Source organism: Geopseudomonas sagittaria (assembly GCF_900115715.1).
In the GTDB taxonomy this organism is placed as follows: domain Bacteria; phylum Pseudomonadota; class Gammaproteobacteria; order Pseudomonadales; family Pseudomonadaceae; genus Geopseudomonas; species Geopseudomonas sagittaria.
Genome location: NZ_FOXM01000004.1, coordinates 169,707 through 226,035, shown reverse-complemented (window position 1 = coordinate 226,035; position 56,329 = coordinate 169,707). Strand labels below are relative to the sequence as shown.

The following is a 56,329-nucleotide window of genomic DNA, read 5'->3' as shown; positions in this document are numbered from 1 at the left end:
AGCCGCGAGGCGGCCAAGGAAAAGGCCAAGTCGCCGGAAAGCCTGTAACCGTCCGGCCAGGTCGCCCGGTCGGGCGCCTGGCTGCCACGCTGCCCGGGCAGCGCGAAGCATCAAGGGAAAACCATGGAATTCGAGAAACTGCTGCGCCTGATGATCGAGAAGGGTGGCTCCGACCTGTTCATCACCGCCGGGGTGCCGCCGTCGATGAAGGTCAACGGGCGCATCCTGCCGGTGACCAAGAACCCGATGTCGCCCGAGCAGACCCGCGAGACCGTGCTGTCGGTGATGAACGAGCAGCAGCGCCGCGAGCTGGCCGAGACCCACGAGTGCAACTTCGCCATCAGCGCGCGCGGCGTCGGCCGTTTCCGGGTCAGCGCCTTCTACCAGCGCAACCTGGTGGGTATGGTGCTGCGCCGCATCGAGACCAACATCCCGACCATCGAGGAGCTCAAGCTGCCCGACGTGCTCAAGCAGCTGTCGATGAGCAAGCGCGGCCTGGTGCTGTTCGTCGGCGGTACCGGCGCGGGCAAGTCGACCTCGCTGGCGGCGATGATCGGCGAGCGCAACCGCAACTCCCAGGGCCACATCATCACCATCGAGGACCCCATCGAGTTCATCCACCAGCACCAGGGCTGCATCGTCACCCAGCGCGAGGTGGGCATCGATACCGAGTCGTTCGAGGTGGCGCTGAAGAACACCCTGCGCCAGGCGCCGGACGTGATCATGATCGGCGAGGTGCGCACCCGCGAGACCATGGACTACGCGGTGGCCTTCGCCGAAACCGGCCACCTGTGCCTGGCCACCCTGCACGCCAACAACGCCAACCAGGCGCTCGATCGCATCATCCACTTCTTCCCGGCGGACCGTCACGAGCAGGCGTGGATGGATCTGTCGCTCAACCTCAAGGCGATCGTCGCCCAGCAGCTGGTGCCGACCCCGGACGGCAAGGGCCGCCGGGTGGTGATCGAGGTGTTGATCAACACGCCATTGGCCGCCGACCTGATCCGCAAGGGCGAGGTGCACGAGCTGAAGAACCTGATGAAGCGCTCCAGCGAGCAGGGCATGCAGACCTTCGACCAGGCGCTGTACCAGCTGTACAGCAACGGCGAGATCACCTACGAGGATGCCCTGGCCCATGCCGACTCGGCCAACGACCTGCGCCTGATGATCAAGCTCGGTTCGGAAACCGATGCCGAGCACCTCGGCAGCCTGACCCAGAGCCTGAGCCTCGAGCGCAGCGACGAGGATCAGCCGGGGCTGCGCCGCCGCTGAAGGGAACGCCTGGGCGTACCGTCGGTCGAAGCGGGTGGCAGCCTTGGCTTGCCACCCTTGATTCTTTCCAGGAGGCAGCATGACGACATTGACCCGGGACACCCACAGCAAGCTGATCGGCTACCTGTTGTGGATCTTCGGCTTTCTCGGCGCGCACCGCTTCTACTACGGGCGTCCGGTGACCGGCACCCTGTGGTTCTTCACCCTCGGCCTGCTCGGCATCGGCTGGCTGATCGACCTGTTCCTGATCCCGGGCATGGATCGCGAGGCCGACCTGCGCTTCAACAGCGGGCGCACCAGCTACAACGTGGCGTGGATCCTGCTGACCTTCCTCGGCGTATTCGGCGTGCACCGCATGTACATGGGCAAGTGGTTCACCGGCATCCTCTACCTGTGCACCGGTGGCTTCTTCCTGATCGGCGTGCTCTACGACTTCTGGACGCTCAACGACCAGATCTCGATCCGCAACGCCTGGCGCTTCTGAATCCCGCCCACAACGACAAGGCCCGCCAAATGGCGGGCCTTGTCGTTTGCGCAGCCGATCAGGCCTGGTGGCTGATGCGTCCGCCGAGCAGGGTGTAGCGCACCGCGCCGGGCAGGCAGTGGCCGAGGAACGGGCTGTTGCCGCCGCGCGACAGCCAGCGCTCGCCGGCCAGGGTCTGCGCCTGGGCGTCGAACAGCACTAGGTCGGCATTCTGGCCGGCGGCCAGCTGGCCGGCCGGCAGGCGCAGGGCGGCGGCCGGGCCGCAGGTCAGGCGCGCCAGCAGGGTCGGCAGGTCGAGCAGGCCGTCCTCGACCAGGGTCAGGGCCAGCGGCAGCAGCAGCTCGACGCTGCTGATGCCCGGTTCGGTGGCGCCGAACGGCGCCAGCTTGGCGTCCGCCTCGTGGGGCTGGTGGTGACTGGCGATGGCCTGCACCACGCCGCTCTGCACGGCGGCGCGCAGGGCGTCGCGGTCGCTGCGCGAGCGCAGCGGTGGCTGCACGTGATACAGGCTGGAGAAGCCGGCCAGCGCCTCGTCGGTGAGGATCAGCTGGTACAGGGCGACGTCGGCGGTCACCGGCAGGCCGCGGGCCTGGGCGGCGGCGATCATCTCCACGCCGCGGGCGCTGGTCAGCTGGCTGAAGTGGGCGCGCACGCCGCTCTGCTCGACCAGCAGCAGGTTGCGCGCCAGCGCCACGGTCTCCGCGGTCTCCGGGATGCCCGGCAGGCCGAGGAAGCTGGCGGTCGGACCTTCGTGGGCCAGGCCACCTTCGGCGAGGTCGGGGTCCTGGGAGTGGAACACTACGGTGAGGTCGAAGGTGGCGGCGTACTCCAGGGCGCGGCGCAGCACGCGGCTGTTGGCCATCGGCGCCAGGCCGTTGGCGAAGGCGACGCAGCCGGCGTCGCGCAGGGCCACCAGTTCGGCCAGCTGCTCGCCGTCGAGACCCTTGCTCAGCGCGCCGATGGGGAACACGCGGGCATGCCCGGCGGCCGCCGCGCGGTCGAGGATCAGTTCGGCGACCGCGGTGGTGTCCAGTACCGGCTTGGTCAGCGGCGGGCAGCACAGGCTGGTGACGCCGCCAGCAGCGGCGGCGCGGGTTTCGCTGGCGATGCTGCCCTTGCGGGTGTAGCCCGGCTCGCGCAGGCTCACCGCCAGGTCGACCAGGCCGGGGGCAGCGATCAGGCCGTGGGCGGCGATCTGCTGCTCGGCGTCGAAGCCGGCCGGGGCTGCGCCGAGGGCGGCGATGCGCCCGCTGTCGATGTGGATGTCGCTGATCTGGTCGAGGCCGCTGGCGGGGTCGATCAGGCGGGCGCCGTGGATGCTGAGTTTCACTGGGCGTCTCCCTGTTCGAGCTGGCGCTGGGTCTGCTGGCCGCTCATGGCCATGGACAGCACGGCCATGCGGATGGCGATGCCGTAGGTTACCTGGTTGAGAATCACCGACTGGGCGCCGTCGGCCACCGCCGACTCGATCTCCACGCCGCGGTTGATCGGCCCCGGGTGCATGACGATGGCATCCGGCTTGGCCAGCGCCAGGCGCTGCTCGGTGAGGCCGTAGAGGCGGTAGAACTCGCCTTCGCTGGGCAGCAGGCCGCCCTGCATGCGCTCGCGCTGCAGGCGCAGCATGATCACCACGTCGACGTCCTTGAGGCCTTCGGCCAGGTCGGTGTAGGCGCGCACGCCGTACTGCTCGACGCCGACCGGCAGCAGGGACTTCGGCGCGATGACGCGGATGTCCGGGCAGCCGAGGGTCTTCAGCGCCAGCATGTTGGAGCGCGCCACCCGCGAGTGCAGGATGTCGCCGACGATGGCCACCGAGAGGTTCTCGAAGTTGCCCTTGTGGCGGCGGATGGTCAGCATGTCGAGCATGCCCTGGGTGGGGTGGGCGTGGCGGCCGTCGCCGCCGTTGATCACCGCCACGTGCGGGCAGACGTGCTCGGCGATGAAGTGCGCCGCACCGGAGTCGGCATGGCGCACCACGAACATGTCGGCGGCCATCGCCTCGAGGTTGCGCAGGGTGTCGGTCAGCGTCTCGCCCTTGCTGGTCGAGGAGGTCGACACGTTGAGGGTGATCACGTCGGCGGACAGGCGCTTGGCGGCCAGCTCGAAGGTGGTGCGGGTGCGCGTGGAGTTCTCGAAGAACACGTTGCACACGGTCTTGCCGCGCAGCAGCGGCACCTTCTTCACCGCGCGGGCGCCGACCTCGAGGAAGGAGTCGGCGGTGTCGAGGATCTCGGTGAGCAGCTCGCGGGGCAGGCCGTCGAGCGACAGGAAGTGGCGCAGCTGGCCCTGGTCGTTGAGCTGCAACGGGCGCTTGGCGTCGGTTGGCGTCATCGCGGAAATTCTCAGTGGGAGGCGGCGAGGGTCTGCAGCTCGAGGGCGAGCGGTGCGGGACCGTGCAATTTTACCCGCTGGTCGGGGGCCAGCGACAGGGTGGCGCCGAGCACGTCGGCACGGATCGGCAGTTCGCGGGCGTCCAGGTCGAGCAGGCAGACCAGGGTCACGCTGGCCGGGCGGCCATAGTCGAACAGCGCGTTGAGCGCCGCGCGCACGGTGCGTCCGCTCATCAGCACGTCGTCGATCAGCACCAGGTGCTGGCCCTCGACCTCGAACGGCAGCTCGGAGGGGCGCACCTGCGGGTGCAGGCCGTGCTGGCTGAAGTCGTCGCGATAGAAGGACACGTTGAGCACGCCGAGCGGCGCATCGCCGTGGCCGAGCTGCTCGAGCAGGGCGCTGGCCACCCACACGCCGCCGGTATGGATGCCGATGAAGCGGGGTTCGCGGATGCCGCGGCGGGCGAGGTGGGCGCGCAGCTCGGCGGCCATCTGCGCCAGCAGGGCGGCGGGGTCGGGCAGGGTCATGGGCATTCCTCGGGCAGTCAAAGCGGGTGGGCGGGTTGCAGCTCCAGCCAGCCCTCGAGCAGCAGGGCGGCGGCCAGCGCATCCACCGGGCGTTCACGATAGCCGCCGCGCTGACCCTGGGCCAGGCGCTGGCCCTTGGCCTCGTAGGTGGTCAGGCGCTCGTCGTGGGTGAATACCGGCAGGTTGAAGCGGCCATTGAGGCGGCGGGCGAATTTCTCGGCACGGGCGCTCATCTCGCTGGGCGTGCCGTCCATGTTCAGTGGCAGGCCGACGACGATGGCGTCCGGTTGCCACTCCTGGATCAGCTTCTCGATCTGCGTCCAGTCGGGCACGCCGTTCTGCGCCTTGAGTACGCACAGCTCGCGGGCCTGGCCGGTGATCGCTTGGCCGACGGCGACACCGATCTGCTTGCTGCCGTAGTCAAAGCCGAGCAGCAGGCGCGGCGCGCTCATGCGTGGCCGGCCTGGCTGGTGAGCAGGCTGAGGTCGATGCCCAGCGGCGCGGCGGCGCGCTGCAGGCGCTGCTCGACGTCGACGTCGAACAGCACCGCCGGATCGGCCGGGCAGGTCAGCCAGGCATTGTCGATCAGCTCGGCCTCCAGCTGGCCGGCCTCCCAGCCGGCGTAGCCGAGGGCGATCAGGTGACGCGGCGGCCCGCTGCCGTCGGCGATCGCCAGCAGCACGTCCTGGGAGGTGGACAGCGCCAGCTCGCCGAGTTCCAGGGTGGCCTGGTAGCTCCAGTCGCGCGGGTGGAGGACGAAGCCGCGGTCGGTGTGCACCGGGCCGCCGGCGTAGATCGGCAGGTGCCGGCAGCGCTCGTCCGGCTCGTTTTCCGGCTGCAACTGCTCGAGCACGTCGGCCAGACTGAGGCCGCTGCTGCGGTTGATCACCAGGCCCATGGCGCCATGCTGGTTGTGCTCGACCAGATAGATCACCGTGTGGGCGAAGTTGGGGTCGGCCATGTGCGGCATGGCGATCAGGAAGTGATGCTTGAGGTAGCTGGGGGTTGTGCTTTTCATGAGCCCTAGTTTCGGCTGTGGCGGCGGTCGCCGCAAGGGCGGCGCAGCGCCCGCGGCCCTCCGGGCTCAGAAGCTGCCCAGGCGGTCACCGCGCTCGAAGCGCCAGGTACGGATGATTTCCAGCACGTCGACATCGCTGAGGTCGCCGCTGAACGGCGCGAACGGCGCCGACAGGCGCACGATGCGCAGGGCGGCCTGGTCGAGGATGGTATGGCCGGAGGACTCCAGGACCTGGACCTCGCGCAGGGTGCCGTCGCGATTGATCGACACCAGCAGGCGCAGGCTGCCGTAGATGCGCTCGCGGCGTGCGGCATCGGGGTAGTTGAGGTTGCCGACCCGCTCGACCTTGCGCCGCCACTCTTCCTTGTACCAGGCGCCCTTGTCGCGCATGGTCGAGGCGGCGTTGAGGCGGTGGATGCGCGGGCGCTTGGCGTACAGCTGGCGCTCGTGGGTCAGCTGCGCCTCGAGGCTGGCGATCTCGCTGGACAGCTGGCTGCTGTCGAACGCCGGTGCCGGCTGGGTCGGCTGGGGCGGTTGCGGGGTCGGCGCCTTGGTGCTGGTCTTGTCGGGTTGCGCTGCGCGACTGGCGACGGCGGCGCGGGTCGGTTGCGGTGGCGGGCTGGTCTTGGGCTGGCTCGGCGGCTCGACGCGGCGGATCTCGCTGTCCTGGAAGGGCGCCAGCTCGGTGGTCTTCGGCGTTGCCTTGTGCTCCAGGCTGCCGCTGCCCTGCTGGTCATGCTGGGCGAGGAAGTCGGCCTGTTTCGGCGCTTCGGCGCTCTTGAAACTGGCGAGGGTGACGTCGAGCGTCTTGCTCACCATGTTCGGTTCGGGCAGGGCGAAACTGACCCCGAGCAGCAGGGCCAGATGCACGGCTGCGGTGAGGAACAGGGTGAAGCCCAGGCGATCCGCCGGGCGCACGCCGGCGGATGGGGAGGTGGCGGTTTGGACGGCTGCGTTCATCGGTCGGCGCATGGCAGGGAATCGACGCAGTCTGCCGCCGGCTCAGGCAAAAGTCCATGAAGCACTCCGCGCCTTGACGCTTTGCCTGGCTCAGTTCTGGCGTGCGGCGAGCTTGCCGGCAATCGTCTCCATCAGCTGGCCGGCTATGTCGGTGTGGAAGGCGGCATCGATCTCGCGGATGCAGGTCGGGCTGGTGACGTTGATCTCGGTGAGGTGCTCGCCGATCACGTCGAGGCCGACGAACAGCAGACCCTTGTCACGCAGGGTCGGGCCGACCTCGGCGGCGATCCAGCGGTCGCGCTCGGTCAGCGGGCGGGCTTCGCCGCGGCCGCCGGCAGCCAGGTTGCCGCGGGTTTCGCCGTGCGCCGGGATGCGCGCCAGGCAGTAGGGTACCGGCTCGCCGTCGATCATCAGGATGCGCTTGTCGCCGTCCTTGATCGCCGGCAGGTAGCGCTGCGCCATGATCTGCCGGGTGCCGTGATTGGTCAGGGTCTCGAGGATCACCGACAGGTTGGGGTCGCCGTGGCGGTGATGGAAGATCGAGGAGCCGCCCATGCCGTCCAGGGGTTTGAGAATGATGTCACGCTGTTCGCTGGCGAACTCGCGCAGAATGTCGACCCGCCGGCTCACCAGGGTCGGTGGCGTGCACTGCGGAAACTGCGTGGCGAATAGCTTCTCGTTGCAGTCGCGCAGGCTCTGCGGGCGGTTGACCACCAGCAGGCCCTCGCGCTCGGCCTGCTCGAGCAGGTGGGTGCAATAGAGAAATTCGTTGTCGAAGGGCGGATCCTTGCGCATCAGCACCACGTCCAGCTCGTGCAGCGCCAGGTCCTGTTGGTCATCAAGATGGAACCAGTGCTTGGGATCATGGAAGACCTGCAGCGAGCGCCCCCGGGCGCGGACCTGGCCGTCGCGCAGGTAGAGGTCATGCTGCTCCATGTAGTACAGCGACCAGCCGCGGGCCTGGGCGGCCAGCAGCATGGCCAGCGAGCTGTCCTTCTTGAAGGAAATGCGACCGATGGGGTCCATGACGATGCCCAGGCGAACGCTCATAGGGGAAGTCCTCCACAACGAAACAACGGCTTGACGGCCGTACAAGGCGATTAGCGGTCGTCCAAGGTGGCCGCGAGTTTGCTTTGAGTCAAGGAAAAACCTTGCGCATCCGGGGTTTATGGCTTGCCGCAGGAGAGTGTGCTAAAAAGCCCCGACGATCAGGTTGCAGCCCGTGGGTGGCAGCGCCGCAAGCGTTGGGCGATGGACAATAACGACTCACCGAGGCAATGGTAGGGCAGACATGGAACAACATTCCGATGGCTTGAAAGTCATGGTGATCGACGACTCGAAAACGATTCGTCGTACCGCCGAAACACTGCTGAAGAAAGTGGGTTGTGACGTCATCACAGCTGTCGACGGCTTCGATGCCTTGGCCAAGATTGCCGATTCGCATCCGAGCATCATCTTCGTCGACATCATGATGCCGCGCCTGGACGGCTACCAAACCTGCGCCCTGATCAAGAATAATAGTGCGTTCAAATCTACGCCGGTGATCATGCTGTCCTCCAAGGACGGCCTGTTCGACAAGGCCAAGGGGCGTATCGTCGGCTCCGACCAGTATCTGACCAAGCCCTTCAGCAAGGAAGAACTGCTCGGCGCCATCAAGACGCACGTTCCCGGCTTCGTACCGGTGGAGCAAGCAACCACCTGACGTCCGGCCGTCCGGCTGCCGACGCGTGCCTTTATTGGGGGATTTCATGGCTCGAATTCTGATTGTTGATGACTCGCCAACCGAGATGTACAAGCTGACCGCCATGCTCGAAAAGCATGGCCATCAGATTCTCAAGGCGGAAAACGGTGCTGACGGCGTTGCCCTGGCGCGCCAGGAGAAGCCCGACGTGGTGTTGATGGACGTGGTGATGCCGGGGCTCAACGGCTTCCAGGCCACCCGCCAGCTGACCAAGGATCCGGAAACAGGTCACATTCCGGTGATCATTGTCACCACCAAGGATCAGGAAACCGATAAGGTCTGGGGCAAGCGCCAAGGCGCTCGCGACTACCTGACCAAGCCGATCGATGAAGAAACCCTGTTGAAGACCATCAGCGCCGTCCAGGCCGGCTGAACGGTGGAGCGGGCGAGATAATTCCAACCAGAAGGCCAGGGCCGGCATGTCCGATGTCATGACACCTTTCCAGCGACTGCTCGAAATCGATCAGCTTTGCCGGCGCTTTTCTGCGGGTTTGCCAGCTCGGCAGGAGGTGGCGCAGAGCTGGAGCGGCATCGGCTTCCGCATGGGCTCGCGACTGTTCGTCGCGCCCATGGGCGAGGTTAGCGAAGTCCTCCACGAGCCCCGCTATACCCTGCTGCCTGGTGTCAAGAGCTGGGTCAAGGGGGTGGCCAACGTGCGTGGGCGCCTGCTGCCGATCATGGACCTGTGCGGTTTTCTGGGTGGCGAACTGTCCCCGTTGCGCAAGCAGCGGCGGGTGCTGGTAGTCGAGCACGACAAGGTCTTTGCCGGTCTGGTGGTCGACGAAGTGTTCGGCATGCAGCACTTTTCCGTGGAGGCCTTCGCCGAGCAGCTGCCACCGCTCGAGGCCTCCATTCAGCCTCTCATCCATGGCGTGTTCCTGCGCGAGCGACCCTGGCTGGTGTTCAGCCCGCACGCGTTGGCCAGGGAGCAGGCATTCCTCGATGTTGCCGTATAACTAGATCTACTGGACGGGACGCTGTTGCCGTCCTGTGGTGTTACTTGGGAACAGTTTAGTGTGGTAGGTCCAGGCGGGGGCCAGACGATGAAAAAACTTAACGCGGGCAATTTGTTCACCGGCATGAGCAGCAGTCGATTGATCGGCGGGCTGTTCGTCGTCCTGATCGTTTCGGTGGTGTTGCTGTTTGCCAACTTCGCATACCTCAACCAGCAGGCCGAGCATGACAAGCAGTACATCGGCCACGCCGGCGAGCTGCGCCTGCTCTCTCAGGGTATCGCGAAAAACGCCATCGAGGCGGCGGCGGGCAAGTCCGAGGCTTTCGCCCTGCTGAAAAGCGAGCGCGACGACTTCGAGCAGCGCTGGGGCTGGCTGACCGAAGGCAACCCGGACACCGGCCTGCCGGCCAGTCCGGAGGCGGTATCCGCGAATATGGCTGTTCTGGGCGACGAGTGGACGCGTCTGCGTAGCAGTGCCGACGCCATTCTGGCCAGCCAGCAGACCGTACTGTCGCTGCACCAGGTGGCCGAGACCCTGGCTGAAACCATTCCCCAGCTGCAGGCCGAATACGAGGAAGTGGTGGACATCCTCCTCGAGAACGGCGCGTCGGCCGACCAGGTCGCCGTGGCCCAGCGTCAGACCCTGCTCGCCGAGCGGATTCTCGCTGCAGTGAACAAGGTGCTGGCCGGTGCCGAGGATTCGGTGCAGGCTGCCGACAGCTTTGGTCGCGATGCCAGCCTGTTCGGGCGCGTCCTGAAGGGCATGCTCGAAGGCAACCCGGCGATGTCGATCTCCAAGGTGACCGACGCCGAGGCCATCAGTCGTCTGAGTGAAATCTCCGAGCTGTTCTCCTTCGTTTCCGGCTCGGTGGACGAGATTCTGGAAACCTCGCCGCAGCTGTTCCAGGTGCGCGAGTCCGCCAACAACATCTTCGGCGTATCGCAGAAGGTGCTCGAGCACACCACCCAGCTGAGTGCCGACTTCGAAAACCTCGCCGACGGTCGCGCCTTCAACACCCTGGCCGGTTACCTGCTGGGTCTGCTGGCCCTGGCCTCGATCATGCTGATGGCGCTGGTTCTGGTGCGTGATACCCGCGGCCGTCTGGCCGAGACCGCCGAGAAGAACGATCGCAACCAGACCGCGATTCTGCGTCTGCTCGACGAGATCGGCGACCTGGCCGACGGTGACCTGACCGTACAGGCCACGGTAACCGAAGACTTCACCGGCGCCATCGCCGACTCGATCAACTACTCCATCGACCAGCTGCGCGACCTGGTAGAGACCATCAACCAGACCGCTGTCCAGGTGGCTGGTGCCGCCCAGGAAACCCAGGCCACCGCCATGCACCTGGCCGAGGCTTCCGAGCACCAGGCCCAAGAAATCGCCGGTGCCTCCGCGGCGATCAACGAAATGGCCGTGTCGATCGACCAGGTATCGGCCAACGCCGCCGAATCAACCGCGGTAGCGGAACGTTCGGTAGCCATCGCCAACAAGGGCAACGAGGTGGTGCAGAACACCATCGCCGGCATGGATAACATCCGTGAGCAGATCCAGGACACCTCCAAGCGGATCAAGCGTCTTGGTGAGTCGTCCCAGGAGATCGGTGACATCGTAAGCCTGATTAACGACATTGCCGACCAGACCAACATCCTGGCACTTAACGCGGCGATCCAGGCGTCCATGGCCGGCGACGCCGGTCGCGGCTTCGCCGTGGTAGCGGACGAGGTACAGCGCCTCGCAGAACGTTCCTCGGCGGCCACCAAGCAGATCGAGGCGCTGGTGAAGACCATTCAGACCGACACCAACGAGGCGGTCATCTCGATGGAACAGACCACCACCGAGGTGGTGCGCGGTGCCCGCCTGGCCCAGGACGCCGGTGTGGCCCTGGAAGAGATCGAGAAGGTATCGCGCAGCCTCGCCGCGCTGATCCAGAACATCTCCAACGCCGCCCGCCAGCAGTCCTCCTCGGCCGGTCACATCTCCAACACCATGTACGTGATTCAGGAGATCACCACCCAGACCTCGTCCGGTACCACCGCGACGGCGCGCAGCATCGGCACCCTGGCCAAGATGGCCAGCGACATGCGCAAGTCGGTATCCGGTTTCACCCTGCCCGAAGAGCGCGAGCAGGCCTGAGGCCATGGAGTGCGGCGGCCTGAGAGGGCTGCCGCCGGACGAGCACCAACGAGGGGCGCGGCATGCAGCCAAGCGCGGTCTGGGCGATGAAGCCGCTGCCCGATATCACGGCAGCGGAATTTCGCGCCTGGCAGGAATTGCTGGAAACGCGTAGCGGCATCGTGCTCAACGAGCAGCGCCGCGCGTTTCTGCAGACCATTCTGGCGACTCGTCTGCGCGAGCTGGAGCTGGACAGCTATGCCGGCTACTACCAGCAGGTGACCGCCGGACCGCGTGGCGCCGTCGAGTGGTCGCACCTGATGGACCATCTGACCGTGCAGGAAACCCGCTTCTTCCGCCATCCGGCATCGTTCGAGCATCTCGCCGGCTATCTGCGCGGACGGCTGCTGGCGAGCCCGGACAAGTGCGGCTGGCAGTTGTGGAGCGTCGGTTGTTCCAGCGGTGAGGAAGTCTATTCGCTGGCCCTGCTGGCTGCCGAGGTGCAGCGCGAGGCCGGGCTGGACGGGCGTTTCGGCGTCACCGGTACCGATCTCAGTCTCAGCGCCCTGGAGCGTGCCCGGGGCGCCTGCTACAACCCACGGCGGGTTGGTGAGCTGGCACCGGAGCTGCTCGAGCGCTATTTCCAGGCGCAGGACGATGGCAGCCTCACGGTGTGCGATGCCCTGCGTGAGCGAGTCTGTTTTTCCCGTCTGAATGTGCTCGATCTGGCGCGTGCGCCGCAGCGCGGTATGGACGTCATTTTCTGTCAGAACCTGCTGATCTACTTCCGGCGCTGGCGCCGGCGCGAGATTCTCTCGCGCCTGGTCGAGCGTCTGGCGCCTGGCGGGCTGCTGGTGATCGGAGTCGGCGAAGTGGCCGATTGGAGTCACCCGCAGCTGCAGCCGGTCGCCGATGAGCAGGTGCTGGCCTTTACCCGAAAGGGGTAACCATGATCAATGTTTGGAGTCGCTATGGGTGATCGGCACGACTATGTCGCCCTGGAGTGGGTCAAGGGCGAAATCGCGGAGACCCTGAAGCAGGCCCGCCAGGCCCTTGAGGCATTCGTCGAAAGCCCGCAGGACCTGACGCGTCTGCGTTTTTGCCTGAACTACATCCATCAGGTGCAGGGTACCCTGCAGATGGTCGAGTTCTATGGCGCCGCTCTGCTGGCCGAGGAAATGGAGCAGCTGCTCCAGGCGTTGATCGAAGGGCGCGCCAGCACCCAGGGTGACGGCTTGCCGGTGCTGATGCAGGCGATCCTGCAGTTGCCGGTCTATCTCGAGCGGATCCAGAGCGCGCGTCGCGACCTGCCGCTGGTGGTGCTGCCGCTGCTCAACGACCTGCGCGCCGCGCGCAGCGAGAGCCTGCTGTCGGAGACCAGCCTGTTTGCCCCGGACCTGTCGGCACGGCCGGCGGCGCTGCCGCAGGCCGCGCTCGAGCGTCTGGAGCGCGCCGGTCTGCCGACCCTGCTGCGCAAGCTGCGACAGATGCTGCAGGTGGCACTGGTCGGCTACATGCGCAATCAAGAACCGGCGACCCAGCTGGCCTACTTGGCCAAGGTGTTCGCCAAGCTGGAAAGCCTGTGTGCCGGTGCGCCGATCGCCCCCCTGTGGTCGGTGGCCGCTGGCGTGGTCGAGGGGCTGAGCGGTGACAGCATCCCTGCTAGCAACACGGTACGCACCCTGCTGCGCGAGGTCGATCGCGAACTCAAGCGTCTGATCGACGAGGGCATTGCCGCCCTCAACCAGCCGGCGCCCGACCAGTTGTTGAAGAACCTGCTGTTCTACGTGGCCAAGAGCCCGAGCGAAGCCGGCCGCATTGGTGAACTGAAAGCGCGCTTCCAGCTGGCCGAGGCGATGCCTGACAGCCAGGTGGTGGACGAGGAGCGGGCCCGCATGGCGGGGCCCGACCGTGACGCGATGCGCTCGGTGGTCGGCGCCCTGTGCGAGGAGCTGGTGCGGGTCAAGGACAGCCTGGACCTGTTCGTGCGCAGCGATCGCCACCAGATGGCGGACCTCGTCGGCCTGCAGGCACCGCTCAAGCAGATCGCCGATACCTTGGGCGTGCTCGGCTTCGGTCCGCAGCGCAAGGTGATTGCCGATCAGCTCGATGTGATTGGCCTACTGATCGGTGGGCAGCACCAGCCCAATGATGCGGTACTGATGGACGTCGCCGGCGCCCTGCTGTTCGTCGAAGCGACGCTGTCCGGCATGGTCGGTCCGGCGGAGGGCGAGCGGGCGGAAGACAACCTGTTGCCGACCACCGACGTGGGGCAGATCCACCAGCTGGTGATCAAGGAGGCGCGCAACGGACTCGAGCAGTCCAAGGACGCGATTATCGAGTTCATCGGCTCGCAGTGGAACCACGAGCATCTGGCTCGGGTGCCCGAGCTGCTGACCCAGGTGCGCGGTGGTCTCGGCATCATCCCGTTGCCCCGCGCGGCGGCGCTGCTGGATGCCTGCTGCCGTTACATCCGCGAGCAGCTGCTGGTGCGCCAGACGGTGCCCAGCTGGCAAAGTCTGGACACCCTGGCCGATGCGATCACCAGCGTCGAGTACTACCTCGAGCGGATCGCCGAAGATCATGCCAGTCAGGGCGATCTGATTCTCGATGTCGCCGAGGAAAGCCTCACCGCGCTGGGCTACGGCCTGAAGCCGACGCGCTCGATTCTCGATGTGCCGAGCGAGGTGCTGGTCACTGCCGTGCCGGCGAGTCCGGCGGCGGTCGACCTGACGCCGCTAGCCGAGCCGATCGCGCAGGTGCTGCCGCAGGCGACTGCGCTCACCGTCGACCAGCTTCCTGAAGCGCAGTCAGCGGCAGTCGCCGAATCGCGCGACCCGCACTCCCTCTCTGTTGCGGGCAACACGGTTGGTCTGCCGCTGTCGGCCGCCGAGGCCGAGCCCGAGGCCGTGGCGCTGTCCGCCGAGCGCCCTGACGTCGTCCCGGAGCCGGCCGTTGCCGAAACCGTGCTGCCGGCCGAGTCGCAACTCGCTCCGATCGGCGTCATTGATGCGCCGCTTGCCAGCGCCGCCGAGGTCGAGCCTGCAGTCGTGCTGACCCTGGCCGACGTGATGGCCACACCGGTGGCGGCGATCAACCCGCCGGCCCAGGATGCACCGCCGCAACTGTTGCCGCCGCCGGCCGACGAGGAGCCGATAGACGAAGACCTGCAGGAAGTGTTCGTCGAGGAAGCCGGCGAGGTGCTCGAGACCCTCAACGAATACCTGCCGCAGTGGTCCGCCGATACCGGCAACCGCGAGGCGCTCACCGAAGTGCGTCGGGCCTTCCATACCCTCAAGGGCAGCGGCCGCATGGTCCGTGCCCTGGTCGTTGGCGAGCTGGCCTGGTCGATCGAGAACATGCTCAACCGGGTCATCGACCGCAGCATCCAGGCCGATGCGCCGCTGCTGCAGTTGATCCGCGAGGTGGTCGACCTTCTGCCTGCGCTGGTCGAGGAGTATGCCGGCAAGGCCCAGCGCCAGCGCGACGATGTCGACCAGTTGGCGGCGGCGGCCCATTCGCTGTCCAAGGGACAGCCGTTGCCCCGGGCGAGCATGACGCCGCCCGTGGCGGCCGCAGCGCCCACCGTGACCGACAATGCCGGCAGCAGCGACGATGAGTTGCTCGATCCGCAGCTGCTGGAAGTCTTCTGCACCGAAGCCGAAGCGCATCTCGAGGCGCTGGCGCACTTCCTCGCCGCCTGCGATCGCGAGTTGCCACAACCGGTCACCGACGAACTGCAGCGTGCCCTGCATACCCTCAAGGGCAGTGCCTACATGGCCGGCATCCTGCCGATCGCCGAAGTGGCCGCGCCGCTGGAGAAGCTGGCCAAGGAATTCAAGACCAACCTGATTCCCTTCGGCCTGGCGGCTGCCGAACTGCTGCGCGATGCCGAAAGGATGCTGCAGCATGGTCTGCAGCAGCTCGGTCGCGCGCCCCTGGCGAGTCTGCCCGGTAGCGTGGCCCTGCTGGAGCGGGTGCAGCAGCTGCATCAGGAGCAGCTGGATGCCGCCGAAGCCAGTTGGCGCGACCACGACAATCGCGATCCCAAGCTGATCAGCCAGTTCCTCGCCGACGGCATGGACATTCTGCTGGACGCCGACGACCTGCTGGCTCGCTGGCGCCAGCATCCGGCCGAGCACGTCGAGCTGGATGCCCTGCGCGACGAACTGGCTACCCTGGCCCACGGCGCGCTGCAGGCCGATCTGCCGCAGGTCGATCTGCTCTGTGCTGCGCTGCTGACTACCTACAACGCGGTGGGCGAGTCTCGTCTGGCCGTGGACGAGGCCTTCTTCCGCGAAGCCGAGGCTGCCCATGAAGCGCTGATCGGCATGATGGATCAGGTGGCCGCCGGTCTCGAAGTCAGCCCGCAGCCGGAGCGCGTGCAGGCCCTCGAGCTGCTGCTGAGCAATGCCGCGGCCGCGGCTGCGGCGCAAGCCGAAGCCGCACGGCCGTTGCTCGCGGACTCTCGAGCCGAGCCTCGAGCCGAACCCGAACCCGAACTTGAGTTCGAGCGCGAGTCGCAGCTTCCTCGCCCTAGTGAACTTACCCGGGGCGGCGAGCCTGCACCGGTCGTGCAGGTCGTGGCGCATGAGCTGCCGGCGGTCGACGAGGAAGACCTCGATGAAGAGATGGTCGAGATCTTCCTCGAAGAGGCCGGCGACATTCTCGACAGCGCCGGCGAAGCCCTCGAACGCTGGCTGGCCGAGCCGCAGGCACGCTCGGCGCTGGCCGCGCTGCAGCGCGACCTGCACACCCTCAAGGGCGGTGCCCGGATGGCTGGCGTGCGGGCCATCGGTGATCTGGCCCATGAGCTGGAGTCGATCTACGAAGGCCTGACCGATGGTCGCTTCGACTTGGCGAGCGGCGCAGTACACCTGCTGCACGCAGGGCACGATCTGCTGGCTCGTCAGGTGGAGGAGTTGCAGCAGAGGCTGCCGCTGACCGCTGCCGGCGCACTGCTCGGCCAGATGCGCGAGTTGCGTCAAGGTAATGCGCTGGCGCCGTCGGCGCTGGCCGCCGAAGCCCAGGCGCGTGCCGCCGCGGAAGCCGAAGCCGCTGCCCAGGCACGCGCTGCTGCGGAAGCCGAGGCCGCTGCCCAGGCACGCGCTGCTGCCGAAGCCGAAGCCGCTGCCCAGGCACGCGCTGCCGCGGAAGCCGAGGCCGCTGCCCAGGCGCGTGCTGCCGCGGAAGCCGAGGCCGCTGCCCAGGCGCGTGCTGCCGCGGAAGCCGAGGCCGCTGCCCAGGCGCGTGCCGCCGCCGAAGCCGAGGCTGCTGCCCAGGCGCAAGCTGCCGCGGAAGCCGAAGCCGAAGCCGAAGCCGAAGCCAAAGCCGAAGCCGCTGCCCAGGCACGCGCTGCTGCCGAAGCCGAAGCTGCCACCCAGGCCGAGTGGCCGGAGTTGCTGCTCGATGCGCCTGCGGAGCCGGCGCAGGCACCCGCTACCGCGGCGTTCTCCACCCAGGTCAGTCCGCAGTCGCTGGGATCTGCGTCGCAGTCGGTCATGACGGACAGCGTGGTGGTCGAGCGTGACCCCGAGCTGGTGGAAATCTTCCTCGAGGAAGGTTTCGATATCCTCGACTCGGCGAGCGAGGCTCTGCAGCGCTGGCTGGATGCCGGTGCCAAGGGACCGGACCTGGATGCCCTTCAGCGTGATCTGCATACCCTCAAGGGCGGCGCGCGGATGGCCGAGATCGGCGAAATCGGCGATCTGGCCCATGAACTGGAATATCTCTACGAAGGTCTCGGCGACGGCCGCCTGCAGGCGGAAGGCGCGCTGTTTGGCCTGCTGCACGACTGCCACGACCGCCTGGCCCTGATGCTGGAGGCCCTGCGCAGCGGCGACCCGCTGCCTGACGGTGGCCAGCAGGTCGCGGCGATCCGCCGTTTCCGCCAGCAGGCGCAGCTCGGCAATGATGCCCGCCAGGCCGAGGCCTTCGCGGCCAGCAACGAGCCCACCGCAGCGGTCGAGCCGGCGGCAGAAGGCGAGTCGACTTTCATCGCCGAGGCGCCGGTGCCGACGGCCGAGGCGGACCATCGGGTCGGCTACGTCACCCCGGAGCCCAGCGACAGCGAAGTGCTGTCGCTGTTCCTCGACGAGGCTGGCGATCAGCTGGAGGCCCTGGACGGGGCGCTGGGGCGTTGGCAAAGCACTGCTGCAGTCCCGCTGGATGAGTTGCGCGGCCTGCTGAACACTCTCAAGGGCGGAGCCCAGCTGGCTCGCCAGCAACCGCTGGTGGAGTTGAGCCAGCGCCTGGAAGAGTGTCTGGCCGAGGCTGGCGACGACGATAGCGGGCTGAATGGCCTGCTGCCTGCTCTGCAGGCCGGTTACCAAGGGCTGATGGCGGGCGTCGAGCAACTGCGCGGGTTCTTGCCGGCGGCAGTGGTGCCAGCCGCTGCAGTCGCGGTCAGCCAGGCGTCGACTCCGCAGGTGCAGGTCGAACGGCTGGTGCAGCGCATCCTGCCGCTCTCGGCCGTGGCGCCCCACAAAGTATTGCCGTTTGTCCTGCGTGCCCAGCAGATGGCCGCCGAGGCAGCTGCGCAGCGTGCCCCGCAGGAGCTGGTCAAGGTGCCCGCCGAGCTGCTCGAGGCGCTGGTCAACCTCGCCGGTGAGACCTCGATCTTCCGCGGCCGCATCGAACAGCAGGTCAACGACACCGCCTTCACCCTCGGCGAGATGGAGGCCACCATCGAGCGGGTGCGCGATCAGCTGCGCCGTCTGGATATCGAGACCCAGGCGCAGATCCTCTCGCGCTACCAGTCGGTGAGCGAGCGGGCCGGCTACGAAGACTTCGACCTGCTGGAAATGGACCGTTATTCGCAGTTGCAGCAGCTGTCGCGCGCACTGTTCGAGTCGGCCTCCGACCTGCTCGACCTCAAGGAAACCCTGACCGCGCGCAACCGCGATGCGGAAACCCTGCTGCTGCAGCAGGCGCGGGTCAACACCGAGCTGCAGGAAGGCCTGATGCGCACCCGCATGGTGCCGTTCGACCGTCTGGTGCCGCGCCTGCGCCGCATCGTGCGCCAGGTCGCCGGCGAGCTGGGCAAGCAGGTCGAGCTGGTGGTGCAGAACGCCGAAGGCGAGATGGACCGCAGCGTGCTGGAAGGCATGGTGGCGCCGCTGGAGCACATGCTGCGCAATGCCGTCGACCACGGCATCGAGGCAATCGAGGCACGGCGTGCCGCCGGCAAGCCGGATCTCGGCACCATCCGCCTGAGCCTGAGCCGCGAGGGTGGCGACATCCTGCTGACCCTGGCCGACGACGGCGGCGGGGTGAACATCGCTGCGGTGCGCAGAAAGGCCGTCGAGCGCGGCCTGATGGCCGCCGATGCCGAGCTTTCCGACTACGAGGTGCTGCAGTTCATCCTCGAGGCCGGCTTCTCCACGGCCGCCCAGGTCACGCAGATCTCCGGGCGTGGCGTCGGCATGGACGTGGTGGCCTCCGGAGTCAAGCAGCTGGGCGGCACGGTCAGCATCGATTCGGTCAGTGGCCAGGGAACGCGCTTCCTGGTGCGTCTGCCGTTCACCGTATCGGTCAACCGTGCGCTGATGGTGCACTCCGGCGATGACCTCTACGCCATCCCGCTGAACACCGTCGAAGGTATCGTGCGCATCTCGCCGTTCGAGCTGGAGAGCTACTACCGGCCCAACGCGCCGCGCTTTGAATACGCCGGCCAGCAGTACGAGCTGAAGTACCTCGGCGAGCTGCTGAACAATGGCCAGCAGCCCAAGCTGGCCGGACAGAGCCTGCCGCTGCCGGTGGTGCTGGTGCGCTCCGCCGAATACGCCACGGCTGTGCAGGTGGACAGCCTGGCCGGCTCGCGCGAGATCGTGGTGAAGAGCCTCGGCGCGCAGTTCGCCGCGGTGCATGGCATTTCCGGCGCGACCATCCTCGGCGATGGCCGGGTGGTGGTGATTCTCGACCTGCTGGCGACCCTGCGTGCGCGCCAGGCCCAGCAGCTGCCGCGACATGCCGGCACGGCCCACGCGGGGGCCGAGAACGTCGACAAGCAGCGCCCGCCGCTGGTCATGGTGGTCGACGATTCGGTCACCGTGCGCAAGGTGACCACGCGTCTGCTGGAGCGCAACGGCATGGACGTGGTGACCGCCAAGGACGGACTGGACGCCATCACCCAGCTGCAGGAGGTGCTGCCGGACGTGATGCTGCTGGACATCGAGATGCCGCGCATGGACGGTTTCGAGGTGGCCACCCTGGTGCGCCACGACGAGCGGCTCAAGGATCTGCCGATCATCATGATCACTTCGCGAACCGGCGAGAAGCACCGCGAGCGTGCGCTGGCCATCGGCGTCAACCAGTACCTCGGCAAGCCCTATCAGGAAGCGTTGCTGCTGGAGCACATCCACCAGCAACTGGTACAGCGCCATGACTGAGCGCAGCAGCGGCCGCGTTGCGGTCATCGCCGATACCTCGCTGCAGCGCCATGTGCTGCAGCAGACCCTGCTCGCCAACGGCTATCAGGTGCTGCTCAACAGTGACCCGCAGCGCCTGGATGGCGAACAGCTGCGCGCCTGCACGCCGGACCTGTGGCTGGTCGACCTGGCCCAGCTGGAGGACTCGCCGCTGATCGACCTGCTGCTCGATCAGGCCACGGCCCCGGTGCTGTTCGGCGAGGGACAGGCCCCGGAGCGCAACTCCGAGCACTACCCGCGCTGGGAGCGGCGCCTGGTCGGCAAGCTCAAGCGTCTGGTCGGTGATCCGGCCCGGGCGGTCGGTCCGAGCCTGGAGGGACTGCTCAACCAGGCTCAGCGTCTGGCACGCCTCAATCTGCCGGATTCGCTGAGCAGCACGGCGCTGGTTGCCGGGCAGCCGGCCCGCGAGGTCTGGCTGCTGGCCGCCTCGCTGGGAGGGCCGGAGGCGGTCAAGGAGTTTCTCGATGCGCTGCCCGGTGGTCTGCCGCTCGGCCTGGTCTATGCCCAGCACATCGATGCCTCGTTCGAACAGCGTTTGCCGCAGGCCGTCGGGCGCCACAGCCAGTGGCCGGTGAGCCTGGCCCGCGATGGCGACTGGGTGCGCTGCGGCGAGGTGGTGGTGGCACCGATCAGCCAGGAGCTGGCGTTTGCCGACGACGGGCGCATGCAGATCCATGCGCGCCCCTGGCCGGAGCCCTACAGTCCCTCGATCGATCAGATGATGCTCAACCTGGCGCAACAGTTTCCGTCCTGCTGCGGGGTCATCGCCTTCAGCGGCATGGGCAGCGACGGCAGTGCCGCCGCCGCCTACGTGCGTCGCCAGGGCGGGCTGATCTGGACCCAGCAGGCCGACAGTTGCGCCTGCCCGAGCATGCCCGACAGCCTGCGCGAGGGCGGCTACAGCAGTTTCAGCGCGTCGCCGCGCGAGTTGGCCGAAGCGCTGGTGGCGCGATTGGCCGAGCAGTACGACCAGTGATCCGCGCCGCCGTTATCAGGAGTCAGCCATGAGCCAAGCCCCCGTTGCCGGCCATTCGCCGCAAACCCTCAACAGCCTGTTGCTGCCCTTGAGCGACCGCAGCCTGCTGCTGCCCAGCGTTGCACTGGCCGAGCTGATCAACCAGCGTCCGGTGGAGCCGCGGCTCGGCACGCCCGACTGGTATCTGGGCGACATCATCTGGCGCGACCTGCGTCTGCCGCTGCTGTCCTTCGAGACCGCCTCGAGCGGCAGCGTGCCGGCGGCTCCGGCGCCGGGAGCGCGGGTGGCGGTGATCAACGCCGTCGGCGGCCGGCCGCACCTGAAGTTCTACGCCCTGCTGGTGCAGGGCATCCCGCGCCCGCACAAGCTCGACAGCGGCCTGGCCCCGGCTGGCGCGCCGCTGGCGGCGCTGGAACTGGATTCGGCGCTGGTCGAGGGCGACGTGGCGCGGATTCCCGACCTGGTGGCGCTGGAGCAGAAGCTGGCGGATATCGGCCTGATCTGAGCCGATCAGGCGAAAACACCAAGGCCCGCGCATGCGGGCCTTGGTGTTTCAGTGCCGGCTCTAGAAGTCGCCCCACAACTGTTGGGCCACGCTGAGGGCGACCACCGGTGCGGTTTCGGTACGCAGCACCCGCGGGCCGAGGCGCGCGGCGTGGTAGCCGGCACGTTGCGCCTGCTCCACCTCCGCGTCGCTCAGGCCGCCTTCCGGACCGATCAGGAAGGCCAGCGAGCCAGGGCGGGCATGGCTGGCCAGCGGCGCGGCGACCGGGTGCAGGACCAGCTTCAGCTCGGCTGCGGTCTGCGCCAGCCAGTCATGCAGGCCGAGCGGCGCGTTGATGGTCGGCAGCACCGAGCGGCCGCACTGCTCGCAGGCGCTGATGGCGATCTGCCGCCAGTGGGCCAGGCGCTTGTCGGCGCGCTCGTCCTTCAGGCGTACCTCGCAGCGCTCGCTGACCAGTGGGGTGATTTCCGCCACGCCCAGTTCGGTGGCCTTCTGGATCGCCCAGTCCATGCGCTCGCCACGCGACAGGCCCTGGCCCAGGTGGATGCGCAGCGGCGACTCGGTCAGGCCGGCGAACTGTTCGCGCAGCTCGACCTGCACGCTCTTCTTGCCCACCTCGACCAGCTCGCCCACGAACTCCTGGCCGCTGCCGTCGAACAGCTGCACGGCATCGCCGGCGGCGAGGCGCAGGACGCGGCCGATATAGTGGGCCTGGGCTTCCGGCAGCGGGTGCTGGCCGAGGGCGAGGGGGAGGTCGACGAAGAAACGGGATAGGCGCATGGGGCGTGTGTGGCAGGCTGCGAGTGGAAGGCGGCAAGCTTAACCGCTGGCCACGTACAGCAGTAGGGGGCCGCAGCGCATTGCTGCGGTGCAGACGGGCGCGAGGGCGCCGCGCTCCATCCTGGTGACGCCACTGCGTCATCCGTGCCGGCGCGACTTCCGCCACCCGCCCGGTCGGCTGCGCCGCTATCCGGGATCGCGGAACTCGGCCGGCGCGCCGGTCGGCACCGCCACGCTGACCCGCGCGCGGGTGGCCAGGTCGATACCCTCGGTGGCCACCTCGGCGAGGAAGTCGATCTGCTCGGGGGTGATCACGTAGGGCGGCAGGAAATACACCACGCTGCCCAGCGGGCGCAGCAGGGCGCCGCGGCGCAGCGCGTGCTGGTAGACCGCCATGCCGCGACGTTGCTGCCACGGGTAGGGCGTCTTGGCGGCCTTGTCCTCGACCATCTCGATGGCCAGGGCCATGCCGGTCTGACGCACCTCGGCGACATGCGGATGTTCCCTGAGGTGCGCGGTGGCGCTGGCCATGCGCGCGCTGAGCGCCCGGTTGGCCTCGATCACGTTGTCCTCGGCGAAGATGTCCAGGGTCGCCAGGGCTGCGGCGCAGGCCAGCGGGTTGCCGGTGTAGGTGTGCGAGTGGAGGAAGGCGCGCAGGGTGGCATAGTCGGCGTAGAAGGCCTGGTACACGCTGTCGGTGGTCAGCACCGCGGCCATCGGCAGATAGCCGCCGGTCAGCGCCTTGGACAGGCAGAGGAAGTCCGGGGTGATGCCGGCCTGCTCGCAGGCGAACAGCGTGCCGGTGCGGCCGAAGCCGACGGCGATCTCGTCGGCGATCAGATGCACCTGGTAACGGTCGCAGGCCTCGCGCAGCAGGGTGAGGTAGATGGGGTGGTACATGCGCATGCCGCCGGCGCCCTGGATCAGCGGCTCGACGATCACCGCGGCGATCTCGCCGTGATGATCGGCCAGGGTCTGCTCCATGTGGGCGAACATGGTCCGCGAATGCGCCTCCCAGCTCACTCCCTCGGGGCGGTGGTAGCAGTCAGGGCTTTGCACCTTGAAGGTGTCCAGCAGCAGCGGCTTGTAGGTGTCGGTGAACAGTGCCACGTCGCCCACCGACATCGCCGCCACGGTCTCGCCGTGGTAGCTGTTGGTCAGGGTGACGAAGCGCTTCTTGGTTTCATGGCCGCAGTTGCGCCAGTAGTGGAAGCTCATCTTCAGCGCCACCTCGATGCCCGAGGAGCCGTTGTCGGCGTAGAACACCCGCTCGAGGCCCGGCGGGGTGATCGCCACCAGGCGCTCGGACAGCTCGATCACCGGCTGATGGCTGAAGCCGGCGAGCATCACGTGCTCGAGCTGGTCGACCTGCGCCTTGATCCGCGCGCCGATGCGCGGATTGGCATGGCCGAACACGTTGACCCACCAGGAGCTGACCGCGTCGAGGTAGCGCTTGCCGTCGAAGTCCTCCAGCCACACGCCTTCGCCTCGGCGGATCGGGATCAGCGGCAGCTGCTCGTGATCCTTCATCTGCGTGCAGGGGTGCCAGAGCACGGCAAGGTCGCGCTCCATCCATTGCTGGTTGCGGCTCATCGGCGGCGCTCCTCGGGCGGGTCGGGCAGGGCGCACAGTGTAGCCGCTGGCGCGGCGCGATGGACAACCCGGGGCGTGTGCGGTCAGCGGCTGCAGGTGTTCACCGATCAATATTTTGAATCCTTATCACCGAGAATTTCCGCTTTGTATCGATGTATTTGTTGTTAGTCTTGCCGCCATGGTTTTAACGGGAACCCTTCTCATGCAGTGGCGCAATTCTGCCCGGCGTTACGGGCTGTTCAGCATTGTTTTGCACTGGGGCGTGGCCCTGGCGGTGTTCGGCCTGTTCGGCCTCGGCTTGTGGATGGTCGGTCTCGACTACTACAGCAGCTGGTATCGCCGCGCCCCCGACCTGCACAAGGGCGTGGGCATCCTGCTGCTGCTCGCCATGCTGCTGCGCCTGCTCTGGCGCTTCGTCAGCCCGCCACCGCCGGCGCTGAGCAACTACAGCGCAATGACCCGGCGCGGTGCGGCGCTGGTGCACGGCCTGCTCTACCTCGGCCTGTTTGCCCTGATGTTCTCCGGCTACCTGATCTCCACCGCCGACGGCCGCGCCATCGAAGTGTTCGGCTGGTTCAGCGTGCCGGCGACCCTGAGCGGCCTGGAGGGCCAGGAAGACATCGCCGGTGTCGTCCACCTGTGGCTGGCCTGGGGTCTGGTCGGCCTGGCCGTGCTGCACGCGCTGGCCGCCCTCAAGCACCACTTCATCGACCGCGACGCGACGCTGAGCCGCATGCTCGGCCGCGAACGCGACTGACCCTGCAACTGAAACGGAGTCTATCCATGCTGAAAAAATCCCTGCTGGCGCTGAGCCTCGGTTCCCTGCTGTTCGGTGCCCAGGCCATGGCCGCCGAGTACAAGATCGACAAGGAAGGCCAGCACGCCTTCGTCAACTTCAAGATCAGCCACCTCGGCTACAGCTGGCTGTACGGCACCTTCAACGACTTCGACGGCGCCTTCAGCTTCGACGCCGCCAAGCCCGAGGAGAGCAAGGTGCAGGTCGAGCTGAAGACCGCCAGCGTCGACTCCAACCATGCCGAGCGCGACAAGCACCTGCGCAGCGCCGACTTCCTCAACGTCGCCAAGCACCCGACCGCGAGCTTCGCCTCCACCGGCGTGAAGTCCACCGGCGAAGGCACCGCCGACATCAGCGGCAACCTGACCCTCAACGGCGTGACCAAGCCGGTGGTGATCGCCGCCAAGTTCATCGGTGAAGGCCAGGACCCGTGGGGCGGCTACCGCGCCGGCTTCGAGGGCAGCACCAAGCTCAAGCTGAAGGACTTCGACATCGAGAAGGATCTCGGCCCGGCCTCCTCGGAAGTCGAGCTGATCATCTCGGTGGAAGGCGTGCGTCAGTAAGCCACCCCGCGTCAGCCGAACGCCGCCCCTTGGGGCGGCGTTCGCGTTTCTGCCGACTGGACGGCGCTGGACGCCTTCTGCAGACTCGCTGCCTGTCATTGCCTGGATCGCCCGTGTGAACGACATCCTGCTGCGCTACCGCTTCCGCCTGCTGCTGGTCGCCAGTGGCCTGCTGACCTTGGTGATGGGCTGGCCCGCGCCGCCGCTGTGGCTGGAGTGGGGCTGCCTGCTCGGCCTGGTGCTGGCCGGGATCAACACCCTGCGCCACAAGCGCCTGTTCCAGCAGCTGGCGCTGTGGATCGGCGGGATCAACCTGCTGCTGCTCGGCCTCGACCAACTGATCGTGCTGCCGCAGGCGCTGAGCGACGGTCTGGGCCTGATCGTCTTCTACCTGCTGCTCTGCGCCACCCTGTTCCACCGTGTTACCGGCGAGCGACCGGTGACCAAGGAACTGCTCTACGGCCTGTGCGCGCTGTACCTGCAGCTGGGGCTGGCCTTTGCCTTCGCCTATCAGGTGGTCAGCGGCCTGGTGCCGGGGGCGTTCAACAGCGTGGACAAGCTGCTGCTGGACGACTTCGTCTACTACAGCCTGGCGACCCTGACCACGGTCGGCTACGGCGACATCCACGCCATCGCGCCGGCAGCGCGCCTGCTGGCTGGTACCGAGGCGGTGATGGGGGTGATGTTCATCGCCCTGCTGGTGGCGCGCAGCCTGGCGCTGATGCACGAAGAAGAGGACGAGGAGGAGCTGTAGCGCGCCATGCGGACAGCAAAACGCCGACCCTGGGGTCGGCGTTTTGCGTTGCGGCGGCTTACTTGTTGCGGGTCAGCAGGGCCGGCTTCTCGCTGCGCGCGCGGTTTTCCTGCTCGAGCTGCTCGAGCTGCTCGGCGGTCGGCAGGCGGTCGCTGCGCGACGGCTTGTGCACGATCACTGGCTGGCTGTCGCGGGGGCTGCGCACGGCGGCAGGTTCGCGCAGGGCCGGCTCGCGCAGCAGGCTGTCGCGCGAGCGCTGGCCGATGTCGCGGGGCGCACGGCCCTTGCCGCCGGCGCTGTTCTGCCGTCCGCCGGCTGGCTTGCCCGCATTGCTGCGCGGGGCTGCCGCGGCCGGACGGGCGCCTGCCGTGGCCGGCTTGGCGGCGCTGGCGCCAGTACCTGCACCCGCCGGACGGCGGCCGCGGCTCTGGTTCTTGCCCTGGTAGGGGCTGACGTACTCGACGCTGTTGCCGAAGTTGTCGTACTCGTCGTCGAGGAAGGCTTCCGGGTCGCGGTCGGGACGGGTCGGCAGCGGCAGCTCACCGGGGGCCAGCTGGATGGCCGCCGGCTTGGGCCCGCGGCGCTCGCTGCGGCCCGGCTCCTGGCTCTGGCCGCCACGGCGATTGCGCGACTTGTCGCCACCCTGCTCGGCGGCAGCGGCGCTGCGTGCCGGGCGCTCGCCGCGCGGCTTGCTGGCGCTCTGCTCGCCGCGCGCCGGCTGGGCGGGCTTGTCGGCCTTGGCCTTGTCGGCGCGCGGGCGCTCCTTGCGCTCGTTGGGCAGGTCCTTGCGGCCACGGCCGTGGGTCGGACGCGGCGGACGCTCGTCGCTGTCGGCCGGGCCGCTGTCGACCACCTGGCTGGGGTCGAAGCCCATCAGGTCGCCTTCGGGGATGCGCTGCTTGGTCAGGCGCTCGATGGCCTTGAGCAGCTTGTCCTCGTCCGGCGACACCAGCGAAACCGCCTCGCCGCTGCGCCCGGCCCGGCCGGTACGGCCGATGCGGTGGACGTAGTCTTCCTCGACGTTGGGCAGCTCGTAGTTGACCACGTGCGGCAGCTGGTCGATGTCCAGGCCGCGGGCGGCGATGTCGGTGGCCACCAGGATGCGCACTTCATTGGCCTTGAAGTCGGCCAGCGCCTTGGTGCGCGCGTTCTGGCTCTTGTTACCGTGGATCGCGGCGGCCGGCAGGCCCTGCTTGCACAGGTACTCGGCCAGGCGGTTGGCCCCGTGCTTGGTCCGGGTGAACACCAGCACCTGCTCCCAGGCGCCGACGGTCACCAGGTGGGCGAGCAGGGCACGCTTCTGGGTGGCGCCGATGCGGAACATGCGCTGCTCGATGCGCTCCACCGTGGTGTTCGGCGGGGTGACCTCGATGCGCTCGGGGTTGTGCAGCAGCTTGCCGGCGAGGTCGGTGATGTCCTTGGAGAAGGTCGCCGAGAACAGCAGGTTCTGCCGCTTGCTCGGCAGCTTGGCGAGCACCTTCTTGACGTCGTGGATGAAGCCCATGTCGAGCATGCGGTCGGCTTCGTCGAGGACGAGGATTTCCACGTGGCCGAGGTCGATGGCCTTCTGGTTGGCCAGGTCGAGCAGGCGGCCGGGGCAGGCGACCAGCACGTCGATGCCCTTGGCCAGGGCCTGGACCTGCGGGTTCATGCCGACCCCGCCGAAGATGCAGGCGCTTTTCAGCGGCAGGTCGCGGGCGTACAGCTTGAAGCTGTCGTGCACCTGGGCGGCCAGTTCGCGGGTCGGGGTCAGCACCAGCACGCGCGGCTGTTTCGGCGCATGGCGGTGTTCGCGGTCGGGATGGCCGTTGGGGAACAGCAGTTCGAGGACCGGCAGGGCGAAGCCGCCGGTCTTGCCGGTGCCGGTCTGCGCGGCGACCATCAGGTCGCGGCCCTGCAGGGCGGCGGGAATGGCGCGTTGCTGCACCGGAGTGGGCTGGGTGTAGCCGGCGGCCTCGAGGGCGCGAGCCAGGGCCTCGGAGAGACCGAGGGAAGTAAAGGACATGCGGGGTTCCTGTTTCATGTCGGCAACCCGCCGACTCGGGGGGGATCGGCCCGGCAGTTGGCCGGTGGATCCCGCGCGCATCATCATCGACTGCGAACAGGGCGCAGGTCAGACCTGCGCCCCCGCCCGACGGCCACCGCCCTGCGCTGGGTGGTGGTCTGGACGGAGGTCCGTAGCATTGTGAGCCGCAAGGCTCGACCTCAGCGTGGCAGCTTGAGGTTGTTCCAGATCGCCAGGCTTGGTTCGGCCTGGTTCAGGGTGTAGAAGTGCAGCCCGGGGGCACCGCCGGCGAGGAGCTTCTCGCACATCTCGGTCACCACCTGCTCGCCGAAGGCCTGGATGCTCTCCAGATCGTCGCCGTAGGCTTCCAGCTGCTTGCGAATCCAGCGCGGCAGCTCGGCGCCGCAGGCGTCGGAGAAGCGGGCCAGCTTGCTGTAGTTGGTGATCGGCATGATACCCGGGACGATCGGGATTTTGACACCCAGTTTGCGCACGCGTTCCACAAAATAGAAGTAGCAGTCGGCGTTGAAGAAGTACTGGGTGATCGCGCTGTCTGCGCCGGCCTGGACCTTGCGCACGAAGTTGAGCAGATCATCCTCGAAACTGCGCGCCTGCGGGTGCACTTCCGGATAGGCGGCAACCTCGATGTGGAAATGCTCGCCGGTTTCGCTGCGGATGAACTCCACCAGCTCGTTGGCGTAGCGCAGCTCGCCGCTGGCCATGCCCATGCCCGAGGGCAGGTCACCGCGCAGGGCGACGATGCGCTTGATCCCCGCGTTCTGGTACAGGTTGAGCAGCTCGCCCAGCTCGGCCTTGCTGTCGCCGACGCAGGACAGGTGCGGCGCGGTCGGCACCTTCACCTCGCCGTCCAGCTGCAGCACGGTGTGCAGGGTGCGGTCGCGGGTCGAGCCGCCGGCCCCGTAGGTGCAGGAGAAGAAGTCGGGGTTGTAGCCGGCCAGTTGGCGGGCCACGGTCATCAGTTTTTCGTGCCCGGCTTCGGTCTTGGTGGGGAAGAACTCGAAGCTGTAGCGGCGTTCCTGGGACATGGAATGGATCCTTGAGCGTAGGGTGGGTCAGCCGCCACGCGGCGTAACCCGCCAGGGATGCCGGTCGGCATCCGCATTGCCGGCCTGGCGGCCGGTCGGTGGGTTGCGGCCTGCGGCCGAACCCACCCTACGGGGCGTATCAGTAACGATAGCTGTCCGGCTTGAACGGGCCGTCGACGGTCACGCCGATGTACTCGGCCTGCTTGCCGGTCAGGCGGGTGACCACGCCACCGAAGCCCTTGACCATCTCCAGCGCCACTTCCTCGTCGAGCTTCTTGGGCAGCAGTTCGACGCTGATGCGCGCGGCCTTCTCGCTGGCCGGCAGGTCGGCGAAACGCGCGCCGTACAGGTGGATCTGCGCCAGCACCTGGTTGGCGAAGGAGCCGTCCATGATCCGGCTCGGGTGGCCGGTGGCGTTGCCCAGGTTCACCAGGCGGCCTTCGGACAGCAGGATCAGGTAGTCGTCGTTGTGCGCGTCGAAGCCGTCCTTGCCGGTGCGGTGGATCTTGTGCACCTGCGGCTTGACCTCTTCCCAGGCCCAGTTGGCGCGCATGAAGGCGGTGTCGATCTCGTTGTCGAAGTGGCCGATGTTGCACACCACGGCGCGCTTCTTCAGCGCCTTGAGCATGCCGGCGTCGCAGACGTTGACGTTGCCGGTGGTGGTGACGATCAGGTCGATCTTGCCCAGCAGGGTGCGGTCGATGCTGGCTTCGCTGCCGTCGTTCTCGCCGTTGATGTACGGGGAAACCAGCTCGAAGCCGTCCATGCACGCCTGCATGGCGCAGATCGGGTCGATCTCGGAGACCTTGACGATCATGCCTTCCTGGCGCAGCGACTGGGCCGAGCCCTTGCCCACGTCGCCGTAGCCGATCACCAGGGCCTGCTTGCCGGACAGCAGGTGGTCGGTGCCGCGCTTGATGGCGTCGTTCAGGCTGTGACGGCAGCCGTACTTGTTGTCGTTCTTGCTCTTGGTCACCGCGTCGTTGACGTTGATCGCCGGGACTTTCAGGCTGCCGGCCTTGAGCATGTCGAGCAGGCGGTGCACGCCGGTGGTGGTTTCCTCGGTCACGCCGTGGATCTTGTCCAGCATCGCCGGGAAGCGCTCGTGGAGGATCTGGGTCAGGTCACCGCCGTCGTCCAGCACCATGTTGGCGTCCCACGGCTGGCCGTCCTTGAGGATGGTCTGCTCGATGCACCACTCGTACTCCTCCTCGGTCTCGCCCTTCCAGGCGAACACCGGGATGCCGGCGGCGGCGATGGCCGCGGCGGCCTGGTCCTGGGTGGAGAAGATGTTGCAGGACGACCAGCGCACTTCGGCGCCGAGGGCGACCAGGGTCTCGATCAGCACCGCGGTCTGGATGGTCATGTGGATGCAGCCGAGGATCTTCGCGCCGGCCAGCGGCTGTTGGGCCGCGTACTTGTGGCGCAAGCCCATCAGGGCCGGCATCTCGGACTCGGCGATGATGATCTCGCGACGGCCCCAAGCGGCCAGTTCAATGTCGGCAACCTTGTAATCGGCAAAAGCAGCGCTCATGCGTATCTCCATTCGTGATCTGCGAATGGGCGCCGTTGAAGTCAGGAACGGCTGCGCAGTGCAGGCCGTGGCGACAGCCCGTCCGAGCCTGACAGGTGGCCGGTGCGACGACCGGGATGACCTGCTGCAGCGCCCCTCGGACGGGAGGCGGGTGCGGCCGTGGGCCGCAAAGCGTGACGATTATAGCGGTGCGCGGCGCGACGCCCAAGTTTTCCGTGTGCGCCACCCCCGGCGGCGGCTGGCGGGGCCGCCGGGCGGCGTGCGGCAACCCGCCCCGTCCGGCGGGCTTGGCCCGCGCCGGCGATGCGCGGATACTGTCGCGCGTTTCCGCCTACGAACCACGAGTTGCCATGATTGCCCGAAACCTGTTGTTGCTGGCCCTGTGCGGCCTGACCCTGAGCGCCTGCGACCGCGTCGACCCCAACTCGCCGCTGGGCCAGCGCCAGGCGCTGTTCAAGCAGATGCTCAACACCAGCGAGGATCTCGGCGGCATGCTGCGCGGGCGCCTCAGCTTCGACGAGAAGCGCTTTGCCGAGGGCGCGGTCAAGCTCGACCAGCTGTCGCGTCAGCCCTGGCAGCACTTCCCGCAGGTGCGCGAGGAGAACAGCAGTGCCCGCGACGAGGTCTGGCAGCGCCAGGAGCGCTTCGACCAGCTGGCCCGCGACCTCGAGGCGAGCACCGCGGCGCTGGTCGCCGCCAGCGCCCAGACGCCGCTCAAGGCCAAGGCGCTGGCCGCGCCGGTCGACCGCGTGGAGAAGGCCTGCAAGGCCTGTCACGAGGAATTCCGCGTCTACTAGAACCCCGCCACTCCGGCGCTCTGCAGCCGGCTGCGCAACGCGCCGACCTCGGGGTGGGCGAAGAACGCCTGCAGCTGACGGGCCTGACGGCGGCTGGCGCCGGCGCCCAGCCAGTCGGCCTCGCTGCGCGTCGCCAGGCTCCGCCAGTCCTCGGCCAGTCGGGCGCTGCCGCTGGGCGGCAGGCCGAGCGCCCTGAGCCAGCGCGCGAACGGTCGCTGACGGGCCGCCTGCAGGTTGCGCCACACCGTCGCCGCGCGCTGCGCGCCGAAGCCGGGCAGGGCGCCCAGCTGCGCCTCGTCCAGCGTCAGCCAGTCGAGCAGCCCATGCAGCTGGCCGCTGTCCTGCAGGGTCTGCCAGGTGCCTGGGCCGATGCTGTCCAGCGCCAGACCCTCGCGGCCGCTCAGCCAGACCAGGCGGGCGTGGAACTGCCCGGCGCAGCCGGCTTCCCTGGCCTGCCAGCAGCTCAGCGGGTGATGGCGCGCCGGATCCGGCACCTGCAGCGGCGCGCGCTCGCCGGCCTGCCAGACCACCCCGTCCAGGCGCGGAATGCTCAGCCCGGCTAGGCGCACCGCCACCTGGTCGCCGGGGCGGATGTCCAGCTGCCGCCAGCGCTTGAGCGAGCCGGCGCTGACCCGGGCGATGCGCCGGTCGTCCAGCTGCAGCGGCTGCAGATGCAGCAGCGGGGTGATCCGCCCGCGGCGGCCGATGCGAAACTCCACGCTGCGCACCTCGGCCAGCGCCTGCTCGGCTGGATACTTCCAGGCCACCGCCCAGTGCGGCGGCGCCGCCTGCCAGCGCGCGGCCGGCGGCCGCTGGCCGTGGCGGATGACGATGCCGTCGCTGGCGAACGGCAGCGGCTGGCGATACCAGTGCTCGCGCCAGGCGGCGATGTCGTCGGCATGCTGCACGGCGCGGGTGTAGTCCGGGCTGTCGAAGCCGAGGCGGCGCAGGCCGTCCAGGCGCTCGTGCATGTCCGCCGGCCCCTGCGGCCAGTCCCAGACGAACAGGCCGATGCGGCTGGCGTCCTCGGCGCTCAGCGTCTGGCGGGCCAGCAGGCCGGCGACCCTGCCGCGCGCGCCGACGCCGCCGGCCTCGGCCTGCACATGGCCGGGCAGGCGCCAGTACAGCTCGCCCTGCAGCACCAGGCGGCCGCGACCGCTGGCCAGGGTGGCGGGGATCGCGGCGATCTGCCGCGCGTTGGCCGTCCAGTCCTGGCCGTGACGCCCGTCGCCGCGGCTGATCGCCTGCACCAGCGTGCCATCCTGATAGACCAGGCTGACCGCCACGCCGTCGACCTTGGGTTGCACCCACAGGTCGCCCTGCCCGGCGATCCAGGCCTCCACCGCGGCGGCATCGTCGAGCTTGTCCAGGCCGGTGTGCGCCAGCGGATGGGCCACGGGACCGGCGGCCGCGGCCAGGGCATCCGGCAGGCGGGCGGCAGCCGGGAAGCAGCGGTTCCATTGCGCCAGGCGGGCGCGCGCCTGGTCGTAGAGCGCGTCGGCGACCAGCGACTGGCCGTCGCGGTGATAGGCGCTATCCCACCGGGCGATTTGTGTGGCGAGGGTGTGCAGTTCACGCTCGGCACGAGCGGGAGACCAGTCCGGGCAGCGATCGGCCAGGCTGGCGGTGCAGTGCAGGAGGAGGGGCAGGGCCAGGGCGGCGCCGTGCAGCGCGCGCAGGAGGCGGCGAGGCATTAGGTGAGCGTCCTTGCTCGAGGGAGATCGGAGCTTAGGGAGATTGTCGGCGGAGCCGCGTGATGGCCGTCACAGCCACGGCAATTGCCGCGACACCTCGACAGCTTTGCGCCGGCAAAAAAAGACCCGGCAGAGCCGGGTCAAACGCCTTTCAAGCAAAACAGCCAAACAGGATCAGCTCATCCCCAGCCAGTTGGGCAGGGCCAGCGACACCGCCGGGATGTAGGTGATGATCACCAGGAAGCCGATCAGCATCATCAACCACGGCATGGCGGCGCGGATCACCGCGCTGACCGGCATGCCGGTGACCGCCGAGGTGACAAACAGGTTGAGGCCGACCGGTGGGGTGATCAGGCCGATCTCCATGTTCACCACCATGATGATGCCGAGGTGGATCGGGTCGATGCCCAGCTGCACGGCGATCGGGAACAGGATCGGCGCGAGGATCAGGATGATCGCCGAGGGCTCCATGAAGGCGCCGGCGATCAGCAGCACGATGTTCACCACCAGCAGGAACATCCACGGCGACAGGCCCATCTCGATCACCCAGGCGGTGATGGTCTGCGGGATCTGCTCGGTGGTCAGCACGTGGGCGAACAGCATGGCGTTGGCGATGATGAACATCAGCATGATGCTCAGCTTGCCCGACTCGAGGATCACCTTCGGGCACTCGCGGAAGCTCATGTCCTTGTAGACGAACAGCGCGATGCAGCCGGAGTAGACCGCCGCCACCGCCGCCGCCTCGGTGGGGGTGAACATGCCCGAGTAGATGCCGCCGAGGATGATCACCATCAGCAGCAGGCCCCAGATCGCCTTGCGCGCGGCGGACAGCCACTCGCGGAAGGAGGCGCGCGGCAGTGCCGGCAGGTTCTTCTTCACCGCGATGATGTAGATCGCCGTCATCAGCACCACGCCGAGCAGGATGCCCGGCACCACGCCGGCCATGAACAGCTTGCCGACCGAGGTCTCGGTGGCGGCGGCGTACACCACCATCACCACCGACGGCGGGATGAGGATGCCCAGGGTGCCGGCGTTGCAGACGATGCCGGCGCCGAACGCCTGCGGGTAGCCGGAGCGCACCATGCCGGCGATGGCGATCGAGCCGACCGCGGCCACGGTGGCCGGGCTGGAGCCGGAGAGGGCGGCGAACAGCATGCAGGCCAGCACCGCGCCGATGGCCAGGCCACCCCGGATGTGGCCGACGCAGGCGTTGGCGAAATCGATCAGCCGGCGGGCCACGCCGCCGGTGGTCATGAAGGCGCCGGCGAGCAGGAAGAACGGAATCGCCAGCAGGGTGTAGTGCTCGGAGGTCTCGAACAGCTTGATCGCCAGCGAGCGCACCGAGTCCGGGCTGAACAGCATGATGGTGACCGAGCCGGCCAGACCCAGCGACACGGCGATCGGCACGCCGATGAACATCAGCACGAACAGGGCGAGGAACAGGAACAGGATGGTCATTTGACGTGCTCCTCGTGCTCGGTCAGCTTGACCGCTTCGGCAGCCTCGTCGGCCAGACCCAGGCCGGTCTGCTCGTTGCGCAGGATGCGCACGAAGATTTCCAGGAAACGGATGAACACCATGGCGAAGCCCAGTGGCACGATCATGGCGATGTGCCACTGCTTGACGCCGAAGTGGCCGAGGTCCTCGGCACCGATGGCGGCGACGAACAGGGTCTGCGCCCACTCGAAGCTGGCCGCGCTGAGCAGGCCGGCGTAGCCCAGGCAGGCCAGGCAGCCGATCAGGCCGATGATGCGCTGCACCGGCTTGCTGGCCAGCTTGACCAGCGCGTCGACGCCGATGTGGCCGGCGGTGCGCACGCCATAGGCCAGGCCGAAGAAGATCAGCCAGGCAAACAGCGCCTTGGTCAGCGCGTTGCTCCAGGTCATCGCCTGGGCCAGGTCGAGAATGGCGTCGCCGATGGCGAAGAACAGCTCGCTGGCACCCTCGAAGCGGTCACCCAGGTTGTAGAACAGCGTGTACAGGTTGTTGAGGATGACGTAGACGAACGTCACCAGGGTCATGGCCGTCAGCAGGAAGACGATGAAGCCTTCCTCGAAGCGATCCCAGACCAGGCGCAAGGCGTTCATGGCAGGTATCTCCAGTGGAAAGAGCAACGGGGCGGGCGTCGTGCAGCTCTGTGGCTGTCGGCGGCGCCCGCCCCGCGGGCGAATCAATCGCTCGGGTGAAGCTTAGTTGGCGCTGTTGGCGGCTTCGGCGGCCTTGATCAGGTCGGTGCCGATCTCGCCTTCGAACTTCTTCCACACCGGCTTCATCGCGTCACGCCACTTGGCGCGCTGCTCGTCGGTCAGGGTGATGATCTCGGTGGTCTTGGCGTCGAGGATGCGCTGCTTGTCGCCCTGGTTGAGGGCCTCGGCCTGCTTGTTCACCTCGATGCTGACCTCGTCCATGATCTTGCGCAGTTCGCCGCGCACGTCTTCCGGCAGGCCGTTCCAGAACTTGGTGTTGGTGATCACCATGTAGTCGAGCAGGCCATGGTTGGACTCGGTGATGTACTTCTGCACCTCGTGCATCTTCTGCGAGTAGATGTTCGAGTAGGGGTTCTCGGCACCGTTGACCACGCCGGTCTGCAGGCCCTGGTAGACCTCGGCGAAGCTCATCTTGCGCGGGTTGGCGCGCACTGCCTTGAACTGCTCCTCGAGCACCTGCGAGGCCTGCACGCGGAACTTCAGGCCGCGGGCGTCCTTGGGCTCGTACAGCGGCTTGTTGGCCGACAGCTGCTTGAGACCGTTGTGCCAGTAGCCCAGGCCGGTGATGCCCTTGTCTTCCATCGAGCTCAGCAGGCCCTGGCCGGCGGGGCTGGCCTGGAAGCGGTCGACCGCGGCCATGTCGTCGAACAGGAACGGCAGGTCGAAGATCTGCACGCCCTTGGAGTAGTGCTCGAACTTGGCCAGCGACGGGGCAATGATGTGCACGTCGCCGAGCAGCAGCGCTTCCATTTCCTTGCCGTCACCGAACAGCGAGGAGTTCGGATAGACCTCGACCTTGACCTTGCCAGCCAGGCGCTCCTCGGCGAGCTGCTTGAACAGCAGGGCACCCTGGCCCTTGGGGGTGTGCTCGGCCACCACGTGGGAGAACTTGATCACGATCGGGGCGGTCGCAGACTCGGCGGCCTGGGCCAGGCCGGCGATGGTGAGCGAGAGGGCACAGGCGAGTGCCTTGGCAGTCAGCTTGAACATGCGGGTAGATCCTCGTTGTTGTGATGACGCTGCTTGAACGGCGTTACCCGGGCGTCGACCTGTCCGGCTCGCGTGCGACCGGCGGAGGGGGGAGGCCGGCCGCGCGCGGCGGCGGACAGGTCGAGCGCGGGATGCCTTGAGCTTAGCAACCGCTGTGCCAGCGGCCGGCAATGTGACGCGCCGCGCACCGCCAGGAGTGCGCCAAGGCCTCTGGCGCGGGCCTTGCAGGGGCTGCTTCGACTTTGGTCTAGGGCTCGGCGAGGGGGCAGTGCGAACGCCGGAACGGCGTCCGTGGCAGGCGGGCTGGCGGAATTCCGCCAGCTCAGTCGAGATCGTCGTGCGGATTTCCGCCAGCCTCGCCGAGGCTCAGGCCGTGCTTGCGCAGCTTGTCGTGCAGGGTCTTGCGCGGCATGCCGAGGGCCTCGGCCAGGCTGCGCAGCGAGGTATGCCCGCGGGCCAGCTCGGCGGCGATCAGGCTGCGCTCGAAGGCCTCGACCCTGGCGGCCAGGTTGCCCTCGACGGGCAGCTCGACCTGCGCTTCGCCCAGGTCCAGATCGAGGCCGAGGGCGAAGCGTTCTGCGGCGTTCTGCAGCTCGCGCACGTTGCCCGGCCAGGCGTGGGTGAGCAGGGCGGCGCGCTGGCCGGCGTCCGCCTCGCGCAGCGGCAGGCCGTGGCGGCCGGCCGCCGCCTCGGCGAAGTGGCGGAACAGCAGCAGCACGTCGTCGCCGCGCTCGCGCAGCGGCGGGATACGCAGCGGCGCGACGTTGAGCCGGTAGTAGAGGTCGGCGCGGAAGCGCCCCTGGTCGGCGGCCAGGCGCAGGTCCTCCTTGGTCGCGGCGATCACCCGGATGTCCAGCGGAAGCAGCTGGTTGGAGCCGAGGCGCTCGACCGCGCGCTCCTGCAGCAGGCGCAGCAGCTTGACCTGCACGTCGAGGCTCATGCTCTCGATCTCGTCGAGGAACAGGGTGCCGCCGTTGGCGAACTCGAACTTGCCGATGCGCCGCTTGCTGGCGCCGGTGAAGGCGCCGGCCTCGTGGCCGAACAGCTCGCTCTCCACCACCGACTCGGCCAGCGCGCCGGCGTTGATCGCCACGAACGGGCCGTCGCGGCGCGCCGACAGGTCGTGCAGGGCGCGCGCCACCACCTCCTTGCCGCTGCCGGTCTCGCCGAGGATCAGCACGTCGGCGTGGGTCGCGGCCAGCGCGGCGACCTGCTGGCGCAGGCGCACGATGCCCGGCGACAGGCCGATCAGCCGACCCTCCAGCGCATCGCGGCCGGACAGGGTCTGGCGCAGCTGGCGGTTCTCCAGTACCAGGCGGCGCATGGCCAGGGCGCGGCGCACGCCGTCGAGCAGGGTGTCGCTGGGGAAGGGTTTTTCCAGGAAGTCCCAAGCGCCGGAACGCATCGCCTGCACCGCCAGCGGCACGTCGCCGTGGCCGGTGATCAGGATCACCGGCAGCTCGGCGTCGCGGCCGTGCAGCTGGGCGAGCAGCTGCAGGCCGTCGAGGCCGGGCATGCGGATGTCGCTGACCACCACTCCCGGCCAGTCCGCCGGCAGAGCCTCGGCCACGCCGCGGGCGTCGCCCAGCGCCTGCACCCGCAGGCCGGCCAGATCGAGGGTCTGGCTCAGCGCCTGGCGCAGGTGCGGGTCGTCGTCGATCAGCAGCACTTCGGTGGCGGCGGCGACAGGGGTCATGGGCAATCCTCCGGGGACTGGGTGCCGATGCCGGTGTCGGCCGGCAGCAGGTTGAGGGTGACCAGCGCGCCGCCGGCCGGGTGGTTGGCCAGCAGCAGCTCGCCGCCGAGGGCGCGGGTCAGCGTGTCGCAGATCGCCAGGCCGAGGCCCAGGCCGCGGGCGGTGGTCTTGGTGGTGAAGAACGGCTCGCGGGCGCGCGCCAGCGCCTCGGCGGTGAAGCCCGGGCCGTTGTCGCGCAGGCTCAGGCTGACCCGCCCGTCGGCGAGGGTCTGCGCGCTCAGCCACAGGCGGCGCGGCGGCGCCTTGTCGCCGAGGGCGTCGAAGGCGTTGCTCAGCAGGTTGCCGAGCACCTGGCGCAGGCGGGTCTCGCCGGCCTGCACCCACAGGGTGGCGTCCGGCAGGTCGCGCAGCAGCTCCACCTGCAGGGCGCGGCGCTGGCTGGCCAGCAGGGCCAGCGCATCGTCCAGCGCCGGCTGCAGGGCCACGCTTTCCGGCGCCTTGCGGTCGCGGCGGGCGAAGGCCTTGAGATGGCTGATGATCGAGGCCATGCGCGCGGTCAGCTCGCTGATCAGCTTGAGGTTGCCGCGGGCCTCGTCGACACGGCCGTGGTCGAGCAGCACGCCGGCGTTGTCGGCGTAGCTGCGGATCGCCGCCAGCGGCTGGTTGAGTTCGTGGCTGATGCTCGCGCTCATGGTGCCCAGCGCCGACAGCTTGCCGGCCTGCACCAGCTCGTCCTGGGCGCTCACCAGCTCCTGCTGGGCCTGCTCGCGTTCGAGCACCTCCTGCTTGAGGCGCTCGGTCAGCGCGAGCAGATCCTCGGTGCGCTCGGCCACCCGCTGCTCCAGCTCCTGGCGGGCGCGGGCATCGAGGGCCAGGCGTTCGAGCAGGTGGCGGCGGCGCTGCAGCCACACGGCGAGCAGCAGCAGGATCGCCAGCAGGGTTGCCGCGGCGATCGCCACCACGCTCTGCACCGGGCGCTCGACCAGGCTGCGCGGGGCGAGGATGTTCGCCGTCCAGCCGGTTTCGGCGAGCAGCTGGCTCTGGCGCAGCCAGTCCTGGTTGCCGAGGGCCAGCGGCTGCGGCTGCTGGGTCGGGTAGGGCAGGTTGGCGGCGATCTCCGCGCGTTCGGCGGCGCTCAGTTCGCGGGTGGCGCGAAAGCGCCACTCCGGGCGCGAGGTGAGGATCACCACGCCCTGGGCGTCGGTCACCAGCAGCTGCTCGGGGGTGCTGCCGAGCAGGGTCTCGGTGTGGTCGAGGTCGACCTTGACCACCAGCACGCCGAGCACCTCGTGGCCGTCGCGCACCGCGGTGGCGAAGTAGTAGCCGCGCTTGCCGGAGGTGGTGCCGAGGCCGAAGAACTGCGCGGGACGCCCGGCCAGCGCCTCGCGGAAGTACGGCCGGAAGGCGAAGTTGCGTCCGACGAAGGCGTCGTACTCGCTCCAGTTGGACGCCGCCAGGGTCAGGCCGGCCGGGTTCATCAGGTAGATCACGTCGGCACCACTCTGCCGGCGCACCCGATCGAGCAGCTGGTTGGCGGCGTTGACGCTGTCGGCATCCTCCGCCGCGCGCAGGGCGCCGCGCAGCGCCGGCAGGTCGCCCATGATGTGCGGCAGCGCCTCGTAGCGGCGCAGGGTGCCGCGCAGGTTGGCGACGTACAGCTCGAGGGTCTGCGCGCTCTGCTCGGCGACCCGTTCGCGGTAGTAGCGGGTGGCCAGGTGCTCGATCGGCCAGAGCAGCGAGGCCAGCAGCAGGGCGAGCAGGACCAGGGTGCGCCAGCGCGGGCGGCGGAACAGGTTGAGCGGCAAGGTCATGATGGCGGTCGGCAGGGAGTCTGCCGGCATTATGGAGCGCTCAGGCCGGGCCGGCCAGACAGGCTGCCAGCGCCGTGCGCCAGTCGGGCAGCGTCACGGCCCAGTCGCGCGCCAGCGCGCTGCAGTCCAGCCGCGAGTCGGCCGGGCGCGCCACCGCGCTCGGATACTCGGCGGCGGCGATCGGCAGCAGGTGCGCGCAGGTCTCGCCGTGGCCGCGCAGGTCGGCGGCGATCGCCTGGGCGAGGTCGTACCAGCTGGCCGCGCCGCTGCAGCTGGCGTGGTACAGCCCGCCCGGGCCGGGATTGCCGGCGGCGATGCGCGCCACCAGCGCCGCGCTGACGGCGGCCAGGGCCGCGCAGCTGGTCGGATTGCCGAACTGGTCGGCGACCACGCGCACCTCGGCGCGCTGGCGCAGCAGGCGCTGCATGGTGAGCAGGAAGTTGTCGCCGTGGCGGCTGTACAGCCAGCTGGTGCGCAGGATCAGGTGCTGCCCGCCGGCGGCGGCGATGGCCTGCTCGCCGCTCAGCTTGCTGTGGCCGTAGACATTCAGTGGCGCGCAGGCATCGGTTTCCCGGTAGGGGCGACCGAGGCGGCCGTCGAACACGTAGTCGGTGGAATAGTGCAGCAGCCAGGCGCCCAGCGCCGCCGCCTCCTCGGCCAGCACCGCCGGCGCCTCGGCGTTGAGGGCGAAGGCGCGTGCGGGCTCGCGCTCGGCCTGCTCGACCGCGGTGTACGCTGCGGCGTTGACCACCAGCTGCGGGCGTTCGGTCTGCAGCACGCGGCGCAGCGCCGCCAGGTTGCCGAGGTCCAGTTCAGCGCGGCTCAGCGCCTGCAGCTCGCCGAAGCTGGCCAGCAGCGGGGCGAGGCTGCGGCCGAGCTGGCCGTGGGCGCCGAGGAGGAGGATCTTCATCGGTCGAATACCTCGGCAGCATCCAGGCTCAGCCCGGCGGCATCGCGCGGGGAGATCAGCGGCGCGCCATCCAGTGGCCAGGGAATGGCCAGCTGCGCATCGTCCCAGCGCAGGCAGCGTTCGTGTTCCGGGCTGTAGTAGGCGGTGGTCTTGTACAGGGTCACGCTGTGGTCGCTGAGGCTGAGAAAGCCGTGGGCGAAGCCCGGCGGAATCCACAGCTGGCGTTGGTTGGCCGCGCTCAGCTCGACGCTGAGCCAGCCGCCGAAGCTCGGCGAGCCGCGGCGCAGGTCGACCACCACGTCGTACACCGCCCCCTGCACCACGCGCAGCAGCTTGCCCTGCGCCGCCGGCGGCAGCTGGTAGTGCAGGCCGCGCAGCACGCCGCGGTGCGAGACCGAATGGTTGTCCTGCACGAATGCCGCGGCGCTGCCGGTCAGTTCGGCGAAGGTGCGCGCGTTCCAGCTCTCGAAGAAGCAGCCGCGCGGGTCCTCGAACACCCGCGGCTCGAGGATCAGCACGCCGTCCAGGGCGGTGGCGATCGCCTTCATGTCGACTCCTCCAGCAGACGCGTCAGGTACTGGCCGTAGCTGCCCTGCCCGTGCAGGCGGGCGCGCGCGGCCAGCTGCTGGCGGTCGATCCAGCCCTGCTGCAGGGCGATCTCCTCCAGGCAGGCGATCTTCAGGCCCTGGCGATGCTCGATGGTCTGCACGTACTGCGCCGCTTCCAGCAGGCTGTCGTGGGTGCCGGTGTCCAGCCAGGCGAAGCCGCGGCCGAGGCGTTCGACCTGCAGCTCGCCCATGGCCAGGTAGGCGTTGTTGACGTCGCTGATCTCCAGCTCGCCGCGCGCCGAGGGCTTGAGGCTCGCGGCGATGCTCAGGGCACGGCGGTCGTAGACGTACAGCCCGGTCACCGCGTAGCGCGACTTCGGTCGGGCCGGCTTCTCCTCGATCGACAGCGCGCGGCCGGCAGCGTCGAACGCGATCACCCCGAAGCGCTCCGGGTCGCTGACCTGGTAGCCGAACACCGTGGCGCCGGGGCGGCCGAGCGCCTGGCGCAGCGCGGCGATGAAGTGCAGGCCGTGGAACAGGTTGTCGCCGAGGATCAGGCAGATGCGCTCGTCGTCGCCGATGAAGGGCGCGGCGATCAGCAGCGCCTGGGCGATGCCCTCCGGGCGCGGCTGCTCGGCGTAGCTCAGCTGCACGCCGAAGGCGCTGCCATCGCCGAGCAGGCGCTCGAACAGTGGCCGCTCGTGGGGGGTGGTGATGATCAGGATGTCGCGGATGCCGGCCAGCAGCAGCACCGACAGCGGGTAGTAGATCAGCGGCTTGTCATAGACCGGCAGCAGCTGCTTGGACAGGCCGAGGGTCAGCGGATACAGGCGGCTGCCGCTGCCGCCGGCGAGCACGATGCCCTTCATGCGCCGCTCCCCAGACGCTGCGCCGGATCGTGGTCGGCGAGCACCTCGCTGCACCAGTCGCGGTGCTGCAGGTACCACTGCACGGTCCGGCGCAGGCCGCTGTCGAAGCTCTCCTGCGGCGCCCAGCCCAGCTCGCCCATCAGCTTGCCCGGGTTCACCGCATAGCGGCGGTCGTGGCCGGGGCGGTCGGGCACCGACTGGAGCAGCTGGCGGTAGTGCTGCACGCCGGCCGGCTTGTGCGGCGCCAGCTCCTCGAGCAGGTCGCACAGCGTTTCGGCCACCGCGCGGTTGCTGCGCTCGTTCTGCCCGCCGACCAGGTAGCTCTGCCCCGGCGCGCCGCGCTCGAGGATCAGCTGCAGGGCGCGGGCGTGGTCCTCGACGTACAGCCAGTCGCGCACCTGCAGGCCGTCGCCGTATAGCGGCAGCGGCCGGCCGGCGAGGGCGTTGAACAGCAGGCGCGGGATCAGCTTCTCGGGGAACTGGCGCGGGCCGTAGTTGTTCGAGCAGTTGCCGAGCAGCACCGGCAGGCCGTAGGTGCGCCCCCAGGCGCGCACCAGATGGTCGGCGCCGGCCTTGCTCGCCGCGTAGGGCGAGCTGGGCGCGTAGGGGGTGCCCTCGTCGAATGGCGGCGCGCCGGGCGCCAGGTCGCCGAACACCTCGTCGGTGGATACGTGGAGGAAGCGGAACGCCGCCTGCTCCGCCGCCGACAGGCCGCGCCAATGCTCGCGCGCTGCCTCCAGCAGGGTGAAGGTGCCGACCAGGTTGGTCTGGATGAACGCAGCCGGGCCGTCGATCGAGCGGTCGACGTGCGACTCGGCCGCCAGGTGCACCACCGCCTGCGGGCGGAACTCGGCGAACAGTCGGGCGAGCAGCGCGGCGTCGCCGATGTCGCCGCGGACGAAGCGGTGGCGCGGCTCGTCCGCCACCTCGCGCAGCGAGGCGAGGTGGCCGGCGTAGGTCAGCTTGTCCAGGTTGAGCAGCGCATGCCCGCCGTGGCGGATCAGCTGGAGCACCAGCGCCGAGCCGATGAAGCCGGCGCCGCCGGTGAGCAGGATGCGCATGGACAGTCTCCGCAGGTCATTTCCGGTAACGGCGCCGGGCTGGCTCCGCTACGCATAGCGGGCGAAGATGGCCGCCCGACTCGCTCCGACAAGGATACCCGATGCCACCGCCTGCCGCCCCGGAGGGCCGATGCTGACCTTCGATCTCGGCCCGCTGGCCCTGCCGGTGCGCTCCATGCTGTTGCTGCTGGCCTTCGCCGTCGCCTGGGCCTGCGGCTGGTGGGTGGGGCGCCGGCGTGGCGCCGATCCGGAGCCGGCGCTGTTCGCCATGCTGCTCGGCGGCCTGCTGCTGGCGCGACTGGCCTTCGTCGCGCAGTACGCCGGCGACTACGCCGCCGCGCCCTGGCGAATGCTCGACATCCGCGACGGTGGCTTCCTGGCGCTGCCCGGCCTGCTCGGCGCGCTGCTGGTCGGCCTCGGCTACGCCTGGCGGCGCCCGCTGCTGCGCCGTCCGCTGGCGGCCGGCGTGCTGGCCGGCGGCCTGCTCTGGGGCTTCGGCAGCCTGGCCCTGCAGCAGCTCGAACGCGGCAGCCGCCTGCCCGAACTGGTCCTCCACGACCTCGCCGGCCGCCCGGTGCAACTGGCCGAACTGGCCGGCCAGCCGCTGGTGGTCAACCTGTGGGCCACCTGGTGCCCGCCGTGCCGGCGCGAGATGCCGGTGCTGCTGGCCGCCCGGCAGAGCGAGCCGGAGGTGCGCTTCCTCTTGGTCAACCAGGGCGAAGGCGCCGCCGAGGTGGCGCGCTTCCTCGCCGCGCAGGGCCTGAGCGACCACGACATGCTGCTCGACGGCACCAGCCACCTCGGCCAGCTCGCCGGCTCGCGCGCCCTGCCGACCACCCTGTTCTACGCCGCAGACGGCCAGCTGCGCCACAGCCACCTGGGCGAACTGTCCACCGCGAGCCTGAAGCATGCCCTGGAGTTTGTGCGAGCTGCGCCGCGGAGTGACGCAAATCCCTGAGGATTCAGGCATTTCCGGGTTTACTCCGGCGCGCCAATCGCTATAATCCCGACCCATTGCCGGTATAGCTCAGCTGGTAGAGCAACTGACTTGTAATCAGTAGGTCCCGGGTTCGATTCCTGGTGCCGGCACCATATAAATCAACGACTTAGGCTCGCAGCGATGCGGGCCTTTTTCGTTTTTGGGGTTGATACCCCCGATTTGGTCACAGCTTCTTGGCGATCTCTTCGACTTGGCTGGCGTCAGCACTGCAGCTGTCTGTACGACGCAGATGTGCCGCTCATCCTCAGCCAGGGCTATTCGGGTGTTTTGCTTGGTTCGCCCCCTTGGTATTCGGGCTCTCTTGCGGGGGGCAGGTAGGTTGGGATTGGTCGGGGGCGGCTTCGTGGTTTACAACGGCAGTCCCGGCGATTTACCGGGTCAGGACTGGTCGGGCAGGTCCACGCCAAGCGAGCAGGTGGCGCGGCCCGGTCTTCCATTGCTGGGCTGGATCCCGCTCTCTTCAGATCAGCGCTGGTGGGTTGGCGACGGCGATCAGCTCGACCGGCTGTTCGGCAATGTACAGAAGCTGGCCAGTGATTTTGAGGCGGATCCCCTGCTGTTGACGGGGGAAAGGGTGTGAAATTGCGCGCACTTCTGATCGCCTGAGTGCAGGTGCGCAAGACTTTGCGCATAGGTCGGGGTGACGATCTGCTCTTTCATACAGGGAGCGTTACCAATGAGCGGAAAACCGGCGGCTCGCCAATCGGACCCCACCTCCTGCCCCTTGCCAGGCCATGGCACCAACCCAGTCGCGACAGGCTCGCCTGACGTCATCTTCGACGGTCTGCCGGCAGCCAGGATGTGGGATAAAACGGCCTGCGGCGGTGCTATTTCCGGGGCGGTATCCAGTACCGTTTTCATCAACGGTATGCCTGCCGCGCTAGTGGGCAGTACCAGCGACCACGGCGGCGTAATCATCGGTGGATCGGGGACGGTGATCATTGGAGATACGGTGGTCCTGGCCCCAGTCACGCCACCATCCAACCTGTCCTCGGCGCCAACAACACCGCCTATGGTGACGGTCCGGGGAGTCTCCATTCCCGCATCCACGATGGTCTCCCATTTTGTAGCGCCCACTCAGGCATCGGTACCTGCAGCACTCCCGCCCGACCCTCTCACAGCAGCGGCGCAGATCCTGAGTGACTTCCAGAACAGACAGAGCGCGGTCCGGGTTTTCAACGATCCAGCCAATCCGATGGGCACACCTACCGACCCGTTCGAAAAGAGCAAGATCATCGAGCAGTTGAAAGTCCGAGTGGCGAGAGCTCACGGGCAGAACATGACAAGCTCGACGTTCGTCCCCACCTATCCGCATCAGTCGGACACGAGCCTTTGCGGCCCGGCGGCGTTCTTCTATGCACTGCTCATGGACAGGCCCGACCTTTACACCCAAGCAATAACCGAGCTGTGGGAAACAGGGGAGACCACCATCGGTTCGCTGCACATCAAACCAAGTCATGGTTGCCGGAATCCCAAGAATTTGAGCTATCGCAGAGAGGGAGATCGAGTCTTGGCCATCGACTGGATATCGCTGGCCAGCCTGCGTGACAGCGAAAACAACCTGATGGAATACGACTCGCCCGATGATCAGGTCCCCGGAATCACGCTTCCATGGACTATCGAGTCTTGGTTCATTCGCGCAGGCGCCACCGAGGTTTTCAGCAATATCCAGCCCGCTAGTATCAGCCTGTCGGGACTCCTGGAGCTGCTCACTTACTTGGGGTCGCAACACCATGTGGTATCCCTTGTAAGCGCATCGATGGTGGAAGGCGGCATAGGCGCGGGTAAGAACCATTGGATTGTCTGGGAAGACCTGCCCAAGACGAGTAGCGGCGCTATCACTGTAACCACTCCTGCCAACGAGCAGATCACCGATTCGCGCTTGTTTTCGTGGGGAAGTCTGGGGCACCAAGTGACACGCGGGTTTACTGTGCGACAACTGCTCGGCGATGTGTTCGGGGGCAAGGTTTTCAGTCGAATCCCCTAAAACACTTATGCCAAGGACAAAGGTAGATGAACCTCCGAACGCTCCCAATCATCGGATTGACCATATTGCTGGCCAGTTGCGAGACAGCAATGCTGGGCAATGTCCTGGTGGGTTGTGCAATGCGCCCTACACCTGAGTTCATGCCGAAGAACCTGCCTGTCGCCAAGGTAGGTTCGGCATATGACGTGCGGATCGATGTCATCAATGCGAGCACCCCGGTTGGGAGGATTCTCGATGATCCTGAACATCCCCTGCCGAAAGGTCTGAACATCGTTCACGGCGAGCGCGAAAAGTACGGCTTTATTCGCGGCGTCCCGGAGCAGGTCGGAGCCTACAAGGTGCTGCTTTACGCCAGCACCTTCGGCACTCAGTGCGTGGGGCAGTATGTAGAGATAACCTATCGGCTCGAAGTGGCCGAGTAGCGCAGGAACGACCGAAGCCCCCTAATACAAAGGGGCTTCGGTTTTTTTGCCCGCGAAAAAACTCAAGGCGAAATCGCTGCCATTTTGGTGCAGGGATCAGGCTTTGCGTGTGGCGCGAATAAGCGGACCAAGCTCTGACGCTTAGCCCTCCAGCGCAAACACCACGCTCATCGGCTTGCTGCCGCTATGGCTTTGGTACTGCACTTTGCCGCAGTAGCGGAACGGCGCTGCCTTGCCGTTTTCCAGCTTGTTCTCCCGCACGAATAGATGCAGATCGATGTCCAGCGCCGCGTGGTTGATGATTTCCTTGCCGCGTTTGTTGTCGGGCGCCGTCTGGTTCTGCGTTTGCCAGTGGAAGTGGCGCTCGTCGATCCAGTGGTCTTGATAGCGCAGGTCTTCTGCTTTGCCCTGTTTGTTCAGGGTGACCAACAGCACATGGACATTACGCTCGGCGATCACCACATGCCCGCTGTTCCAGCTACCGGCATTGAATTCAGCGCCGAACAACGGCGGAATATCCTCGCGCATGAAGCGCTGGCCGACCTGCATCTGCAGCGGGTCGATGATCGCTTTCAGGCGGGCGAAGGTGCGCAGCTGCTCCTGCAGTTCGGCACTGACCAGAATGTCGGCATAGTCGGGGTTGTTGGCGCGCAGGCGGTATTGGCCGTTGGCGTCCTTGAGGACTTTGCGCAGCAGGTATTGGTTGTCGCCGGATTCGTCCTGGCGCTCTATGGTCATGATCTCGCCGGTGATCTTGCCGGCACTGTCGCTGCCGATCACTTCCAGCAGCAGGTAGTCGCCGTCACGGATCGGCTGCTTGCCGCCGTTCATCGAGTTGCCGGAAGCGCGGGCGAGGAAGTGGCGGCTGGGGTCGAGGTTGCCGTATTGCCTGCCGAGGCTGCGATATTCCTCGTAGTCGGCGCGGCTGGTGCGGAAGTGGCCGCAGGCGATTTTCAGGCTGGGGAAATAGGCCAGTTCCACCTGCTGTAGGTGGCTCGGTAGCTGATGCACGTTGTCCGGGATTGGGGCCGTGCGCGCGGCGTAGGTGGTCAGGCGGTAGTCCACCAGCTCCTGCACCATATCTGTCAGCGGTGCGATGGCCGTTTCAGCGACGACGAGATTGCCGATAAACAGGCCTTGCTCGACGCTGAAATAGCGGCCGCCGGTCCAGGCGTCGATGGGGTTCTTTTTCCAGTATCTCAGCCAGTCTCCAGGCATCTGCTTCGCGCCTTGAAATTCCTCGGGCAGATCGCCGAGCAACGGGCGGCGGCGTTGCAGCACTTGCCAGGAGCGCTCGGCCAGTTGTGCGAGTTCTACCGCTTCGCGCCAGCCGTCCAGCTCCTGGAAGGCTTCGAGCAGGACCATCTTGTAGCTCTTGGTCATCGCGGTGGTTTCCAGCTCGCGCAGGAAGTCGCCGTGTTTGGTGATGAGCTGACGCTCGATCTCCGGCAGTTCGGCTTCCTCGCTGGCGATCAGGGCGAACCAATGACCATGCTGGCGGCGCATGTCCGGCAGGCTGGCGCCCGAACGGTAGAACTCGGTCAGGCTGGGGCGGCGGCCGAGCACTTCGCGCAGGCTGCGGTAGTCGCTTTGCACGCTGGCGCTGTCCAGCGATTTGAGGAAGTCGATGAACTGCAGGTCGTAGTTGACGAAGCAGCCTTCCGGCAGCTCCAGTTGGCCCCGTTCCGCCTTGCGGGCGAATTCGGCCAGTTGGCGGTGGTTCATGCTGCGGTTCATCAGCGCCATCGGCTTGTGCAGGAAGCTCTGGTGGTTGGCGACGAAGTCCAGCACCACCAGCTTGTCCTTGCCGTCCGCCTTGCGCAGGCCGCGGCCGAGTTGTTGCAGGAAGAGGATCTTCGACTCGGTGGGGCGCAGCATCATCACCGTGTCGATGGCCGGCAGGTCGACGCCTTCGTTGAACAGGTCGACGGAGAACAGCAGCTGCAGCTGGCCGCCGCTCAGTTGCTCCAGCGCCTCGCCGCGCGACAGCTGGGAGTCGGCATACACCGCCGCCGCCCGCACGCCCTGCTTGCGGAAGTAGTCGGCCATGAAGTCGGCGTGGCGGGTCGACACGCAGAAGGCCAGGGTGCGCTGTTGGGCATGCAGGCGCCAGGTGCTCAGCGCATGGCGGGCACGGCCGAGGGTGGCCAGCTTGTTGCCCAGCAGCTCGGGATCGAAGCGGCCGTTGCGCCAGGGAATGCCCTGGTAATCCACGTCGCTGTCGAAGATGCCGTAGTAGTGGAAGGGCACCAGCAGCTTTTCCGTGACGCCGCAGAACAGGTCGCTTTGGTAGACCAGATTGTCGTCGCACAGGGCGAGGATATCTGCGTTGTCGGTGCGATCCGGGGTGGCGGTCAGGCCGAGGAGGAAGGCCGGGGCGAAGTGCTGCAGCAGGCTGCGATAGGTCGGCGCCGAGGCATGGTGGAATTCGTCGACCACCAGATAATCGAAGTGCTGCGGCCTGAAGCGCTCGAGGTGCTCGGCCTTGCCGAGGGTCTGCACCGAGGCGCAGAGGATGTCGACCTGGCTGTCGCGCTGCTGGCCGCGGTAGAAGCCGATGCGTGCCGAAGGCTGGATGCGGGCGAAGGTCGCCGCCGCCTGGTTGAGGATTTCCTCGCGGTGGGCGACGAACAGCACCCGGCGCGCGCCCATCTGCTTGACGTCGAAGGCGGCCAGCCAGGTCTTGCCGAGGCCGGTGGCCAGCACCACCAGGCCGCGCAGGTAGCCCTCGGTGCGGGTTGCGCTGAGCGCCTGCAGCGCTTCGCGCTGCACCTTGCTGGGCGTCGGCGGCGGTTCGCTTTCGGTGCTGCCAGGCTCGAAGGATTGCGTCGGCTGGATGCGGCGCTGCTCGTATTCGTCGATCCAGGCGTCGCTGAGTTCGGCGCAGCGTGGGTGGTCGAACAGCTCGTCGAAGCGCCGCTGTGCTTCCAGATAGCCGTGGTCACCGGGGTAGTCAATCCGGTAGTTCCATTCCAGCCCCTGCTGCAGCGCCTGGCGGCTGATATTGCTGGAGCCGATGAAGGCGCGCCCCCAGCCCCGCCCGCTGAACAGGTAGGCCTTGAGGTGGAAGCTGCTGCCGCTGCTCTGGTAGACGCGCACCTGGGCGCCTTGCTCGGCCAGCAGCATCAGCAGGCGCAGGGCCTCCGGATCGGTGACGTCCAGATAGTCGCTGGTCAGGATGCGCACCTGCGCCGGCGGCAGCTTGGATTCGCTGCGTTGCAGGGATTCCAGCAGGTCGGGCAACAACAGGCGCAGGCCGGTGGTCTTGATGAAGGCGACCGCTAGGTCGACCCGGTGCGCCTGGTGGATGGCAGCGCACAGGTGCGGTAGGAAGGGATGCTCGTCGCCGCCGGTCACCAGCTTGCGGGTTGCCTTGTGCAGCAGGGCGTTCAGCCACTGCTCGCTGCGGCCGGGGCGCTGGTCCGTGCTGGTCCAGCACTGCGTGCGGGTCAGGCCGGGTAGGTGCTCGGTCCAGGCGGCGAGGCGCGCTTCGTCGGCGTCGGTGAAGTGGCGTTCGTGGTGCAGGCGCTCGCCGCTGCCCAGCTTGAAGCTGCAGTACAGCACCCCGCCGGGCTTGAGGGCGCGCCACAGGCGTGCGAAGGCGTCCGGCAGCTGGCTTGCGGGCACATGCAGCAGGCTGGCGCAGGCCCAGATGCCGTCGTAGCGCTCGACTTCGTCGACCTCGGCGAAGCGCCGGACTGGCACGGCTTGGCCGAGCAGTTGGCTGGCGTGCTCGGCCAGCGGCGCGCTGGCGTCGAAGGCGCTGACCGTATGGCCGAGCTGCTGGAAGGCCAGGGCATCGCGCCCCGCGCCGCAGCCGGCGTCGAGGATGTGCGCGCTGGCCGGCAGTTCGGCGAGGAAGGGCGCATGGAGCCCCTGCATGTCCACGTCCAGGGTGTCGGCGATGAACTGCTGGGCGTGGCGGCTGTAGTAGGCGTCGGTGCTACTCACTGAAGAACTCCGATTGCGGCCGGCTGGCCCAAAGGGGGCAGATCAGGAATGCGCAGCGGTGCCGGCGTCGAGCATCGAGAAGCTGAGGCGAAGGGACCATCCCTGAGGTACCACGGTCTGCCATGAGGAGCGCTACCTTATCATCCAGCCAACAACGCTGCCTGCTGGGGTGAAACTCAGCTTTGGGGGCAGCCAAGACGTCCTCCTGTTCGTAAAACTCGCTGCGCCCGGTCGGCTTCCGTACGCAACCCGAGCGCACTGCCTATGCTTTCTAGGGCTACTGCATGTCGTCTCCGGCGGGCAGTGGTACTGCCGCAGCATTCCGTCCCGCTTTCCCGTCCAGGAGAAGCGCCATGCCTATCGATCGTCGTTTCAGTGCCGTCCTGCTTGCCTGTCTGGCCCTGGTCGGCTGGCCGCAGCTGGGCGTTGCCCAGGCGGCTACGGAGGCCGCCAGCGCACCGCCCGCCGCCGCGCCGGCTGCCGCGGTGTTTCGCCAGGAGGAGCTTGACCAGATGATGGCGCCGCTGGCGCTGTATCCGGACGCCCTGCTGGCCCAGGTGCTGATGGCCTCGACCTACCCGGGCGATGTCGCCGACGCCGTGGCCTGGTCCAAGGCGAATCCGAAGGCCAGCGGCGACGACGCCGTGCGCCAGGTGGCGGACAAGCCGTGGGATCCCAGCGTACAGTCGCTGGTCGCCTTCCCGGCGGTGCTGGTCACCCTCGGTCAGGACCCGGCCTGGGTGCAGCGGGTCGGCGATGCCTTCCTCGCCCAGCCCGGCGACGTGATGGATTCGGTGCAGCGCCTGCGCCGCCAGGCGCAGGCCGCTGGCAATCTCGAATCCAACGAGCAGCAGACGGTCACCGTGCAGAGTGCGGCGCAGGGCGGCTCCACTACCGTGGTGCAGGCACCGCCGGCGGAGCAGACCATCATCATCGAGCCGGCCGACCCGCAGGTGGTCTACGTGCCGAGCTACAACCCCAGCGTGGTCTACGGCAGCTGGCCGTATCCGTCCTATCCGCCGGTGTACTACCCGCCGCCGCCCGGCTACTACTTCGGCTCGGCGCTGGTGGCCGGCCTGGGTTTCGCCGCCGGGGTGGCGATCATCGATTCGGTCTGGGGCGACTGCGACTGGGGCCACGGCGACGTCGACATCGACGTCAACAAGTACAACAACATCAACAGCAACCGGAAGATCGACGCCAGCCAGAGGAATTGGCAGCACAACGCGGCCAATCGCGACGGCGTACCCTACCGCGACCGCACCAGCCGCGAGCGTTACAGCCAGCGCCTGCCCGGCGCCGAGCAGCGCGAAGCCCTGCGCGGCCGCGAGCCGACGCGCATGGCCGAGCGCGAGCGAGCCAGCCAGACCCTCAGCCAGCGTGGCTTCCAGGCCCCGGCCACCAGCAACCGCGAGGCGCGCGAGCGGGCCCAGGTCGCCGACCGCCAGATGCGCAGTGAGGGGCAGTTGCGTGATCGCGGTCAGGCCGCCGACCGCGGTATGCGTGGCCAGCCGGAGCGGATCGGCCAGCGCAGCCAGGCCAGCGCCCAGCCGCGCGAGCGGACGCAGAACAGTGCCCAGGCCCGCCAGTCGGCGCGCCAGCAGTACGCCAGCAGCCCGGGCAGCCGCAACAACGCCTTCGCCGGCGCCCGCGAGCCGTCGCGCTCCAAGGCCGTCGCCAGCCGGGGCGAGACCAGCCGGGCCTCGGCCAGCCGGCCGCGAGCGGAGCGCGCCAGCCGCCCGGTGCAGCGCTCGGCACCCAGCAGACCTTCCCGCGGTGGCGGCGGCGGCTTCCGGCGCTGAGACAAGGAGACTTCCCATGCATCCGCTCTTGCGTATCTGTCTGCCGGCCCTGCTGGTCCTGCTGACCCTGGAGGCGCGCGCCCAGCAAGCCTTCGCCACTCCCACCGCTGCCGTCGATGCGCTGATCGCGGCGCTGGGCACCGAGCGTGCCGATCCCCTGCGCATGGCCAGTCTGCTCGGCGCCGACTGGCAGACCTTCATCCCCACCGCCGACATCGAGCGCAAGGACGTCGACGCCTTCCTTGCCCTGTACCGCGAGCGGCGCACCATCCGCCTCGGTGGCCAGGGGCGCGCCAGCCTGGTGGTCGGCAACACGCCGTTCACTTTTCCGCTGCCGCTGGTCCACGGCCCGGAAGGCTGGCGCTTCGACCCCAGGGCCGGCGGCGAGGAGATCCGCGCACGGCGCATCGGCCGCAACGAGCTGTCCGCCATCGAGGCGGTGCGCGCCTACCACGATGCGCAGATGGACTACGCTGAGGCCGACCACGATGGCGACGGGGTGCTCGAGTACGCGCAGAAGTTCATGAGCAGCGACGGCCAGTACGATGGCCTGTACTGGCCCGAGGAGCCGGGCGTGCCGGAAAGCCCGCTCGGCCCGCTGTTCGGCGACGAGCTGCCGGACGGGGTGTGGCACGGCTACCGCTACCGCATCCTCGACGCCCAGGGCCGCTCGGCGCCGGGCGGCGCCTACGCCTACAAGATCGGCGACAACATGAGCCGCGGCTTCGCCCTGGTCGCCTGGCCGGCCGACTACGCCGACAGCGGGGTGATGAGCTTCATGATCAGCCACGATGGCCAGGTGTTCGAGAAGGACATGGGCGCCGACGGCGAGAAGGTCGCCAGGACGATGAGCCGCTTCGACCCGGACAGCAGCTGGCACGAGGTGAAGGAGGCGGCGGTGGCGCAGCATTGAGCGCCACGCGCCACTGACGGGCGGGGCGGCGCCGTGATCGGCTAGACTGGCCGTCCTCTGTCCGGCGAGCCGCAGCATGTCCGACCACGACCACGAAGAACAACAGTCCCGTGCCGACTACCACTGCGCCCACCAGGCGCGTGCGCTGGCCGAGGCCGAGCGCCTCCTGGCGGCGCGCGAGCGTCTCGGCGGACGCTGGCTGACCTGGGTGGCGGGGGAGCTGTATGCGCTGACCCCGCCGCAGTTCGCCAGCATGGTGCGGCGCGAGCTGCAGCGGTTGCGGGGCAGCTAGTTAGTCAGTCGGGCGCGTCGGTCTCGCACAGCGTGCACAGCAGGCGCGCATCGAGCAGGGCGTGGTGGGGAATGTCCTCGCTGGGCAGTTCGCCCAGCGGGTCGTCGACCTGGCGGCAGCCCAGCACGTTGGCCGGCAGGCCCAGCGGGCCGAGCAGCTCCAGCAGCAGCGGCCAGTCCCAGGCCAGCGCATCGCCGACGATTTCCACTTCGCCCAGGTTGGCGAGGAAGGCGTGCAGCGCCGGGCCGGCCTCGGTGCGCGGCCGGCCATGGCGGGCGAGGTCGAGTTGCGGCAGGACGATCTCGTCGACGAACGCCGAGCAGTCGGCCGCGCTCCAGCCGTCGCTGAGTTCGACGTAGAACTCGGCGCCGGCGGCGTCGACCAGGGCCAGGGAGATCAGCCGCCGGTCGAGGCTGAGCTGGGTGAATTCGGTGTCGATATAGATCGCGCGCATGGGGGCTCCTGGGGGCTTCCGTGCCGGGTGGTGGCGAGCGGAGCGCCGCCAGCAGTGTGGTCCACTGCGGCGCCGCTCGCCACGCCGGTCAGCCTCAGCGCGCCAGCTCCTCCACCAGCAGCCACAGCGCGGTGGCGGCCAGCAGACCGGCCATGCTCAGGTTGAACAGGCGCAGCGCGCGGTCCTGCTGCAGCCAGTGACGCAGGCGCTCGCCGCCCCAGGCCCACACCGCGATGCAGGGCAGGTTGACCACCAGCGCCAGCAGCGCCATGGCCGCGGCCGCGGGCAACTGGCCGCCCTGCGGCATGAACAGCACGCAGGCGTTGAGCACCATGATCCACGCCTTGGGGTTGATCCACTGGAACAGCGCGGCGGCGACGAAGCCCATCGGCTTCGCCACCTCGCGGCGGCCCGGGGCGCTGGCGCGCGCCAGCTTCAGCGACAGCCACAGCAGGTAGCTGCAGCCGGCGGCGGCCAGTAGCGGGCGCACCTCGCCGAGCCAGCCGGAGACCTGGGCGAACAGCGCGGCGCACAGCAGCAGCTGCAGCGAGCAGCCGAAGGCGATGCCGAGCATGTGCGGCAGGGTGCGGCGGAAGCCGAAGTTCACCCCCGAGGTGGTGAGCATGATGTTGTTGGGGCCGGGGGTGATCGACATCACTCCCATGTAGCTGGCCAGGGCGAGGGCTTCGATCATGGCGGGCCTCCTGCGGTTGATCCATGGCAGTCCATGCTAGGCACTGGTGGCAAGTGGTGACAGACTCACGAAATCGCTTTTGTCATGGTTACAGATTGGCTAGGTAAGCAACTGTCACCATCGCATGTCCATCCCGCTGTCACCGGTGAACCGCCATGAACGCAACCGTCCGCTACCGCCTGCTCGCCGACCAGCTGGCCGAGGCCATCGACCGCGGCAGCCTGCCGACCGGCGCCCGCCTGCCGTCGGTGCGCGCCTGCGCCGCCCAGCACACGCTGAGCCTCAACACGGTCACCGCCGCCTACCGCCTGCTCGAGGATCGCGGCCTGATCGAGGCGCGCCCGCAGTCCGGCTACTACGTGCGCAGCAGCCTGCCGCCGCTGCAGCGCCCGCTGCGCGAGCGGCCGGCCGGGGTGCGCAAGGCGGGCGAGATCGACGACCTGATGGCGGTGGTGCTGCAGTGCCAGCAGCGCGCCGACCATGTCGACCTGGCGCTGGCCTGTCCGCGCGGCGAGGCGTTCTACCCCGGCGCCAAGCTGGCCAAGCTGACCGCCAGCCTGCTGCGCCGCCAGCCGCAGCTGGTGGCGCGCTACGCGCTGCCGCCGGGCTCGCAGCGCCTGCGCGAGCAGATCGCCCGGCGCGCCGCGCTGCTCGGCATGACCCTGGCCGCCGACGACATCCTGCTCACCCACGGCGCCATGGAAGCGCTGCAGCTGGCGCTGCGCGCGGTGACCCATGCCGGCGACACCGTGGGGGTGGAGTCGCCGAGCTACTTCAACCTCTACCCGCTATTGGCCAGCCTCGGCCTCAGGGTGCTGGAGATCCCCACTCATCCGCAGCACGGTCTGGCGCTGGACGCTCTCGAGCTGCTGCTCGAGGAGAAGCGCCTGGCGGCCATCGTCGCCATGCCCACGGTGCACAACCCGCTGGGCTGCAGCATGCCGGTGGCGGCCAAGCAGCGCCTGGCCGATCTGGTCAACCGCCACCGGGTGCCGCTGATCGAGGATGCCCTGTACGCCGAGCTGCAGTTCGCCGAGCCGCTGCAGCCGACGGTCAAGGCCTTCGACCGCGACGGCTGGGTGATGACCTGCGCCAGCTACACCAAGACCCTGGCGCCGGACTACCGCATCGGCTGGCTGGAGGCCGGGCGCTTCCGCGACGCGGTGCGCCAGCTGAAGTTCAGCTCCAGCGTCGCCGAGTCGGTGCTGCTGGCCGAGACGGTCGGCCTGTTCCTCGAGAACGGCGGCTACGACCACCACATGCGCGCCCTGCGCCGGCGTTACGCGGCGCAGGTGGATGCGGTGCGCGGGTTGGTCGCTCGCCACTTCCCGGCCGGCACCCGCGCCACCCAGCCGGTCGGCGGCTTCCTGCTCTGGCTGGAGTTGCCGGAGACGGTGGACAGCCTGGCACTGTTCCACGCCGCGCTGGCCGAGCGCATCGTCATCATCCCCGGCCAGCTGTACTCCAACGGCGCGCGCTTTCGCCACTGCCTGCGCCTGTCCTGTTGCCAGGAGCTTGACGAGCGGGTCACCGGTGCGCTGCGCCGTCTGGGCGAGCTGGCCACGGCGCTGGCCGGCGCGCCGCCCGCGGCGTGAACCGCGGGCGGGCCGGCGTCAGGTCGGGAGAGGCTTGTAGGCGAGCAGGGGCTAGAGGCTGCCCTCGATGTCGCTGCACACGCTGCTCAGGCGCAGGTACTCGAGGGTGCGCAGCTGGCCGGCGGAGTCCTCGTAGGTCATCTGCGCCGACACCACGCGGCAGGGGGCGTACAGCTCGTCCGGCTCGCTGATCGCCACCACCTTGTCGATGTCCAGGCGCATGCCGTAGACGTATTCCTCCACCGGCGGAT

The 56,329-nt window shown here is 68.2% G+C and carries 48 protein-coding genes, 1 tRNA gene, 1 pseudogene and 1 riboswitch (2 of these 51 only partly in view); of the genes and pseudogenes, 24 read left to right on the top strand and 26 right to left on the bottom strand.

Annotated features, from left to right (window positions below):
• The 3 genes from BM297_RS07010 to BM297_RS07000 all read left to right on the top strand — a co-directional run.
• A protein-coding gene (locus BM297_RS07010) for a type IV pilus twitching motility protein PilT (RefSeq protein ID WP_092429663.1) crosses the window boundary here: on the top strand, positions 1-48 show its 3' portion. The gene continues 987 nt to the left of window position 1, outside the view; 48 of the gene's 1,035 nt are visible here — the last part of the coding sequence; the start codon falls outside the window, past its left edge; it ends in the stop codon at positions 46-48.
• Between the two features lie 75 nt (positions 49-123).
• Positions 124-1,272 carry a PilT/PilU family type 4a pilus ATPase gene (locus BM297_RS07005; protein ID WP_092429661.1) on the top strand — a complete coding sequence of 383 codons (1,149 nt, stop codon included), beginning with the start codon at positions 124-126 and terminating at the stop codon, positions 1,270-1,272.
• A gap of 79 nt (positions 1,273-1,351) precedes the next feature.
• Positions 1,352-1,756 carry an NINE protein gene (locus BM297_RS07000; RefSeq protein ID WP_092429659.1) on the top strand — a complete coding sequence of 135 codons (405 nt, stop codon included), beginning with the start codon at positions 1,352-1,354 and terminating at the stop codon, positions 1,754-1,756.
• Between the two features lie 58 nt (positions 1,757-1,814).
• Here the strand turns inward: BM297_RS07000 and BM297_RS06995 are convergent, their stop codons facing one another.
• The 7 genes from BM297_RS06995 to gshB all read right to left on the bottom strand — a co-directional run bounded on the left by BM297_RS06995 (position 1,815) and on the right by gshB (position 7,642).
• Entirely contained in the window at positions 1,815-3,086 is a 1,272-nt protein-coding gene (locus tag BM297_RS06995; RefSeq protein WP_092429657.1) for a dihydroorotase, read from the bottom strand.
• Entirely contained in the window at positions 3,083-4,087 is a 1,005-nt protein-coding gene (locus tag BM297_RS06990; protein ID WP_092429655.1) for an aspartate carbamoyltransferase catalytic subunit, read from the bottom strand. The genes BM297_RS06995 and BM297_RS06990 overlap by 4 nt, the downstream gene beginning before the upstream one ends.
• A gap of 11 nt (positions 4,088-4,098) precedes the next feature.
• Positions 4,099-4,614, bottom strand: a complete 516-nt coding sequence (gene pyrR / locus BM297_RS06985; RefSeq protein WP_092429653.1) for a bifunctional pyr operon transcriptional regulator/uracil phosphoribosyltransferase PyrR — start codon at positions 4,612-4,614, stop codon at positions 4,099-4,101.
• 17 nt (positions 4,615-4,631) lie between these two features.
• The gene (gene ruvX, locus BM297_RS06980) at positions 4,632-5,066 is read right to left on the bottom strand and encodes a Holliday junction resolvase RuvX (RefSeq protein ID WP_092429651.1); all 435 of its coding nucleotides are present in this window, start codon (positions 5,064-5,066) and stop codon (positions 4,632-4,634) included.
• Positions 5,063-5,632 carry a YqgE/AlgH family protein gene (locus tag BM297_RS06975; protein ID WP_092429649.1) on the bottom strand — a complete coding sequence of 190 codons (570 nt, stop codon included), beginning with the start codon at positions 5,630-5,632 and terminating at the stop codon, positions 5,063-5,065. The genes ruvX and BM297_RS06975 overlap by 4 nt, the downstream gene beginning before the upstream one ends.
• 66 nt (positions 5,633-5,698) lie before the next feature.
• Positions 5,699-6,592, bottom strand: coding sequence for an energy transducer TonB (locus BM297_RS06970; RefSeq protein WP_092429647.1), 894 nt, complete (start codon positions 6,590-6,592; stop codon positions 5,699-5,701).
• Between the two features lie 90 nt (positions 6,593-6,682).
• Entirely contained in the window at positions 6,683-7,642 is a 960-nt protein-coding gene (gshB, locus tag BM297_RS06965; protein ID WP_092429645.1) for a glutathione synthase, read from the bottom strand.
• Positions 7,643-7,883: 241 nt separating this feature from the next.
• On the opposite strand from gshB, the gene pilG reads away from it, so the two are divergent.
• From pilG to BM297_RS06925, 8 genes are all read left to right on the top strand, one after another.
• The gene (pilG, locus tag BM297_RS06960) at positions 7,884-8,294 is read left to right on the top strand and encodes a twitching motility response regulator PilG (protein WP_092429643.1); all 411 of its coding nucleotides are present in this window, start codon (positions 7,884-7,886) and stop codon (positions 8,292-8,294) included.
• 46 nt (positions 8,295-8,340) lie between these two features.
• Positions 8,341-8,706 (top strand): twitching motility response regulator PilH, encoded by a 366-nt coding sequence (pilH, locus tag BM297_RS06955; RefSeq protein ID WP_090308839.1) that lies wholly within the window; start codon positions 8,341-8,343, stop codon positions 8,704-8,706.
• A 46-nt stretch (positions 8,707-8,752) separates the two neighbouring features.
• Positions 8,753-9,289 (top strand): chemotaxis protein CheW, encoded by a 537-nt coding sequence (locus BM297_RS06950; RefSeq protein ID WP_092429641.1) that lies wholly within the window; start codon positions 8,753-8,755, stop codon positions 9,287-9,289.
• 87 nt (positions 9,290-9,376) lie between these two features.
• Positions 9,377-11,425, top strand: coding sequence for a methyl-accepting chemotaxis protein (locus BM297_RS06945; protein ID WP_092429639.1), 2,049 nt, complete (start codon positions 9,377-9,379; stop codon positions 11,423-11,425).
• Between the two features lie 62 nt (positions 11,426-11,487).
• Positions 11,488-12,351, top strand: coding sequence for a CheR family methyltransferase (locus BM297_RS06940; RefSeq protein ID WP_092429637.1), 864 nt, complete (start codon positions 11,488-11,490; stop codon positions 12,349-12,351).
• A gap of 24 nt (positions 12,352-12,375) precedes the next feature.
• Positions 12,376-19,794 carry a hybrid sensor histidine kinase/response regulator gene (locus tag BM297_RS06935; protein WP_092429635.1) on the top strand — a complete coding sequence of 2,473 codons (7,419 nt, stop codon included), beginning with the start codon at positions 12,376-12,378 and terminating at the stop codon, positions 19,792-19,794.
• Positions 19,787-20,809 carry a chemotaxis protein CheB gene (locus BM297_RS06930; RefSeq protein ID WP_092429633.1) on the top strand — a complete coding sequence of 341 codons (1,023 nt, stop codon included), beginning with the start codon at positions 19,787-19,789 and terminating at the stop codon, positions 20,807-20,809. Before BM297_RS06935 ends, BM297_RS06930 begins: the two co-directional genes overlap by 8 nt.
• 28 nt (positions 20,810-20,837) lie before the next feature.
• Complete coding sequence (locus tag BM297_RS06925) at positions 20,838-21,314, top strand: CheW domain-containing protein (protein WP_092429631.1); 477 nt, start codon at positions 20,838-20,840, stop codon at positions 21,312-21,314.
• A 60-nt stretch (positions 21,315-21,374) separates the two neighbouring features.
• On the opposite strand, the gene BM297_RS06920 is transcribed toward BM297_RS06925, so the two are convergent.
• Both BM297_RS06920 and BM297_RS06915 read right to left on the bottom strand, forming a co-directional pair.
• Positions 21,375-22,094, bottom strand: a complete 720-nt coding sequence (locus BM297_RS06920) for a 16S rRNA (uracil(1498)-N(3))-methyltransferase (protein ID WP_092429629.1) — start codon at positions 22,092-22,094, stop codon at positions 21,375-21,377.
• Positions 22,095-22,280: 186 nt separating this feature from the next.
• Entirely contained in the window at positions 22,281-23,687 is a 1,407-nt protein-coding gene (locus tag BM297_RS06915) for an adenosylmethionine--8-amino-7-oxononanoate transaminase (protein ID WP_092429627.1), read from the bottom strand.
• 202 nt (positions 23,688-23,889) lie between these two features.
• Between BM297_RS06915 and BM297_RS06910 the strand changes: the two genes are divergently transcribed.
• The 3 genes from BM297_RS06910 (at position 23,890) to BM297_RS21790 (ending at position 25,800) form a co-directional block, all read left to right on the top strand.
• Positions 23,890-24,444: a cytochrome b gene (locus BM297_RS06910; RefSeq protein WP_092429625.1), complete on the top strand. Its 555-nt coding sequence runs from the start codon at positions 23,890-23,892 to the stop codon at positions 24,442-24,444.
• A gap of 26 nt (positions 24,445-24,470) precedes the next feature.
• Positions 24,471-25,046: a YceI family protein gene (locus BM297_RS06905; RefSeq protein ID WP_092429623.1), complete on the top strand. Its 576-nt coding sequence runs from the start codon at positions 24,471-24,473 to the stop codon at positions 25,044-25,046.
• Between the two features lie 115 nt (positions 25,047-25,161).
• The gene (locus BM297_RS21790) at positions 25,162-25,800 is read left to right on the top strand and encodes a potassium channel family protein (protein ID WP_175526612.1); all 639 of its coding nucleotides are present in this window, start codon (positions 25,162-25,164) and stop codon (positions 25,798-25,800) included.
• Positions 25,801-25,858: 58 nt separating this feature from the next.
• On the opposite strand, the gene BM297_RS06895 is transcribed toward BM297_RS21790, so the two are convergent.
• The 3 genes from BM297_RS06895 to BM297_RS06885 form a co-directional block, all read right to left on the bottom strand.
• Positions 25,859-27,805 (bottom strand): RNA helicase RhlE2, encoded by a 1,947-nt coding sequence (locus BM297_RS06895; protein ID WP_092429621.1) that lies wholly within the window; start codon positions 27,803-27,805, stop codon positions 25,859-25,861.
• Between the two features lie 200 nt (positions 27,806-28,005).
• Complete coding sequence (metF, locus tag BM297_RS06890) at positions 28,006-28,851, bottom strand: methylenetetrahydrofolate reductase [NAD(P)H] (RefSeq protein WP_092429619.1); 846 nt, start codon at positions 28,849-28,851, stop codon at positions 28,006-28,008.
• Between the two features lie 139 nt (positions 28,852-28,990).
• Positions 28,991-30,397, bottom strand: coding sequence for an adenosylhomocysteinase (locus BM297_RS06885; RefSeq protein ID WP_092429617.1), 1,407 nt, complete (start codon positions 30,395-30,397; stop codon positions 28,991-28,993).
• An 8-nt stretch (positions 30,398-30,405) separates the two neighbouring features.
• A riboswitch (S-adenosyl-L-homocysteine riboswitch) is annotated at positions 30,406-30,529 on the bottom strand.
• Positions 30,530-30,735: 206 nt separating this feature from the next.
• On the opposite strand from BM297_RS06885, the gene BM297_RS06880 reads away from it, so the two are divergent.
• Positions 30,736-31,182: a c-type cytochrome gene (locus tag BM297_RS06880; RefSeq protein ID WP_092429615.1), complete on the top strand. Its 447-nt coding sequence runs from the start codon at positions 30,736-30,738 to the stop codon at positions 31,180-31,182.
• Here BM297_RS06880 and ligB read toward each other — a convergent pair.
• The 10 genes from ligB to rfbB all read right to left on the bottom strand — a co-directional run bounded on the left by ligB (position 31,179) and on the right by rfbB (position 42,968).
• A complete protein-coding gene (gene ligB, locus BM297_RS06875) occupies positions 31,179-32,876 on the bottom strand; it encodes an NAD-dependent DNA ligase LigB (protein ID WP_092429613.1) in 1,698 nt (565 codons plus the stop codon). The two genes, BM297_RS06880 and ligB, sit on opposite strands and share 4 nt — an antisense overlap.
• A gap of 174 nt (positions 32,877-33,050) precedes the next feature.
• Complete coding sequence (gene dctM, locus BM297_RS06870) at positions 33,051-34,334, bottom strand: C4-dicarboxylate TRAP transporter large permease protein DctM (protein WP_092429611.1); 1,284 nt, start codon at positions 34,332-34,334, stop codon at positions 33,051-33,053.
• Positions 34,331-34,963, bottom strand: coding sequence for a TRAP transporter small permease (locus tag BM297_RS06865; RefSeq protein WP_092429609.1), 633 nt, complete (start codon positions 34,961-34,963; stop codon positions 34,331-34,333). Before BM297_RS06865 ends, dctM begins: the two co-directional genes overlap by 4 nt.
• Before the next feature lie 102 nt (positions 34,964-35,065).
• A complete protein-coding gene (gene dctP, locus BM297_RS06860; protein WP_092429607.1) occupies positions 35,066-36,073 on the bottom strand; it encodes a C4-dicarboxylate TRAP substrate-binding protein DctP in 1,008 nt (335 codons plus the stop codon).
• 322 nt (positions 36,074-36,395) lie between these two features.
• Positions 36,396-37,769 (bottom strand): sigma-54-dependent transcriptional regulator, encoded by a 1,374-nt coding sequence (locus BM297_RS06855; protein WP_092429605.1) that lies wholly within the window; start codon positions 37,767-37,769, stop codon positions 36,396-36,398.
• Positions 37,766-39,580, bottom strand: coding sequence for a sensor histidine kinase (locus tag BM297_RS06850; protein WP_092429876.1), 1,815 nt, complete (start codon positions 39,578-39,580; stop codon positions 37,766-37,768). The genes BM297_RS06855 and BM297_RS06850 overlap by 4 nt, the downstream gene beginning before the upstream one ends.
• A gap of 40 nt (positions 39,581-39,620) precedes the next feature.
• The gene (gene rfbD / locus BM297_RS06845) at positions 39,621-40,490 is read right to left on the bottom strand and encodes a dTDP-4-dehydrorhamnose reductase (protein ID WP_092429603.1); all 870 of its coding nucleotides are present in this window, start codon (positions 40,488-40,490) and stop codon (positions 39,621-39,623) included.
• The gene (gene rfbC, locus BM297_RS06840; RefSeq protein ID WP_092429601.1) at positions 40,487-41,038 is read right to left on the bottom strand and encodes a dTDP-4-dehydrorhamnose 3,5-epimerase; all 552 of its coding nucleotides are present in this window, start codon (positions 41,036-41,038) and stop codon (positions 40,487-40,489) included. Before rfbC ends, rfbD begins: the two co-directional genes overlap by 4 nt.
• The gene (rfbA, locus tag BM297_RS06835) at positions 41,035-41,907 is read right to left on the bottom strand and encodes a glucose-1-phosphate thymidylyltransferase RfbA (RefSeq protein WP_092429599.1); all 873 of its coding nucleotides are present in this window, start codon (positions 41,905-41,907) and stop codon (positions 41,035-41,037) included. Before rfbA ends, rfbC begins: the two co-directional genes overlap by 4 nt.
• On the bottom strand, positions 41,904-42,968 hold the full coding sequence (rfbB, locus tag BM297_RS06830; protein WP_092429597.1) for a dTDP-glucose 4,6-dehydratase: 1,065 nt from the start codon (positions 42,966-42,968) through the stop codon (positions 41,904-41,906). Before rfbB ends, rfbA begins: the two co-directional genes overlap by 4 nt.
• Before the next feature lie 130 nt (positions 42,969-43,098).
• Between rfbB and BM297_RS06825 the strand changes: the two genes are divergently transcribed.
• From BM297_RS06825 to BM297_RS06800, 5 genes and pseudogenes are all read left to right on the top strand, one after another.
• Complete coding sequence (locus BM297_RS06825) at positions 43,099-43,926, top strand: TlpA family protein disulfide reductase (RefSeq protein WP_092429595.1); 828 nt, start codon at positions 43,099-43,101, stop codon at positions 43,924-43,926.
• Positions 43,927-43,984: 58 nt separating this feature from the next.
• Positions 43,985-44,060: transfer RNA gene (locus BM297_RS06820), tRNA-Thr, on the top strand.
• Positions 44,061-44,311: 251 nt separating this feature from the next.
• Entirely contained in the window at positions 44,312-44,548 is a 237-nt protein-coding gene (locus tag BM297_RS06815; protein WP_139231026.1) for a hypothetical protein, read from the top strand.
• 96 nt (positions 44,549-44,644) lie between these two features.
• Positions 44,645-44,935: pseudogene (locus BM297_RS22100) on the top strand (PAAR domain-containing protein); the annotation flags it as partial.
• 1,046 nt (positions 44,936-45,981) lie between these two features.
• A complete protein-coding gene (locus tag BM297_RS06800) occupies positions 45,982-46,377 on the top strand; it encodes a hypothetical protein (protein ID WP_092429591.1) in 396 nt (131 codons plus the stop codon).
• A gap of 141 nt (positions 46,378-46,518) precedes the next feature.
• Here the strand turns inward: BM297_RS06800 and BM297_RS06795 are convergent, their stop codons facing one another.
• Positions 46,519-50,328 (bottom strand): DUF3427 domain-containing protein, encoded by a 3,810-nt coding sequence (locus BM297_RS06795; protein WP_217648244.1) that lies wholly within the window; start codon positions 50,326-50,328, stop codon positions 46,519-46,521.
• A 353-nt stretch (positions 50,329-50,681) separates the two neighbouring features.
• Between BM297_RS06795 and BM297_RS06790 the strand changes: the two genes are divergently transcribed.
• From BM297_RS06790 to BM297_RS06780, 3 genes are all read left to right on the top strand, one after another.
• Positions 50,682-52,130: a DUF3300 domain-containing protein gene (locus tag BM297_RS06790; RefSeq protein ID WP_092429589.1), complete on the top strand. Its 1,449-nt coding sequence runs from the start codon at positions 50,682-50,684 to the stop codon at positions 52,128-52,130.
• Positions 52,131-52,146: 16 nt separating this feature from the next.
• On the top strand, positions 52,147-53,043 hold the full coding sequence (locus tag BM297_RS06785) for a DUF2950 domain-containing protein (protein ID WP_092429587.1): 897 nt from the start codon (positions 52,147-52,149) through the stop codon (positions 53,041-53,043).
• Positions 53,044-53,119: 76 nt separating this feature from the next.
• Positions 53,120-53,335, top strand: a complete 216-nt coding sequence (locus BM297_RS06780; RefSeq protein ID WP_092429585.1) for a hypothetical protein — start codon at positions 53,120-53,122, stop codon at positions 53,333-53,335.
• 4 nt (positions 53,336-53,339) lie between these two features.
• Here BM297_RS06780 and BM297_RS06775 read toward each other — a convergent pair whose 3' ends face one another.
• Together BM297_RS06775 and BM297_RS06770 are read right to left on the bottom strand one after the other, a co-directional pair.
• Positions 53,340-53,789, bottom strand: coding sequence for a hypothetical protein (locus BM297_RS06775; RefSeq protein WP_092429583.1), 450 nt, complete (start codon positions 53,787-53,789; stop codon positions 53,340-53,342).
• A gap of 94 nt (positions 53,790-53,883) precedes the next feature.
• Positions 53,884-54,483 carry a LysE family translocator gene (locus BM297_RS06770; protein WP_092429581.1) on the bottom strand — a complete coding sequence of 200 codons (600 nt, stop codon included), beginning with the start codon at positions 54,481-54,483 and terminating at the stop codon, positions 53,884-53,886.
• A 155-nt stretch (positions 54,484-54,638) separates the two neighbouring features.
• Between BM297_RS06770 and BM297_RS06765 the strand changes: the two genes are divergently transcribed.
• A complete protein-coding gene (locus BM297_RS06765; RefSeq protein WP_092429579.1) occupies positions 54,639-56,078 on the top strand; it encodes an aminotransferase-like domain-containing protein in 1,440 nt (479 codons plus the stop codon).
• A gap of 51 nt (positions 56,079-56,129) precedes the next feature.
• Here BM297_RS06765 and BM297_RS06760 read toward each other — a convergent pair whose 3' ends face one another.
• On the bottom strand, positions 56,130-56,329 hold the 3' portion of the coding sequence (locus BM297_RS06760; protein ID WP_092429577.1) for a DUF2790 domain-containing protein. Its footprint extends 61 nt past the window's final position; only the last 200 of its 261 coding nucleotides appear in the window; its start codon lies beyond the right edge, outside the window; it ends in the stop codon at positions 56,130-56,132.

Coding starts and splice junctions, on each gene's coding strand:
- BM297_RS06885 (WP_092429617.1), bottom strand. CDS start 30,397: ATGGAGATACGCATGAGCGCTGCTTTTGCCGATTACAAGGTTGCCGAC.
- metF (WP_092429619.1), bottom strand. CDS start 28,851: ATGTCCCAGGAACGCCGCTACAGCTTCGAGTTCTTCCCCACCAAGACC.
- BM297_RS06935 (WP_092429635.1), top strand. CDS start 12,376: ATGGGTGATCGGCACGACTATGTCGCCCTGGAGTGGGTCAAGGGCGAA.
- BM297_RS06825 (WP_092429595.1), top strand. CDS start 43,099: ATGCTGACCTTCGATCTCGGCCCGCTGGCCCTGCCGGTGCGCTCCATG.
- BM297_RS06920 (WP_092429629.1), bottom strand. CDS start 22,094: ATGCGCCTATCCCGTTTCTTCGTCGACCTCCCCCTCGCCCTCGGCCAG.
- BM297_RS06990 (WP_092429655.1), bottom strand. CDS start 4,087: ATGACGCCAACCGACGCCAAGCGCCCGTTGCAGCTCAACGACCAGGGC.
- BM297_RS06915 (WP_092429627.1), bottom strand. CDS start 23,687: ATGAGCCGCAACCAGCAATGGATGGAGCGCGACCTTGCCGTGCTCTGG.
- BM297_RS06880 (WP_092429615.1), top strand. CDS start 30,736: ATGATTGCCCGAAACCTGTTGTTGCTGGCCCTGTGCGGCCTGACCCTG.
- BM297_RS06975 (WP_092429649.1), bottom strand. CDS start 5,632: ATGAAAAGCACAACCCCCAGCTACCTCAAGCATCACTTCCTGATCGCC.
- BM297_RS06780 (WP_092429585.1), top strand. CDS start 53,120: ATGTCCGACCACGACCACGAAGAACAACAGTCCCGTGCCGACTACCAC.
- BM297_RS06910 (WP_092429625.1), top strand. CDS start 23,890: ATGCAGTGGCGCAATTCTGCCCGGCGTTACGGGCTGTTCAGCATTGTT.
- BM297_RS06850 (WP_092429876.1), bottom strand. CDS start 39,580: ATGACCTTGCCGCTCAACCTGTTCCGCCGCCCGCGCTGGCGCACCCTG.
- BM297_RS06790 (WP_092429589.1), top strand. CDS start 50,682: ATGCCTATCGATCGTCGTTTCAGTGCCGTCCTGCTTGCCTGTCTGGCC.
- BM297_RS06800 (WP_092429591.1), top strand. CDS start 45,982: ATGAACCTCCGAACGCTCCCAATCATCGGATTGACCATATTGCTGGCC.
- gshB (WP_092429645.1), bottom strand. CDS start 7,642: ATGAGCGTTCGCCTGGGCATCGTCATGGACCCCATCGGTCGCATTTCC.
- BM297_RS06895 (WP_092429621.1), bottom strand. CDS start 27,805: ATGTCCTTTACTTCCCTCGGTCTCTCCGAGGCCCTGGCTCGCGCCCTC.
- dctP (WP_092429607.1), bottom strand. CDS start 36,073: ATGTTCAAGCTGACTGCCAAGGCACTCGCCTGTGCCCTCTCGCTCACC.
- BM297_RS06945 (WP_092429639.1), top strand. CDS start 9,377: ATGAAAAAACTTAACGCGGGCAATTTGTTCACCGGCATGAGCAGCAGT.
- rfbB (WP_092429597.1), bottom strand. CDS start 42,968: ATGCGCATCCTGCTCACCGGCGGCGCCGGCTTCATCGGCTCGGCGCTG.
- rfbC (WP_092429601.1), bottom strand. CDS start 41,038: ATGAAGGCGATCGCCACCGCCCTGGACGGCGTGCTGATCCTCGAGCCG.
- BM297_RS07000 (WP_092429659.1), top strand. CDS start 1,352: ATGACGACATTGACCCGGGACACCCACAGCAAGCTGATCGGCTACCTG.
- ligB (WP_092429613.1), bottom strand. CDS start 32,876: ATGCCTCGCCGCCTCCTGCGCGCGCTGCACGGCGCCGCCCTGGCCCTG.
- BM297_RS06855 (WP_092429605.1), bottom strand. CDS start 37,769: ATGACCCCTGTCGCCGCCGCCACCGAAGTGCTGCTGATCGACGACGAC.
- BM297_RS06905 (WP_092429623.1), top strand. CDS start 24,471: ATGCTGAAAAAATCCCTGCTGGCGCTGAGCCTCGGTTCCCTGCTGTTC.
- BM297_RS06925 (WP_092429631.1), top strand. CDS start 20,838: ATGAGCCAAGCCCCCGTTGCCGGCCATTCGCCGCAAACCCTCAACAGC.
- rfbD (WP_092429603.1), bottom strand. CDS start 40,490: ATGAAGATCCTCCTCCTCGGCGCCCACGGCCAGCTCGGCCGCAGCCTC.
- BM297_RS06930 (WP_092429633.1), top strand. CDS start 19,787: ATGACTGAGCGCAGCAGCGGCCGCGTTGCGGTCATCGCCGATACCTCG.
- rfbA (WP_092429599.1), bottom strand. CDS start 41,907: ATGAAGGGCATCGTGCTCGCCGGCGGCAGCGGCAGCCGCCTGTATCCG.
- BM297_RS06970 (WP_092429647.1), bottom strand. CDS start 6,592: ATGAACGCAGCCGTCCAAACCGCCACCTCCCCATCCGCCGGCGTGCGC.
- pilG (WP_092429643.1), top strand. CDS start 7,884: ATGGAACAACATTCCGATGGCTTGAAAGTCATGGTGATCGACGACTCG.
- BM297_RS06785 (WP_092429587.1), top strand. CDS start 52,147: ATGCATCCGCTCTTGCGTATCTGTCTGCCGGCCCTGCTGGTCCTGCTG.
- BM297_RS06775 (WP_092429583.1), bottom strand. CDS start 53,789: ATGCGCGCGATCTATATCGACACCGAATTCACCCAGCTCAGCCTCGAC.
- ruvX (WP_092429651.1), bottom strand. CDS start 5,066: ATGAGCGCGCCGCGCCTGCTGCTCGGCTTTGACTACGGCAGCAAGCAG.
- BM297_RS06770 (WP_092429581.1), bottom strand. CDS start 54,483: ATGATCGAAGCCCTCGCCCTGGCCAGCTACATGGGAGTGATGTCGATC.
- dctM (WP_092429611.1), bottom strand. CDS start 34,334: ATGACCATCCTGTTCCTGTTCCTCGCCCTGTTCGTGCTGATGTTCATC.
- BM297_RS06950 (WP_092429641.1), top strand. CDS start 8,753: ATGTCCGATGTCATGACACCTTTCCAGCGACTGCTCGAAATCGATCAG.
- BM297_RS06765 (WP_092429579.1), top strand. CDS start 54,639: ATGAACGCAACCGTCCGCTACCGCCTGCTCGCCGACCAGCTGGCCGAG.
- BM297_RS07005 (WP_092429661.1), top strand. CDS start 124: ATGGAATTCGAGAAACTGCTGCGCCTGATGATCGAGAAGGGTGGCTCC.
- pilH (WP_090308839.1), top strand. CDS start 8,341: ATGGCTCGAATTCTGATTGTTGATGACTCGCCAACCGAGATGTACAAG.
- BM297_RS06940 (WP_092429637.1), top strand. CDS start 11,488: ATGCAGCCAAGCGCGGTCTGGGCGATGAAGCCGCTGCCCGATATCACG.
- BM297_RS06865 (WP_092429609.1), bottom strand. CDS start 34,963: ATGAACGCCTTGCGCCTGGTCTGGGATCGCTTCGAGGAAGGCTTCATC.
- pyrR (WP_092429653.1), bottom strand. CDS start 4,614: ATGACCCTGCCCGACCCCGCCGCCCTGCTGGCGCAGATGGCCGCCGAG.